48 protein-coding genes, 2 tRNA genes, 1 other RNA gene, 2 pseudogenes and 1 other annotated feature (2 of these 54 running past the window's edge) are annotated in these 57,671 nt (G+C 54.1%); of the genes and pseudogenes, 24 read left to right on the forward strand and 29 right to left on the reverse strand.

Annotated elements, in window-relative coordinates; genetic code table 11:
• A protein-coding gene (sohB, locus tag OGV79_RS15865) for a protease SohB (RefSeq protein ID WP_134769374.1) crosses the window boundary here: on the reverse strand, positions 1–2 show a 2-nt sliver of it. The gene continues 1,045 nt to the left of window position 1, outside the view; only 2 of the gene's 1,047 nt are visible here; the start codon is cut by the window's left edge — 2 of its three bases fall inside, at positions 1–2; its stop codon lies beyond the left edge, outside the window.
• Between the two features lie 237 nt (positions 3–239).
• On the opposite strand from sohB, the gene OGV79_RS15870 reads away from it, so the two are divergent.
• Positions 240–1,001 carry a YciK family oxidoreductase gene (locus OGV79_RS15870; protein ID WP_047463540.1) on the forward strand — a complete coding sequence of 254 codons (762 nt, stop codon included), beginning with the start codon at positions 240–242 and terminating at the stop codon, positions 999–1,001.
• Positions 998–1,588 (forward strand): cob(I)yrinic acid a,c-diamide adenosyltransferase, encoded by a 591-nt coding sequence (gene cobO, locus OGV79_RS15875; RefSeq protein WP_012132224.1) that lies wholly within the window; start codon positions 998–1,000, stop codon positions 1,586–1,588. Before OGV79_RS15870 ends, cobO begins: the two co-directional genes overlap by 4 nt.
• A gap of 91 nt (positions 1,589–1,679) precedes the next feature.
• Here cobO and rluB read toward each other — a convergent pair whose 3' ends face one another.
• From rluB to rnm, 3 genes and pseudogenes are all read right to left on the reverse strand, one after another.
• Positions 1,680–2,555, reverse strand: a complete 876-nt coding sequence (rluB, locus tag OGV79_RS15880) for a 23S rRNA pseudouridine(2605) synthase RluB (RefSeq protein ID WP_286468696.1) — start codon at positions 2,553–2,555, stop codon at positions 1,680–1,682.
• A 100-nt stretch (positions 2,556–2,655) separates the two neighbouring features.
• The gene (locus OGV79_RS15885; RefSeq protein WP_012132222.1) at positions 2,656–3,276 is read right to left on the reverse strand and encodes an L-threonylcarbamoyladenylate synthase; all 621 of its coding nucleotides are present in this window, start codon (positions 3,274–3,276) and stop codon (positions 2,656–2,658) included.
• A pseudogene (gene rnm / locus OGV79_RS15890) lies at positions 3,273–4,153 on the reverse strand (RNase RNM). The gene OGV79_RS15885 and the pseudogene rnm overlap by 4 nt, the downstream one beginning before the upstream one ends.
• A gap of 135 nt (positions 4,154–4,288) precedes the next feature.
• On the opposite strand from rnm, the gene trpL reads away from it, so the two are divergent.
• The 6 genes from trpL (at position 4,289) to trpA (ending at position 10,957) form a co-directional block, all read left to right on the forward strand.
• Positions 4,289–4,333, forward strand: coding sequence for a trp operon leader peptide (gene trpL, locus OGV79_RS15895; protein ID WP_012905981.1), 45 nt, complete (start codon positions 4,289–4,291; stop codon positions 4,331–4,333).
• Positions 4,310–4,404: a sequence feature (Trp leader region), on the forward strand. It overlaps the preceding gene by 24 nt.
• 23 nt (positions 4,405–4,427) lie before the next feature.
• Complete coding sequence (locus OGV79_RS15900; RefSeq protein WP_286468697.1) at positions 4,428–5,990, forward strand: anthranilate synthase component 1; 1,563 nt, start codon at positions 4,428–4,430, stop codon at positions 5,988–5,990.
• Positions 5,990–7,585 (forward strand): bifunctional anthranilate synthase glutamate amidotransferase component TrpG/anthranilate phosphoribosyltransferase TrpD, encoded by a 1,596-nt coding sequence (gene trpD / locus OGV79_RS15905; RefSeq protein WP_115609272.1) that lies wholly within the window; start codon positions 5,990–5,992, stop codon positions 7,583–7,585. Before OGV79_RS15900 ends, trpD begins: the two co-directional genes overlap by 1 nt.
• A gap of 3 nt (positions 7,586–7,588) precedes the next feature.
• Positions 7,589–8,947 carry a bifunctional indole-3-glycerol-phosphate synthase TrpC/phosphoribosylanthranilate isomerase TrpF gene (trpCF, locus tag OGV79_RS15910; protein ID WP_286468846.1) on the forward strand — a complete coding sequence of 453 codons (1,359 nt, stop codon included), beginning with the start codon at positions 7,589–7,591 and terminating at the stop codon, positions 8,945–8,947.
• Between the two features lie 10 nt (positions 8,948–8,957).
• Positions 8,958–10,151: a tryptophan synthase subunit beta gene (gene trpB / locus OGV79_RS15915; protein WP_012132217.1), complete on the forward strand. Its 1,194-nt coding sequence runs from the start codon at positions 8,958–8,960 to the stop codon at positions 10,149–10,151.
• Complete coding sequence (gene trpA / locus OGV79_RS15920; RefSeq protein WP_286468698.1) at positions 10,151–10,957, forward strand: tryptophan synthase subunit alpha; 807 nt, start codon at positions 10,151–10,153, stop codon at positions 10,955–10,957. The genes trpB and trpA overlap by 1 nt, the downstream gene beginning before the upstream one ends.
• 51 nt (positions 10,958–11,008) lie before the next feature.
• Here trpA and OGV79_RS15925 read toward each other — a convergent pair whose 3' ends face one another.
• The 3 genes from OGV79_RS15925 to ompW form a co-directional block, all read right to left on the reverse strand.
• Positions 11,009–12,478 carry a GGDEF domain-containing protein gene (locus OGV79_RS15925; protein WP_134769373.1) on the reverse strand — a complete coding sequence of 490 codons (1,470 nt, stop codon included), beginning with the start codon at positions 12,476–12,478 and terminating at the stop codon, positions 11,009–11,011.
• Between the two features lie 74 nt (positions 12,479–12,552).
• Positions 12,553–12,828, reverse strand: a complete 276-nt coding sequence (locus OGV79_RS15930) for a hypothetical protein (RefSeq protein ID WP_286449569.1) — start codon at positions 12,826–12,828, stop codon at positions 12,553–12,555.
• 125 nt (positions 12,829–12,953) lie between these two features.
• Positions 12,954–13,592, reverse strand: coding sequence for an outer membrane protein OmpW (ompW, locus tag OGV79_RS15935; protein ID WP_047463524.1), 639 nt, complete (start codon positions 13,590–13,592; stop codon positions 12,954–12,956).
• A 250-nt stretch (positions 13,593–13,842) separates the two neighbouring features.
• On the opposite strand from ompW, the pseudogene OGV79_RS15940 reads away from it, so the two are divergent.
• The 4 genes and pseudogenes from OGV79_RS15940 to yciA all read left to right on the forward strand — a co-directional run.
• Positions 13,843–13,932: pseudogene (locus OGV79_RS15940) on the forward strand (YkgJ family cysteine cluster protein); the annotation flags it as partial.
• Between the two features lie 25 nt (positions 13,933–13,957).
• Complete coding sequence (locus OGV79_RS15945) at positions 13,958–14,701, forward strand: YciC family protein (protein ID WP_071258422.1); 744 nt, start codon at positions 13,958–13,960, stop codon at positions 14,699–14,701.
• A gap of 55 nt (positions 14,702–14,756) precedes the next feature.
• A complete protein-coding gene (locus OGV79_RS15950; protein WP_012132211.1) occupies positions 14,757–15,296 on the forward strand; it encodes a septation protein A in 540 nt (179 codons plus the stop codon).
• A 130-nt stretch (positions 15,297–15,426) separates the two neighbouring features.
• A complete protein-coding gene (gene yciA / locus OGV79_RS15955) occupies positions 15,427–15,828 on the forward strand; it encodes an acyl-CoA thioester hydrolase YciA (RefSeq protein WP_012132210.1) in 402 nt (133 codons plus the stop codon).
• Between the two features lie 57 nt (positions 15,829–15,885).
• On the opposite strand, the gene tonB is transcribed toward yciA, so the two are convergent.
• A complete protein-coding gene (tonB, locus tag OGV79_RS15960; RefSeq protein ID WP_049010722.1) occupies positions 15,886–16,602 on the reverse strand; it encodes a TonB system transport protein TonB in 717 nt (238 codons plus the stop codon).
• 224 nt (positions 16,603–16,826) lie between these two features.
• Between tonB and OGV79_RS15965 the strand changes: the two genes are divergently transcribed.
• Positions 16,827–17,123 carry a YciI family protein gene (locus tag OGV79_RS15965; protein ID WP_012132208.1) on the forward strand — a complete coding sequence of 99 codons (297 nt, stop codon included), beginning with the start codon at positions 16,827–16,829 and terminating at the stop codon, positions 17,121–17,123.
• 50 nt (positions 17,124–17,173) lie between these two features.
• Here the strand turns inward: OGV79_RS15965 and OGV79_RS15970 are convergent, their stop codons facing one another.
• On the reverse strand, positions 17,174–17,347 hold the full coding sequence (locus tag OGV79_RS15970; protein WP_012132207.1) for a YciY family protein: 174 nt from the start codon (positions 17,345–17,347) through the stop codon (positions 17,174–17,176).
• Between the two features lie 142 nt (positions 17,348–17,489).
• On the opposite strand from OGV79_RS15970, the gene cls reads away from it, so the two are divergent.
• Positions 17,490–18,950 carry a cardiolipin synthase gene (gene cls, locus OGV79_RS15975; RefSeq protein WP_012132206.1) on the forward strand — a complete coding sequence of 487 codons (1,461 nt, stop codon included), beginning with the start codon at positions 17,490–17,492 and terminating at the stop codon, positions 18,948–18,950.
• 34 nt (positions 18,951–18,984) lie between these two features.
• Positions 18,985–19,314: an HI1450 family dsDNA-mimic protein gene (locus OGV79_RS15980; RefSeq protein ID WP_012132205.1), complete on the forward strand. Its 330-nt coding sequence runs from the start codon at positions 18,985–18,987 to the stop codon at positions 19,312–19,314.
• A gap of 63 nt (positions 19,315–19,377) precedes the next feature.
• On the opposite strand, the gene oppF is transcribed toward OGV79_RS15980, so the two are convergent.
• From oppF to OGV79_RS16010, 6 genes are all read right to left on the reverse strand, one after another.
• Complete coding sequence (oppF, locus tag OGV79_RS15985) at positions 19,378–20,382, reverse strand: murein tripeptide/oligopeptide ABC transporter ATP-binding protein OppF (RefSeq protein ID WP_286468699.1); 1,005 nt, start codon at positions 20,380–20,382, stop codon at positions 19,378–19,380.
• Positions 20,379–21,392 (reverse strand): murein tripeptide/oligopeptide ABC transporter ATP-binding protein OppD, encoded by a 1,014-nt coding sequence (gene oppD, locus OGV79_RS15990; RefSeq protein ID WP_012132203.1) that lies wholly within the window; start codon positions 21,390–21,392, stop codon positions 20,379–20,381. The genes oppF and oppD overlap by 4 nt, the downstream gene beginning before the upstream one ends.
• 11 nt (positions 21,393–21,403) lie before the next feature.
• A complete protein-coding gene (gene oppC, locus OGV79_RS15995) occupies positions 21,404–22,312 on the reverse strand; it encodes an oligopeptide ABC transporter permease OppC (protein ID WP_012132202.1) in 909 nt (302 codons plus the stop codon).
• Between the two features lie 14 nt (positions 22,313–22,326).
• Positions 22,327–23,247 carry an oligopeptide ABC transporter permease OppB gene (gene oppB, locus OGV79_RS16000; protein ID WP_286468700.1) on the reverse strand — a complete coding sequence of 307 codons (921 nt, stop codon included), beginning with the start codon at positions 23,245–23,247 and terminating at the stop codon, positions 22,327–22,329.
• A 123-nt stretch (positions 23,248–23,370) separates the two neighbouring features.
• On the reverse strand, positions 23,371–25,002 hold the full coding sequence (gene oppA / locus OGV79_RS16005) for an oligopeptide ABC transporter substrate-binding protein OppA (protein WP_012132200.1): 1,632 nt from the start codon (positions 25,000–25,002) through the stop codon (positions 23,371–23,373).
• Between the two features lie 771 nt (positions 25,003–25,773).
• Positions 25,774–26,421 (reverse strand): YchE family NAAT transporter, encoded by a 648-nt coding sequence (locus OGV79_RS16010; protein ID WP_024130298.1) that lies wholly within the window; start codon positions 26,419–26,421, stop codon positions 25,774–25,776.
• 477 nt (positions 26,422–26,898) lie between these two features.
• Between OGV79_RS16010 and adhE the strand changes: the two genes are divergently transcribed.
• Positions 26,899–29,574: a bifunctional acetaldehyde-CoA/alcohol dehydrogenase gene (adhE, locus tag OGV79_RS16015; protein WP_047463440.1), complete on the forward strand. Its 2,676-nt coding sequence runs from the start codon at positions 26,899–26,901 to the stop codon at positions 29,572–29,574.
• Between the two features lie 164 nt (positions 29,575–29,738).
• On the opposite strand, the gene tdk is transcribed toward adhE, so the two are convergent.
• Complete coding sequence (tdk, locus tag OGV79_RS16020) at positions 29,739–30,356, reverse strand: thymidine kinase (protein WP_049011365.1); 618 nt, start codon at positions 30,354–30,356, stop codon at positions 29,739–29,741.
• A 541-nt stretch (positions 30,357–30,897) separates the two neighbouring features.
• On the opposite strand from tdk, the gene hns reads away from it, so the two are divergent.
• Complete coding sequence (gene hns / locus OGV79_RS16025; protein WP_012132196.1) at positions 30,898–31,311, forward strand: histone-like nucleoid-structuring protein H-NS; 414 nt, start codon at positions 30,898–30,900, stop codon at positions 31,309–31,311.
• A 127-nt stretch (positions 31,312–31,438) separates the two neighbouring features.
• Here the strand turns inward: hns and galU are convergent, their stop codons facing one another.
• The 3 genes from galU to rssA form a co-directional block, all read right to left on the reverse strand.
• Positions 31,439–32,347: a UTP--glucose-1-phosphate uridylyltransferase GalU gene (galU, locus tag OGV79_RS16030; protein ID WP_012132194.1), complete on the reverse strand. Its 909-nt coding sequence runs from the start codon at positions 32,345–32,347 to the stop codon at positions 31,439–31,441.
• A gap of 201 nt (positions 32,348–32,548) precedes the next feature.
• Positions 32,549–33,562: a two-component system response regulator RssB gene (gene rssB / locus OGV79_RS16035; RefSeq protein WP_012132193.1), complete on the reverse strand. Its 1,014-nt coding sequence runs from the start codon at positions 33,560–33,562 to the stop codon at positions 32,549–32,551.
• Positions 33,563–33,652: 90 nt separating this feature from the next.
• Positions 33,653–34,558: a patatin-like phospholipase RssA gene (gene rssA / locus OGV79_RS16040; RefSeq protein WP_012132192.1), complete on the reverse strand. Its 906-nt coding sequence runs from the start codon at positions 34,556–34,558 to the stop codon at positions 33,653–33,655.
• A gap of 111 nt (positions 34,559–34,669) precedes the next feature.
• Between rssA and OGV79_RS16045 the strand changes: the two genes are divergently transcribed.
• The 5 genes from OGV79_RS16045 (at position 34,670) to OGV79_RS16065 (ending at position 36,561) form a co-directional block, all read left to right on the forward strand.
• Positions 34,670–35,125 (forward strand): YchJ family protein, encoded by a 456-nt coding sequence (locus OGV79_RS16045; protein WP_200053783.1) that lies wholly within the window; start codon positions 34,670–34,672, stop codon positions 35,123–35,125.
• Positions 35,126–35,177: 52 nt separating this feature from the next.
• Positions 35,178–36,020 (forward strand): formyltetrahydrofolate deformylase, encoded by an 843-nt coding sequence (gene purU / locus OGV79_RS16050; RefSeq protein WP_049011367.1) that lies wholly within the window; start codon positions 35,178–35,180, stop codon positions 36,018–36,020.
• 158 nt (positions 36,021–36,178) lie between these two features.
• Positions 36,179–36,263, forward strand: a tRNA-Tyr gene (locus tag OGV79_RS16055).
• Positions 36,264–36,298: 35 nt separating this feature from the next.
• Positions 36,299–36,383: transfer RNA gene (locus tag OGV79_RS16060), tRNA-Tyr, on the forward strand.
• A gap of 46 nt (positions 36,384–36,429) precedes the next feature.
• Positions 36,430–36,561, forward strand: a non-coding RNA gene (locus OGV79_RS16065) — RtT sRNA.
• A 199-nt stretch (positions 36,562–36,760) separates the two neighbouring features.
• Here OGV79_RS16065 and narI read toward each other — a convergent pair.
• From narI to OGV79_RS16090, 5 genes are all read right to left on the reverse strand, one after another.
• Positions 36,761–37,438, reverse strand: coding sequence for a respiratory nitrate reductase subunit gamma (narI, locus tag OGV79_RS16070; RefSeq protein WP_012132187.1), 678 nt, complete (start codon positions 37,436–37,438; stop codon positions 36,761–36,763).
• On the reverse strand, positions 37,438–38,148 hold the full coding sequence (gene narJ, locus OGV79_RS16075) for a nitrate reductase molybdenum cofactor assembly chaperone (RefSeq protein ID WP_012132186.1): 711 nt from the start codon (positions 38,146–38,148) through the stop codon (positions 37,438–37,440). Before narJ ends, narI begins: the two co-directional genes overlap by 1 nt.
• The gene (narH, locus tag OGV79_RS16080) at positions 38,145–39,680 is read right to left on the reverse strand and encodes a nitrate reductase subunit beta (RefSeq protein WP_012132185.1); all 1,536 of its coding nucleotides are present in this window, start codon (positions 39,678–39,680) and stop codon (positions 38,145–38,147) included. The genes narJ and narH overlap by 4 nt, the downstream gene beginning before the upstream one ends.
• Positions 39,677–43,420, reverse strand: coding sequence for a nitrate reductase subunit alpha (locus OGV79_RS16085; RefSeq protein WP_012132184.1), 3,744 nt, complete (start codon positions 43,418–43,420; stop codon positions 39,677–39,679). Before OGV79_RS16085 ends, narH begins: the two co-directional genes overlap by 4 nt.
• A 393-nt stretch (positions 43,421–43,813) precedes the next feature.
• Positions 43,814–45,205 (reverse strand): NarK family nitrate/nitrite MFS transporter, encoded by a 1,392-nt coding sequence (locus tag OGV79_RS16090; RefSeq protein ID WP_024130296.1) that lies wholly within the window; start codon positions 45,203–45,205, stop codon positions 43,814–43,816.
• Between the two features lie 359 nt (positions 45,206–45,564).
• Between OGV79_RS16090 and narX the strand changes: the two genes are divergently transcribed.
• Both narX and narL read left to right on the forward strand, forming a co-directional pair.
• Positions 45,565–47,361, forward strand: coding sequence for a nitrate/nitrite two-component system sensor histidine kinase NarX (narX, locus tag OGV79_RS16095; RefSeq protein ID WP_115609267.1), 1,797 nt, complete (start codon positions 45,565–45,567; stop codon positions 47,359–47,361).
• Positions 47,354–48,004 (forward strand): two-component system response regulator NarL, encoded by a 651-nt coding sequence (gene narL, locus OGV79_RS16100; RefSeq protein ID WP_012132179.1) that lies wholly within the window; start codon positions 47,354–47,356, stop codon positions 48,002–48,004. Before narX ends, narL begins: the two co-directional genes overlap by 8 nt.
• On the opposite strand, the gene OGV79_RS16105 is transcribed toward narL, so the two are convergent.
• From OGV79_RS16105 to ntrB, 5 genes are all read right to left on the reverse strand, one after another.
• Positions 48,005–49,411: a YchO/YchP family invasin gene (locus OGV79_RS16105; protein WP_024130295.1), complete on the reverse strand. Its 1,407-nt coding sequence runs from the start codon at positions 49,409–49,411 to the stop codon at positions 48,005–48,007. It abuts the gene before it with no gap.
• A gap of 94 nt (positions 49,412–49,505) precedes the next feature.
• Positions 49,506–52,118, reverse strand: coding sequence for a nitrate reductase (locus OGV79_RS16110; protein WP_199972021.1), 2,613 nt, complete (start codon positions 52,116–52,118; stop codon positions 49,506–49,508).
• A complete protein-coding gene (gene nirB, locus OGV79_RS16115) occupies positions 52,115–56,182 on the reverse strand; it encodes a nitrite reductase large subunit NirB (protein ID WP_286468701.1) in 4,068 nt (1,355 codons plus the stop codon). The genes OGV79_RS16110 and nirB overlap by 4 nt, the downstream gene beginning before the upstream one ends.
• 9 nt (positions 56,183–56,191) lie before the next feature.
• On the reverse strand, positions 56,192–56,980 hold the full coding sequence (locus tag OGV79_RS16120) for an ABC transporter ATP-binding protein (protein WP_286468702.1): 789 nt from the start codon (positions 56,978–56,980) through the stop codon (positions 56,192–56,194).
• Between the two features lie 10 nt (positions 56,981–56,990).
• Positions 56,991–57,671: the 3' portion of a nitrate ABC transporter permease gene (gene ntrB, locus OGV79_RS16125; protein WP_012132174.1), read on the reverse strand. Its footprint extends 201 nt past the window's final position; the window shows 681 of its 882 coding nt (coding positions 202–882); its start codon lies beyond the right edge, outside the window — the gene reads right to left on this strand; it ends in the stop codon at positions 56,991–56,993.

Consider the following 57,671-nt stretch of genomic DNA (forward strand, 5'->3'; position numbering starts at 1 on the left):
ACGAGTCCCACCTTGGTTACACAACGCTATTTTGGCTCAGTGTACAACAGGCGTGTTAGCCCGTCTCGTTTGATCCTGCGTTGCGGTTACTGGGTGAAAAGTATGACAAAGTGTTCATTTTTCGGCGTTATCGCCGTTGACTGATTGAAATGACGCGGGCTTTCAGGCATAAAGCCGAAAAGTTAAAGAGAAGATAAGACAACTGGCAGGGTGACCCAACGCGTCGCCGAGGAGTAGCCGTGCATTACCAACCTAAACAAGATCTATTGCAAAATCGCATTATTCTGGTCACCGGCGCCAGTGATGGCATTGGTCGCGAAGCCGCGCTCACCTATGCGCGTTACGGCGCAAACGTTATTTTGCTGGGTCGAAATGAAGAAAAACTGCGTCAGGTCGCACAGACTGTCGCCGAAGATACAGGCGCATTGCCACAGTGGTTTACACTGGATCTACTGACCTGCACCGCTGAAGAATGCCACCAGTTAGGCCAGCGGATTGCGGCACACTATCCACGACTGGATGGCGTTCTGCATAACGCCGGGTTACTGGGCGATATCTGCCCAATGAGCGAACAAAATCCGCACGTCTGGCAGGATGTTATGCAGGTTAACGTCAATGCGACATTCATGCTGACCCAGGCGCTGCTTCCTTTATTACTTAAATCCGACGCCGGTTCGCTGGTCTTTACCTCATCAAGCGTCGGTCGTCAGGGACGCGCCAACTGGGGCGCTTACGCCACCTCTAAATTCGCCACCGAAGGCATGATGCAGGTACTGGCAGACGAATACCAGAACCACCCCTTACGTGTAAATTGCATCAACCCAGGCGGCACGCGCACGAGTATGCGCGCCAGCGCCTTCCCTACGGAAGATCCACAGAAGTTAAAAACGCCCGCCGATATCATGCCCCTCTATTTGTGGCTGATGGGCGACGACAGCCGCCGTAAAACCGGTATGACTTTTGATGCCCAGCCGGGCCGTAAACCAGGAATCGCCCAATGACTGAAGAACGCTATCAACAACGCCAGCAGCGTGTGAAAGACCGGGTCGACGCCCGCGTTGCGGCGGCGCAGGACGAACGCGGCATCATCATCGTGTTTACCGGCAACGGTAAAGGCAAAACCACGGCGGCATTCGGCACCGCAACGCGCGCCGTCGGCCACGGTAAAAAAGTGGGCGTAGTGCAGTTCATTAAAGGCACATGGCCTAACGGCGAGCGCAATCTGCTGGAGCCCCACGGCGTGGAGTTTCAGGTGATGGCGACCGGGTTCACCTGGGAAACGCAAAATCGCGAAACCGACACCGCAGCCTGTATGGCTGTCTGGGAACATGGCAAACGTATGCTGGCGGACCCAACGTTGGATATGGTCGTGCTGGATGAACTGACCTACATGGTGGCGTATGACTATCTGCCGCTTGAAGAGGTCATCAATGCCTTAAATGCCCGTCCGCAGAATCAGACGGTAATTATTACCGGTCGCGGTTGTCATCGCGATATTCTGGAACTGGCCGACACGGTCAGCGAGCTGCGTCCGGTCAAACATGCTTTTGAAGCGGGCGTAAAGGCCCAGATGGGAATTGATTATTAGGAAACGGTGCCGGATGACGGCGTAAACGCTTTATCCGGCCTACGGCCAAAACGTAGGCCCGGTAAGCGTAAGCGCCACCGGGCATTCAGCATCAACCGTTGTTGTTACGACCGCCTGAACGACGACCGCCGCTAACCTGGCTGTGACGCTTCACCGCACGGCGAATCTGGTTCGCCTTCATACGACGTCGGTCTTTCTCCACGGCCACTTTGGAGGTGGTTTCCGGCGCCAGCTGCACCAGTTCACGCAGATAGTTGGTCTGCGCCAGATCCAGTTCAGTCCAGCCACCGCGCGGCAGCCCTTTCGGCAATGGAATATCACCATAGCGCACGCGGATCAGTCGGCTAACCTGCACGCCAACCGCTTCCCACAGACGACGTACCTCACGGTTACGCCCTTCGGTCAGCGTGACGTTGTACCACTGGTTAATACCTTCACCACCGCTGAATTTGATGGTCTTAAACGCCGCCGGGCCATCTTCCAGTTGAACGCCACGACTCAGGTCACGCAGCTTCGCGTCATCAACCTGACCAAATACGCGCACGGCGTATTCACGCTCAACTTCACGACTCGGGTGCATCAGACGGTTCGCCAGTTCGCCATCCGTCGTGAACAACAGCAAACCGCAGGTATTCACATCCAGACGACCTACGGCAATCCAGCGCGCGCCGCGCAGTTTCGGTAAGCGATCAAAAACGGTAGGACGACCTTCCGGGTCGTTACGGGTACACAGCTCACCTTCTGGTTTGTAATAGGCCAGAACGCGACAAATTTGTTCCGCAGACTCTTTCACCGAGATCAGATGACCGTCGATACGGATTTTCAGACCCGGCGTGATTTCAACGCGATCGCCAAGCGTGGCGATTTTGCCGTCAACGCTTACGCGGCCTGCTTCAATAATGGATTCAATTTCACGGCGAGAACCGTGGCCAGCGCGAGCCAGCACTTTTTGTAACTTTTCGCTCATAGAGCTTCCTTCAGGTGTCGCCTTCACAGGCGTCGAACAGGAGAATCAACGGCGCTTTACAGCGCCATTTTAAGGCCGCGTAGTATACAGAGTTGCGCCCTTATAAGAAAGGTTTAACGTCACCAACGCCTTCGCGCAAGACAACCGGAGAATCATCGGTTAAATCAATCACCGTGGTCGGTTGCTGGCCGAGGTAACCGCCGTGAATGATCAAATCGACCTGTTTTTCCAGGCGGTCTTTGATCTCTTCCGGGTCGGACTCGGTAAATTCGCTGCCGGGCAGCATCAGCGAGGTGGAGAGCATCGGTTCGCCCAGCGCTTCCAGCAGTGCCAGCGCGATCGGGTTCGACGGCACGCGCAGACCGATTGTTTTCCGTTTTTCCTGTAACAGGCGGCGCGGCACGTCTTTCGTTCCCTTCAGGATAAAAGTGTAGTTGCCCGGCGTATTGTTTTTAATTAAGCGAAAGGCGACGTTATCGACAAACGAATAGGTCGATAACTCAGACAGATCCCGACACATCAGCGTGAAGTTATGCCCGTCCGGCAGGTGGCGAATGCGGCAGATGCGCTCCATCGCCCCTTTATCTTCGATTTTACAACCCAGCGCATAGCCGGAATCGGTTGGATAAACAATCACCCCGCCTTTACGCACAATTTCAACCGCCTGATTGATCAGCCGTTGTTGCGGGTTTTCAGGATGAATATAAAAAAACTGGCTCATACTTCCCTCACTGTGGTGTTTGTGGCTCTTCCCACAACTGCCATACGCCTTCGACGCCTGCTGGCAGCCAGAGCTTGCGACCCAGTTCAATCCACGGGCACGGCTGATGAAAATCAGAGCCTTGTGATGCCCATAAATGGTGCTGGCGCGCATAGGTCGCCAGTTGGGTTCGCTCATTGGGCGACTGCTGGCATTGCGCCACTTCCATCGCATCACCACGATGCAGCGCAAAATACGCAATCAACCTTTTCAGCCACTTAGCGCTAAGGTCGTAGCGGCCCGGATGGGCCAATACTGCCTTACCGCCAGAATGATGAATCACATCAATAGCTTGTTCTATTGTACACCACTGTGGCGGAACGTATCCGGTTTTCCCACGCGCAAGGTATTTTTTAAAAACATCGGCAATGCTCCCGGCTTTGCCGCACTCCACCAGAAAACGGGCGAAATGCCCGCGCGTCACGGCCCCACCGTCGGCAAGCCGCAAAGCGCCTTCCCACGCCCCAGGAATATGCGCTTTCTCCAGACGCTCGGCAATCAGACGCGCACGCTGCTGACGACGTTCGGTTTGTTTCGCCAGGAACGCGCACATCGCCGGATGCGCAATGTCGATATTCAGACCCACAATATGGATCTCATGATTTTCCCAGACAGTTGAAATTTCCACGCCAGGAATCAGGTTCAGGACAAGCCCGGAACGTGAAATTTCTTCTCTTGCCGCCGGAATAGCGGCTGTGGTGTCATGATCGGTGATCGCTAGTGTGCCGACTCGCATCTCTACCGCACGATGTACTAACGCTTCTGGCGTTAACCGACCATCGGACGCCGTTGTATGACTGTGCAGGTCGTAAATCACTGCGTAATTCGTGTCGCTCAAGGCGGCTCCCGTCTTAATAAATGTTCTTTCACAAACATCATAACGGTTCCGGCAAATATACTGAAATCAGGTGTTGACTTTATTTCATCGAACTAGTTAACTAGTACGCAAGTTCACATGAAGAAGGTATCTGAGATGAAAGCAACATTCGTACTGCACGGTTGGTGGCGCACTTCCTGATTTCGGGCAGTGTATGACGTCTGCAATAAGCAACCAGATACCCGGCCCGCCAGATGAGCGGGCTTTTTTTTGAACAGAATGAATGAGAATAACGATGCAAATACAAAAACCAACACTCGAATTGCTTTCCTGCAATGCCGCCTACCGTGAGAACCCGACGGCGTTGTTCCATCAGGTTTGTGGCGACCGCCCGGCAACGCTGTTGCTGGAATCTGCTGATATCGACAGTAAAAATGATCTGAAAAGCCTGCTGTTGGTCGATAGTGCGCTGCGCATTACCGCTTTGGGTGACACTGTCACTATCGAAGCGTTAACGGATAACGGTGCATCCCTGCTCCCGCTGCTGGATGCCGCGCTGCCCGCTGGCGTTGAAAATACAGCGCTGCCCGGCAGCCGGAAGCTGCGCTTTCCCGCAGTAAGCCCGCTGTTAGATGAGGATGCGCGTCTGTGTTCGCTGTCGGTATTTGACGCATTCCGTCTGTTGCAGAACCTGGTAAATGTGCCTGCTGAAGAGCGCGAAGCCATGTTTTTCGGCGGTTTGTTTGCCTATGACCTGGTGGCGGGATTTGAAGTGTTACCGCAACTGGAAGCCGGTAATCGCTGCCCGGATTACTGCTTCTATCTGGCGGAAACGCTGATGGTGATTGACCATCAGAAGAAAAGCACCCGTATTCAGGCAAGCCTCTTTACCGATAATGAAGCGGAAAAACAGCGTCTGACGGCGCGCCTCGCGCAGCTGACGCAGCAATTAACCGAACCCGCGCCGCCGTTGCCCGTTACGCCAGTGCCGCAAATGCGCTGCGAATGCAGCCAGAGCGACGAAGAGTTTGGCGCCGTTGTGCGTACCATGCAGAAAGCGATTCGCGCAGGAGAGATTTTCCAGGTGGTGCCTTCCCGCCGCTTCTCATTACCCTGCCCGTCACCGCTGGCGGCCTATTACGTACTGAAAAAGAGCAACCCAAGTCCATACATGTTCTTTATGCAGGATAACGATTTCACCCTGTTTGGCGCCTCCCCGGAAAGCTCGCTGAAGTACGACGCGACCAGTCGCCAGATTGAGATTTACCCCATCGCCGGCACGCGCCCGCGCGGTCGCCGTGCCGACGGCTCGCTGGATCGCGATCTCGACAGCCGCATTGAGCTGGAGATGCGCACCGACCATAAAGAGCTGTCTGAACACCTGATGCTGGTCGATCTGGCGCGTAATGATCTGGCGCGCATTTGTACTCCCGGCAGCCGCTACGTTGCCGACCTGACGAAAGTCGATCGTTATTCGTTCGTTATGCACCTGGTGTCCCGCGTGGTGGGTGAATTACGCAGCGATCTGGATGTGCTGCATGCTTATCGCGCCTGTATGAATATGGGCACGCTGAGCGGCGCGCCAAAAGTTCGCGCCATGCAGCTTATCGCCGGTGCCGAAGGGCGTCGTCGCGGCAGTTATGGCGGAGCGGTGGGCTACTTCACCGCGCATGGCGATCTCGATACCTGCATTGTGATTCGCTCTGCTCTGGTGGAAGACGGCATCGCCACCGTGCAGGCCGGTGCCGGAATCGTGCTGGATTCTGTTCCGCAGTCTGAAGCCGACGAAACCCGTAATAAAGCGCGCGCGGTTCTGCGTGCTATTGCCACCGCGCACCATGCACAGGAGATTTTCTAATGGCTGACATTCTGCTGCTCGATAACATCGACTCTTTTACTTACAACCTGGCAGATCAGCTACGGGCCAACGGCCACAATGTGGTGATTTACCGTAACCATATCCCGGCGCAGACCTTAATCGACCGTCTTTCGACGATGAAAAACCCGGTGCTGATGCTTTCTCCAGGGCCAGGCGTCCCCAGCGAAGCTGGTTGTATGCCGGAGTTGTTGACCCGTTTGCGTGGCAAGCTGCCCATTATCGGCATCTGCCTCGGACACCAGGCGATTGTTGAAGCCTACGGTGGTTACGTCGGTCAGGCGGGCGAGATTCTCCACGGTAAAGCGTCGAGCATTGAACATGACGGACAGGCGATGTTTGCCGGTCTGGTGAACCCGCTGCCGGTTGCTCGTTATCACTCTCTGGTGGGCAGCAACGTGCCTGCGGGGCTGACGATTAACGCCCATTTTAACGGCATGGTGATGGCGGTGCGTCACGACACGGATCGCGTCTGCGGTTTTCAGTTCCACCCGGAGTCCATTCTTACTACGCAAGGTGCGCTGTTGCTGGAACAAACGCTGGCCTGGGCGCAACAAAAACTGGAGCCGACCAATACGCTGCAACCGATTCTGGAAAAATTGTACCAGGCGCAAACCATGACCCAGCAGGAAAGCCACCAGCTTTTCTCTGCCGTGGTCCGTGGCGAACTGAAGCCAGAACAGCTGGCGGCGGCGCTGGTCAGTATGAAAGTGCGTGGCGAACATCCGAATGAAATCGCTGGCGCCGCTACCGCGCTGCTGGAAAATGCCGCGCCATTCCCGCGCCCGGACTATCTGTTTGCCGATATTGTCGGCACCGGCGGTGATGGCAGCAACAGCATCAATATTTCCACCGCCAGCGCCTTTGTGGCGGCGGCCTGCGGACTGAAGGTGGCCAAACATGGCAACCGCAGCGTCTCCAGTAAATCCGGTTCGTCCGATCTGCTGGCAGCATTCGGTATCAATCTGGATATGAACGCCGATAAATCGCGTCAGGCGCTGGACGACCTGGGCGTCTGCTTCCTGTTCGCACCGAAATACCATACCGGTTTCCGTCATGCGATGCCGGTTCGCCAGCAGCTTAAAACCCGCACCTTGTTCAATGTGCTGGGGCCGCTGATCAACCCGGCTCACCCGCCGCTGGCGCTGATTGGCGTCTACAGCCCGGAGCTGGTGCTGCCCATTGCCGAAACCCTGCGGGTACTGGGTTATCAGCGTGCGGCGGTGGTTCACAGCGGCGGTATGGATGAAGTGTCGCTGCATGCGCCAACCATTGTGGCTGAACTGCACGACGGCGAAATCAAGAGCTACCAGCTCACGGCGGAAGACTTCGGCCTCACCCCGTATCACCAGGAACAGCTGGCAGGCGGCACGCCGGAAGAAAACCGTGACATTCTCACCCGCTTGTTACAAGGTAAAGGTGAAGCCGCTCACGAGGCCGCTGTCGCTGCGAATGTCGCCATGTTAATGCGCCTGCATGGTAAGGAAGATTTAAAGGCCAATGCGCAAACTGTGATTGATGTACTGCGCAGTGGCGCAGCTTATGACCGGGTTACCGCACTGGCGGCAAGAGGGTAAATGATGCAAACCGTTTTAGCGAAAATCGTCGCGGATAAGGCGATCTGGGTAGAAGCCCGTAAACAACAACAACCGTTAGCCAGTTTCCAGAATGAGGTTCAGCCAAGTGCCCGCCATTTCTATGATGCGCTGCAAGGCACGCGTACCGCATTTATTCTGGAGTGTAAAAAAGCGTCCCCCTCCAAAGGAGTGATTCGTGATGACTTCGACCCCGCGCAGATTGCCGGTGTTTATAAACATTACGCGTCGGCGATTTCCGTTCTGACCGATGAGAAATATTTCCAGGGGAGTTTTGACTTTCTCACTGTTGTCAGCCGTATCGCGCCGCAGCCGATTCTGTGTAAGGACTTCATCATCGATCCTTACCAAATCTATCTGGCGCGTTACTATCAGGCCGATGCCTGTCTGCTGATGCTCTCCGTACTGGATGACGAGCAATATCGCCAGCTTTCCGCCGTCGCCCACAGTCTGAAAATGGGCGTGCTGACGGAAGTCAGTAACGAAGAAGAACTGGAGCGCGCCATCGCACTGGGTGCGAAAGTCGTCGGCATTAATAACCGCGACCTGCGCGATCTGTCGATTGACCTTAACCGTACCCGTCAGCTTGCGCCAAAACTGGGGCACGGCGTGACCGTGATCAGCGAGTCCGGGATTAATACCTATGCACAGGTGCGCGAGCTAAGCCACTTCGCTAACGGTTTCCTGATCGGTTCTGCATTGATGTCCCATGCCGATCTGCACGCCGCCGTGCGTCGCGTGTTGCTTGGCGAGAACAAAGTCTGCGGCCTGACGCGCGGGCAGGATGCAAAAGCCGCTTACGAAGCAGGCGCCATTTATGGCGGGCTGATTTTTGTTCCCTCGTCGCCTCGCGTCGTAAATCTCGACCAGGCGCGCGAGGTGATAGCCGCCGCCCCCCTGCAATATGTCGGCGTATTCCGCAATACCGCTATCACCGAGGTATGTGAAAAAGCGACCACCTTGTCGCTCAAGGCCGTGCAACTGCATGGCAGTGAAGACCAGGCTTATGTCGATGCTCTGCGCGCCGCATTACCGGAACAGGTACAAATCTGGAAAGCGCTTAGCGTGGGCGACGCACTGCCAGCTCGTGATTACCAGCACGTTGATAAGTACGTTCTCGATAACGGTCAGGGCGGCAGCGGCCAACGTTTTGACTGGTCGTTATTGAACGGTGAAACGCTGGACAACGTATTGCTGGCGGGTGGATTAGGCGCAGACAACTGCGTGGAAGCGGCAAAAACCGGCTGTGCCGGTCTCGATTTTAATTCTGGTGTAGAGTCGCAGCCGGGCATCAAAGATGCACACCTTCTGGCCTCGGTCTTTCAGACACTGCGCGCATATTAAGGAAGAAAACATGACAACATTACTCAATCCCTACTTTGGTGAATTTGGCGGCATGTATGTCCCGCAGATTCTGATGCCTGCCCTGCGCCAGCTGGAAGAAGCGTTCGTCAGCGCGCAGAAAGATCCACAGTTTCAGGCCCAGTTTGCCGATCTGCTGAAGAACTATGCAGGCCGTCCAACCGCGCTGACCAAATGCCAGAATATCACTGCCGGCACCAAAACCACGCTGTATCTGAAGCGTGAAGATTTACTGCACGGCGGCGCGCACAAAACAAACCAGGTACTGGGTCAGGCGCTGCTGGCGAAACGCATGGGTAAAACAGAGATTATCGCCGAAACGGGCGCAGGTCAGCATGGCGTGGCTTCCGCGCTCGCCAGCGCCCTGCTCGGTCTGAAATGCCGTATCTATATGGGCGCAAAAGACGTCGAGCGTCAGTCGCCAAACGTCTTTCGTATGCGACTGATGGGCGCGGAAGTGATCCCTGTACACAGCGGCTCCGCCACCCTGAAAGACGCCTGCAACGAAGCGCTTCGCGACTGGTCCGGCAGCTATGAATCCGCGCACTATATGCTCGGAACTGCGGCAGGCCCGCACCCGTTCCCGACCATCGTCCGTGAATTTCAGCGCATGATCGGGGAAGAGACGAAAGCGCAAATCCTCGAAAAAGAAGGTCGTCTGCCGGATGCCGTGATTGCCTGCGTGGGCGGCGGCTCCAACGCAATCGGCATGTTTGCGGACTTCATCAACGAAACCAGCGTGGGTTTGATTGGCGTCGAACCTGGCGGCCACGGAATTGAAACAGGCGAGCACGGCGCACCGCTGAAGCATGGGCGCGTAGGCATCTATTTCGGCATGAAAGCGCCGATGATGCAAACCGAGGAAGGGCAAATTGAAGAGTCCTACTCCATTTCCGCCGGGCTGGATTTCCCGTCCGTTGGGCCGCAGCACGCGTATCTGAACAGCATTGGTCGCGCCGATTATGTGTCGATCACCGATGATGAAGCGCTGGAAGCCTTTAAAACGCTCTGTCTGCATGAAGGGATTATCCCGGCGCTGGAGTCGTCCCACGCCCTGGCTCACGCCCTGAAAATGATGCGTGAAAATCCAGAAAAAGAACAGTTGCTGGTCGTTAACCTTTCCGGTCGCGGCGACAAAGACATTTTCACCGTACACGATATTCTGAAAGCGCGAGGGGAAATCTGATGGAACGCTATGAAAACCTGTTTGCACAGCTGAAGGATCGCAAGGAAGGCGCATTTGTCCCCTTCGTGACCCTGGGCGATCCTTCCGTTGAACAGTCACTGAACATTATTGATACGCTGATTGAAGCCGGCGCCGACGCCCTTGAACTCGGCATTCCGTTCTCCGATCCGCTGGCAGACGGGCCGACCATCCAGGAAGCCACGCTGCGCGCGTTTGCCGCAGGCGTAACGCCTACGCAATGCTTTGAGATGCTGGCGCTGATTCGTCAGAAACATCCGACGATTCCGATTGGTCTGCTTATGTACGCCAACCTGGTGTTCAGCAAAGGGATCGACGAATTTTACGCGCAGTGCGAGAAAGTCGGCGTGGATTCCGTACTGGTGGCGGATGTGCCTGTTGAGGAGTCTGCGCCCTTCCGTCAGGCGGCATTATTCCACAACGTGGCGCCGATTTTCATCTGCCCGCCCAATGCCGATGACGATCTGTTGCGCCAGATAGCCTCTTATGGCCGCGGTTATACCTATCTGCTTTCGCGGGCAGGCGTGACGGGTGCAGAAAACCGCGCCGCATTACCACTGCATCATCTGGTGGAAAAACTGAAAGAGTATAACGCCGCGCCCCCGTTGCAGGGCTTTGGCATCTCTTCCCCGGAACAGGTTACAGGTGCCATTGAAGCCGGCGCCGCCGGGGCGATTTCCGGGTCAGCGATCGTTAAGCTCATTGAGAAAAACGTCGCAAACCCCGGGCAGATGCTGACCGAGCTGAAAGCGTTTGTCACGGCAATGAAAGCCGCGACCCGCGCATAATATTGCGCAGGCAACAGGCCCGATAATTCCATGCTTATCGGGCCAATCCTGTCATTCCCTCACCTGCTTCATTTTGTACATTTCGTTATCCGCATCCTGAATAGCCGTATCCAGATCGCGGGTTACTTCTGCGACGCCCCATGACACCGACAGCGGTACAACATGACCATCAACCATAAATGCATAATCATTTATCTGGCCGGTTATCCGCTCCGCGATGGCTATCGCGTCACCAATCTGCGCGCGATAAAGCAAAATAACGAACTCATCGCCGCCGGTACGAATCACCAGGTCATGACTGGTGCGGGTGTTAGAGAGCATTCTGTTGGCGATGATCTGCAACGCCCGGTCTCCCGCCACATGCCCCCAGGTGTCGTTGATGGCTTTAAACTTATTACAATCCAGCAGCACCACGCAGCTGCGCGTTAAGTCCCTGCGCTTCACAATATCAAGGATCTTGCGGTTAAAGCAGCCCGTCAGCGAGTCGATATACACCTTCAGGTCGCTCGCGTTCAGCCAGAATTTTAAGCCGAGAAAGATCAGGATAAAGAAGAATGGCGCCAGCAGAATCGCAATCCCGGCCTGCGTGTCGTATCTGACGAACCGATGCAGAGAGAGTGAAGAATGGAACGCATATTTTGCGGACATTGCACGGATGGACTCCCCGGCGACAGGCTGGCAATCACCGCTCAGGCAGAGATTTTCCTGCGTGGGCGTATGCACCAGAGCCACATTAAGGCCGGGTGGAATATGATGTTCAAAGGCCTCCGTCAGCGCCTCCTGTAGCTCAGGTTTAGAATGGTCATACACCAGATACGCAACGATATGATCGGAGATCTCTTTTCCAGAAAGATCGTAAATATAACTGACTACGCTGTACGCTTTTTCATTCGTGATTTTGTCCGTATAAAAGTCCGTTGAACTGAGCGACTTGGATTTGACATTCTTTTGCAGCAGACGCGTATAAAAGCCCACGGGCGGTAAGAAAAAGTCGGTGATATCGCCCGCCATTTTAGAGTCGCTAAAATAGAAGGGTTTTGCATCTGCTGGCGTGAACCAATAAAAATAGCTGGCATCTTTGGCGATAATGTAGCGATGCGCGGCATAATCCCCCGGATTAAGGGTGTTCATCCGATCCCGAATAAACTCCGCCGCCGCAAACATACATAAAGCGTTAATATTGGGCTGACGGGAAACAATAGTGCCCGTTGCGGAATGGATCCGCGCCCGGTCGGCATTGATTCCCCATGAATCCGCATCCCTGGGGGAAAACCTTGAGAGGTTGCCGCACTGCCCGGCATTTTTGATCTGGTGATAGCGAACCCCTGTCGCATCGGCGATGAGTTCGTTATCGTTGAAAATATCCATCATCCGCGTTTGCAGACGACTCATCCCTTCATTCACAACGGCCTGTCGTTGTTCGTAAATAATAAAGAGATACAGTGAAGTAAAAAGTAAAGTGATAAGCGCTGACATCAACAACGCCTGGCTATTTCTTAGGCTGTCCTGAACAATCTTCACTGAGGCACCTTAAGCCTGAATCGCGGGGCCGAATACGTTAGTAGATTTTGCTGATACAGTACAGTTTTCAGTGATTAATCATCTCCTTCAATCGGGTATCCCGCCCTGCGAATAGCCTCACGGCAGTCACTGACGCCAGCGGCGTACCCGGCTTCAATCTCACAAACCGGACTCGAACTGCAATAAGGTAAACGGACGGGCGTAGCAATATTCTCTTCCAGCGCATCAATCTTATGCATTGCATCCAGCAGCATTCGCAGCGCCTGTAAAGTGAACTCAGCCTCTTCATCTCTGACTATCGATTCCAGGGTCGCGATTTTTTGTTGCAGAAGGGCTTGAGTTACTATCATCGTCAATGCTCTCAAAACAGGCTTGTTTCAAAGATAGCATCTCAGGGAGAGGTATGATGTTGAAATCAGCAGAATATAAAAAGCGGGCTGTATGACAGCCCGCTTTTTAGATGGGTCACATAAACTCAGAAACGATAACCGGCAGAGAACATAAATACCCACGGGTCGAGGCGGACGCTGTCATGCTGCTGGGCACCACCGAGTTTATAGCTTGCGGTAGTATCAATATCCATATACCAGACCGACATGTTAATTAACCAGTCCCGGTTAATCAGGTAATCCATACCCACCTGCCCGGCCATTCCCCAGGAATCCTTCAGACTCAGATCGGACAACCCTGTCTCTTTACCATTGTTGTTGAAACCTTCGTCAAAGAAGGTGGTGTAGTTTACACCCGCGCCAATATAAGGACGCAGTTTGCTACTGGCGTCGCCAAAGTACCACTGCGCCATTAATGTCGGCGGCAGGTGACGCACGGTAGCGATATCACCGGTATCCCCTGTCCCAATTTTATGACGGAACGGCGTCGCCGCCAGCAGTTCAATACCAATGTTGTCGGTTGCCATATAAGTAAAAGTCAAACCGAGTTGCGTATTGTTACTGACGTCAAAACCGTTCAGATGCCCCAGCGTTCCGCCTGCCCCTTCCGTCGGTCTCACGGTCGCCGAGCCCGCACGGATAAAAAACTCACCGCTCTCATGCGCAAGCGCACTACCAGAGAGAAGAGTACTTACTGCCAGGGCTGCCACTGTTAACTTTTTCATATCCGCTCCATCGTTATGGTTATAAATGCGTCACGAATATACCTACAATGGAGTAATAAGTGATCCAATACAGATCACATTAGGCCCTGTAATTTAACCTTTATTGATCCAGATTAATTTAGAACTTGCATCTAAAATCCTGGTTAAAGCCGTTTGAATCAAATTTTCCGAATTTTAGTGATAAATGGCCTTTTTCAACCAGGCGGATGGATTGTAAAAAAGAGGACGACTGGCGCTTTCGCAGCAAAAATTACCCGCGCTTTACAAAGATATGCTTTTCCATACACCCCGTGATGCTGCCACTGTAGAGTTATCCAGGGTACAATTGCCCGCAAATTAACACCTGCAAAACTCAAGGAGAGTGCATGTCTATCACGGCGAAGTCCGTTTACCGTGACACGGGGAACTTTTTCCGTAATCAATTTGTAACCATCTTGCTGGTTTCGTTGCTGTGCGCATTTATTACGGTGGTTTTAGGTCATGCCTTTTCCCCCAGCGATGCCCAAATCGCGCAACTCAGTGAAGGGGAGCATCTGACCGGTAGCGTTGGCCTGTTCGATCTGGTGCAGAACATGACGCCGGAACAGCAGCAAATATTATTACGGGCTTCAGCGGCATCAACATTTTCAGGACTCATTGGCAATGCGATCCTGGCAGGGGGCGTTTTGCTGATGATCCAGCTGATTTCCGCCGGTCATCGGGTCAGCGCATTACGTGCTATCGGTGCCAGCGCGCCGGTTTTACCTAAATTGTTTGTCCTGATTTTTCTGACTACCCTGTTAGTGCAAATCGGTATTATGCTGATTGTCGTACCGGGGATTTTGATGGCGATTCTGCTGGCGCTTGCGCCGGTGATGCTGGTTCAGGACAAGATGGGCGTATTTGCCGCCATGCGCAACAGTATGCGTCTGGCGTGGTCTAATATGCGACTGGTCGCTCCGGCGGTGATCGGCTGGTTACTGGCGAAAACGCTCTTGCTGCTGTTTGCCCCCAGCTTTGCAGCGCTGACGCCGAATGTTGGCGCAGTGTTGGCGAATACGCTGAGCAATTTGATTTCCGCCATATTGCTCATCTATTTGTTCCGCCTGTATATGTTGATTCGCCAATAACCCTGAACGTGTTAAGGGCCGGTTTGCCCAAAACTTTTGATTACGGAATCGAAGAATGAAGCAGTTTCTTGATTTTTTACCGCTGGTTGTCTTTTTTGCTTTTTATAAGCTGTACGACATCTATGCGGCGACCTCCGCCCTGATTGTCGCGACAGCCATTGTGTTGATCTACAGTTGGGTTCGCTATCGCAAGGTCGAAAAGATGGCGTTGATCACTTTCGTTCTGGTTGCCGTGTTCGGCGGCCTGACCATTTTCTTCCACAACGATGAGTTTATTAAGTGGAAGGTGACGGTGATTTACGGCCTGTTTGCCGGTGCGCTGCTGATAAGCCAGTGGGTCATGAAAAAGCCACTGATTCAACGCATGTTAGGGAAAGAACTGACGTTGCCGCAGCCGGTCTGGTCTAAGCTGAACCTGGCATGGGCCGTATTTTTCATCCTCTGCGGGCTCGCCAATATCTACATCGCGTTTTGGCTGCCGCAAAACATCTGGGTCAACTTCAAAGTGTTCGGTTTAACCGCGCTGACGCTGATTTTTACCCTTCTGAGCGGAGTCTACATTTACCGCCATCTGCCGCAGGAAGATAAATCCTGAGTTCTGTTTGCCAGGCCGTCTGGTCTGGCATCCCCTTCACGCCAGCCTGGCGCGCGTTTCCCCTCTGTTCTCCCTGCGCAAATCATAGTAGCATTCGCGCCTGAAATCTTTCTTCACAGTCGGTTCTACAATGACAACAACAAATAACGCTCCTCAGGGCGAACTGGTTTTACGCACGCTGGCCATGCCCGCCGATACCAATGCTAACGGCGATATTTTTGGCGGCTGGCTCATGTCACAAATGGATATTGGCGGCGCGATTCAGGCTAAAGAAATTGCTCATGGTCGCGTGGTGACCGTGCGCGTTGAGGGAATGAGTTTTCTGCGCCCTGTCGCCGTAGGCGACGTCGTATGCTGTTATGCCCGCTGCGTTAAACGCGGCACAACGTCTGTCAGCATTAATATTGAAGTGTGGGTGAAAAAGGTGGCGTCAGAGCCAATCGGTCAGCGTTATAAAGCAACCGAGGCGCTGTTCATCTATGTGGCGGTAGACAGTGACGGTAAACCTCGCCCGCTGCCGGTTCAGGCATGAATTACCGGATAAGGCGGTGCGCCGCCTTATCCGCTCTACGATTTAAGGGGATCGCGATTACTCGATCTGCGTGGTGCCGTTCAGACGGAAGATGATATTAACCACTAAGCCCGACCCCGGTTTCCCTGCTTCATAGCGCCATCTGCGCATCGCGTTTTTCACTTCACGCTCAAACATGTTCGCCGGCTGAGCGGAAAGCACCTGAACATTCTCCACTCGCCCGTCTGAAGTGACGTCGAATTTCACTTTCACGCGGCCTTCAATACGCAACGCTTGCGCTCGTGCCGGATACTGCGGCTGATTGCGGCTCAACGCGCGAGGCCCCGCAGGAACACTGACGGCCGGTTTGCTGGTTGCCGCTGCGGTATTCGTTGTCGGACGCGACGGCGCCGTATTTTCAAACGGTGCAGCCGGGCGCGGTTCAGCAGGCTTAACATCACGTTTAGGCTGCTCCTGAACCTTTTTCACCGGTTTAGGTTTTGGCTTCGGCTTAGGTTTCGGCTTCTCAATCACCACCGGCGCCTCTTTTGGCGGCTCAGGAATAGGTTCCGGTTCCGGCTCAGGTTCGACGACGGGTTCCGGCGGCGGCTGAACCGCCTGTGGTGGCTCAAGATCGGCAGGCGCGACCATTGTGATTGAGATCGGCTGCGCGGGCGCAGGCAGTTCAATAACCTGATGTACCGAGGTATACAGCAGACCCGCCACTACAGCACCATGAATGCCAACGGAAAGTAACGTCGGCCAGGGAAAGCGACGAGGTAAATCAAGGGTCATTGAAGTCATAATCGTTTCAGTTAAAAAACCAGGCCTCGATTTTAAATGCAAATAGCAATCATATTCAATAAGACATCACGGTAAGCCGCATTTAAAACGCAATATTACCGCAAAAAGTCCCTGTGTTATGCACGGTCTTAACAAAGTCGTTATCTTTGCGTTGCAGTTGAAAGACCTTTCCAATAACGTAATTAACGACTTTTACCGATTAAGGAGCTCTACCCGTGCTGTATGTCATTTACGCTCAGGATATCGCCGATTCTCTTGAAAAACGTCTTTCCGTCCGCCCTGCCCATCTGGCGCGCCTGCAACTGCTCCATGATGAGGGCCGACTGTTGACCGCAGGCCCTATGCCAGCCGTCGACAGCAACGATCCCGGTGCCGCCGGGTTTACCGGCTCAACCGTGATTGCACAATTCGAATCGCTGGAAGAAGCGCAGTCCTGGGCAGACGCAGACCCGTATGTGGCTGCGGGCGTGTATGCGCAAGTCTCTGTAAAACCGTATAAGAAAGTCTTTTAAATCAGGCGGGGTTTGCATTCATGGGCACCGAATACGGTGCCCTGGTTGTATCAGATGCTGTGAATCGCAAACAATAACGTGTTACGTTGATGATTGAGAATGCATTTTCTGATTGAGTGGATACGCATATTACGACGCGATTGTCCTTCAAGCCAACGCGCTTTACGGCGGCTAGCCTGACGTTGCATGCGCCAGCGTCCCACTTCCGTTCTACTACGCTTCATGTTAACTACTCTTACAGTGCCAGAGCAGGCATTATACCCTCTCGTCGGGAGCAGACCAGCGCTTTTCCGGTGTTTTTATTTGCCAGATGAAGCCTGATGCGTAAACTCTTAACAATACGCTTTCAAAAGGATTTTTAAATTTATGACAACCTTCTACACAGTGGTGAGTTGGCTGGTCATTCTGGGGTACTGGATACTTATTGCCGGTGTGACGTTACGTATTTTAATGAAACGACGCGCCGTTCCCTCCGCGATGGCCTGGCTCTTAATCATCTATATTCTGCCGCTGGTAGGGATTATTGCTTATTTATCATTCGGCGAGTTGCATTTAGGGAAACGCCGCGCCGAACGCGCCAGAGCAATGTGGCCGTCCACCGCGAAGTGGCTGAACGATCTCAAAGCCTGTAAACACATTTTCGCCGAAGAAAACAGCAGCGTCGCTTCGTCGCTGTTTAAGCTGTGCGAGCGACGCCAGGGAATCGCTGGCGTTAAAGGCAATCAGCTGCAACTGCTGACCGACTCTGATGATGTGATGCAGGCGCTTATCCGCGACATTCAACTGGCGCGCCATAACATTGAGATGGTGTTTTACATCTGGCAGCCCGGCGGCATGGCGGATCAGGTTGCAGAGTCGCTGATGGCGGCGGCGCGACGCGGCATTCATTGCCGTCTGATGCTGGACTCCGCCGGGAGCGTGGCCTTTTTCCGCAGCCCGTGGGCGGCCATGATGCGTAACGCCGGAATTGAAGTGGTTGAGGCGCTGAAAGTCAATCTGATGCGTGTCTTTCTGCGCCGTATGGATTTGCGTCAGCACCGCAAGATGGTGATGATTGATAACTACATCGCCTATACCGGCAGCATGAATATGGTCGATCCGCGTTTCTTCAAACAGGACGCCGGCGTGGGACAATGGGTTGATCTGATGGCAAGAATGGAAGGCCCGGTAGCGACCGCGATGGGGATTGTCTACTCCTGCGACTGGGAAATCGAAACGGGTAAACGCATCCTGCCGCCGCCTCCAGACGTCAATATCATGCCGTTTGAACAGGCCAGCGGACACACCATTCATACTATCGCCTCAGGACCCGGCTTCCCGGAAGATCTGATTCACCAGGCGCTGCTGACGGCAGCCTATTCCGCTCGTGAATATCTGATCATGACAACACCCTATTTCGTCCCCAGCGACGATTTACTGCACGCGATCTGCACGGCGGCGCAGCGCGGCGTGGATGTCAGCATCATCCTGCCGCGTAAAAATGACTCCATGCTGGTCGGCTGGGCCAGCCGCGCCTTTTTCACTGAACTGCTGGCCGCCGGAGTCAAAATCTATCAGTTTGAAGGTGGATTGTTGCACACCAAGAGCGTGCTGGTGGATGGCGAGCTGAGTCTGGTTGGCACCGTGAACCTGGATATGCGCAGCCTGTGGTTAAATTTTGAAATCACGCTGGTGATTGACGACGCCGGATTCGGCGGCGATCTGGCTGCGGTTCAGGATGATTATATTTCGCGTTCTCGCCTGCTTGATGCCCGCCTGTGGGTAAAACGGCCATTATGGCAGCGGATTACTGAGCGACTGTTTTACTTCTTCAGTCCGTTGCTGTAAAACGTGCCCAAGAGACGGTAAACGGGTAGTCATTATGGAAATGGATCTGAACAATCGCCTGACTGAAGATGAAACGCTTGAGCAGGCTTATGATATTTTTCTCGAACTGGCGGCAGATAATCTCGATCCGGCAGATATTATTCTGTTCAATTTACAGTTCGAAGAGCGCGGCGGCGCGGAGTTATTCGATCCGTCAGAAGACTGGCAGGAACACGTTGATTTTGACCTCAACCCTGACTTTTTTGCCGAAGTCGTGATTGGCCTGGCGGATAGCGAAGACGGTGAAATTAACGATATTTTTGCCCGCGTGCTGTTATGCCGCGAAAAAGATCACAAACTTTGCCATATCCTTTGGCGTGAATAAGAAAGACGTCGAGCAATCAGGCTGATGCCAAAAAAAGGGCTGACATCATGTCAGCCCTTAAATTTATAGCGGGTCCACCTTCAGGCAGGAAACCGCATGCCTGAAACTGCCCTCCAGCACCGGTCGGGTTTTCGCACACTCCGGCCCGGCAATCGGGCAACGCGTGCGGAAAACACACCCCGACGGCGGATTGATGGGTGACGGTAATTCCCCTTCCAGCAACTGAATCGTCTTGTTCTTTTCCAGATCGGGGTCGGGAATCGGCACGGCGGACATCAGCGCTTTGGTATAAGGGTGCAGCGGATTGTGATACACCTCATCGTAGGTTCCCAATTCCACCGCATGACCCAGGTACATCACCAGCACACGATCGGAAATATGCTTCACCACCGCCAGATCGTGAGCGATGAAGATCAGCGATAACCCCATTTCACGCTGTAGCTGTTGCAGCAGATTCACCACCTGCGCCTGAATCGACACGTCCAGCGCCGAAACCGGCTCATCGCAAATAATCAGCTTCGGCTCCAGGATCAGAGCACGCGCGATACCAATACGCTGGCACTGGCCGCCGGAAAACTCATGCGGGTAACGGTTAATCAGATTCGGCAGCAGCCCCACCTTCATCATCATCACTTTCACCCGATCGCGCACTTCCTGGCGCGGCAATTTTGGATGATAGGTGCGTAATGGTTCAGCGATGATTTCTCCAATGGTCATGCGTGGGTTCAATGACGCCAGCGGGTCCTGGAAAATCATCTGAATATCGCTGCGTACGTCCCGCCATTCATCAGGTTTCATCCCCAGCAGATCTTTCCCTAACCACGCCACGCGGCCATCAGTCGCTTTCACCAGACCAATAATCGCCCGCGCAAAGGTCGATTTACCGCAGCCGGATTCCCCAACCACCCCCAGCGTTTCACCTTCATACAATCGCAGCGTAACGCCATCGACCGCTTTCAGGGTTTTCGCCGGCTGCCAGAACCACTGTTTGCCATCTTTAATATCGAAATGCACTTTGAGATCGGCAATTTCGAGGAGCACTTTTCTCTCCTGGGTCACAGCATTCATACCAGCTCCTCCACCGGTTTAAAGCAGGCGCGCAAACGCCCCGGACTGAACTCCTCCAGGGGTGGAGTTGAACTGCAAATCTCCATCGCATACGGGCAACGCGGCTGGAATGGACACCCTTTAGGCAAGCGCAGCAAGTTCGGCGGGTTGCCCGGAATGGTCAGCATCGTTTCCCCTTCGGCATCCAGACGCGGAACCGCATTAAGCAAACCGATAGAATACGGATGAACAGGCTGGTAAAAGACGTCGCGCGCCTTGCCGTATTCCATCGTACGCCCGGCGTACATCACCAGCACCTTATCGCAAATACCGGCCACGACGCCAAGGTCGTGCGTAATCATGATAATCGCCGTGTTAAATTCGCGTTTCAGTTCATTAAGCAGCGTCATGATCTGCGCCTGAACGGTCACGTCCAGCGCGGTTGTCGGTTCATCCGCAATCAGTAATTTCGGCCGACACAGCAGCGCCATCGCAATCATCACACGCTGGCGCATCCCGCCGGAAAACTCATGCGGATACATCTTCATCCGTTTCCGCGCTTCCGGCATTTTCACCGCGTCCAGCATTCTGACAGACTCTTCAAACGCTTCGGCCTTGCTCATGCCTTTATGCAGCATCAGCACTTCCATTAACTGCTCGCCAACCCGCATATACGGGTTAAGAGAGGTCATTGGGTCCTGAAAAATCATTGAGATTTGTTCAGCGCGTAGCCTGTTGAGTTCACGCTCCGGCAGGTTGAGAATTTCGCGGCCGTTAAACGTCGCAGAACCACCAATGCGGCCATTCGCCGCCAGCAGCCCCATCAACGCAAACGCCGTTTGCGATTTGCCTGAACCTGACTCGCCGACAATGCCTAAGGTCTCCCCGGCACGCAGCGTAAAGTTCAGGTCGTTTACGGCCGTCACATCGCCGTCGGGTGTACTAAACGTCACGCGAAGATCTTTCACGTCCAGCAGTGCGTTAGCCCGTTGTTGCGCGAGTGGCGCGGTTGAGGTTTCAATTACGCTCATGGCTGCACTCCTTAACGATCTTTCGGGTCGAGGGCGTCACGCAGGCCATCGCCGATAAAGTTAAAACAGAATAAGGTCACAACGAGAAAACACGCCGGGAACAGCAGCAACCAGGGAGAGACCTCCATAGAGTTCGCACCATCGCTCAACAATGCGCCCCAACTGCTCAGCGGCTCCTGCGTACCTAAACCCAGAAAGCTGAGGAAGGATTCAAACAGGATCATGCTCGGTACCAGCAGCGATGCATAAACCACCACCACGCCCAGCACGTTCGGCACAATATGACGCACAACAATGCTGACCGTTGAGACCCCGCCAACCTGCGCCGCTTCGATAAACTCTTTGCGCTTCAGGCTTAACGTCTGCCCGCGAACGATACGCGCCATATCCAGCCAGGAGACCATCCCGATCGCCACAAAAATCAGCAGGATGTTTTGGCCGAAGAAGGTCACCAGCAAAATGACGAAGAACATAAACGGAAAGGAGTTGAGGATTTCCAGCAGACGCATCATTACGGAGTCAATTTTGCCGCCAAGATAGCCGGACAGCGACCCGTACAGCGTACCGACAACCACCGCCACCAGCGCGGCAGCAATGCCGACCATCAGCGAGATTCGCCCGCCTATCGCCACGCGAACCAGCAGATCGCGACCGGAGGAGTCCGTACCAAAATAGTGGCCCGACTCCATATCCGGCGCGCTGGACATCATGCCCCAGTCGGTATCGAAATAGGTGAACTGCGACAGCATCGGCGCCAGTGTGACAAACAGCGCGATAATGACCAGAACGACAAGGCTGGCCACCGCCGCGCGGTTATGCATAAAACGACGGCGAGCATCCTGCCACAGGCTGCGCCCTTCAACCTCCAGCTTCTCACTGAAATTCTCCAGCGTCTCGCTGTTTTTCTTACTTAACATCATAGCGAGCTCCAGTATCAGTAACGAATTTTCGGGTCGATAACGGCGTACAGCACATCGACAATCGCATTAAACAGAATGGTGAGCGTACCGACGAGAATGGTCAGACTCAGCACCAGCGAATAGTCGCGGTTCAGCGCCCCGTTCACGAAAAGTTGCCCGATACCCGGCAAACCATAAATCGTCTCAATAACCATTGAACCCGTAATGATACCGACAAAGGCCGGGCCCATATAAGACAGTACGGGTAACAACGCCGGTTTTAAGGCATGACGGAAGATAATCCGGCGCATCGGCAAACCTTTTGCGCGCGCGGTACGGATAAAGTTGGAGTGCAACACTTCAATCATGGAGCCACGGGTAATACGGGCGATACTGGCGATATAGGCGAGCGACAGCGCGACCATCGGCAGAATCATAAATTTCAGCGCCCCGCCATTCCAGCCGCCGCCGGGCAGCCATTTTAAGGTGATGGCAAATATCATGACTAATAAGGGGGCGACCACGAAACTGGGAATCACGACCCCGATCATTGCCACCCCCATCACCGTATAATCCCAGCGCGTATTTTGTTTCAGCGCCGCAATCACGCCCGCGCTCACGCCAATAATAACGGCAAGGAAAAAGGCGGCTGCGCCCAGCTTCGCCGAAACCGGGAAACTCGACGCCACCAGATCGTTGACCGTATAGTCCTTATATTTAAACGAAGGCCCAAAATCGCCATGCGCCAGTTGTTTCAGATAGCTGAAGTACTGCGTCATGATGGGATCATTAAGATGGTATTTCGCTTCAATATTCGCCAGCACTTCCGGCGGTAATGCGCGCTCTCCGGTGAAAGGACTTCCCGGTGCGAGACGCATCATAAAGAACGAAATCGTAATAAGTATAAAAAGCGTCGGAATCGCTTCCAGACAGCGACGTAAAATAAATTTTAACATTGCCCGTACCTTCTGGCGTGTGCCTTTACATCTCGTCATTCAGACGCACTGAAAGAGAGATGTTTATAGTGCGATGAAAATAAGACACTGTGGGGCAAAACACGTTTGCCCCACGCTTTGCCATTAATGCTTGATAATATACAAGTTCTTAACGTAGATATTATCCATCGGGTCTTTACCGGTATAGCCGCCTACCCACGGTTTCACCAGACGCGCGTTCACATAGTAATAGAGCGGCACAATCGCAGAATCTTTATCAAGCTGCTGTTCCGCTTTGGCATACAACTCGGTGCGTTGCGCTTCGTCGGTCACTTTCAGCGTGTCGGCAATCAGCTTGTCAAACTCCGGGCTCTTATAGTGAGCGGTGTTGTTTGAGCTGTCGGACAGCATAGTGTTCAGGAAGGACGTCGGTTCATTGTAGTCTGCACACCAGCCCGCACGCGCGACATCAAACGTCCCCTGATGACGGGTATCAAGGAAGGTTTTCCACTCCTGGTTTTCCAGCTTCACGTTGGCACCCAGGTTTTTCTTCCAGATTGATGCGACCGCGATTGCCAGTTTTTTATGCAGATCGGAGGTGTTGTACAGCAGATCAAACGTTAACGGCTTATCGGCGGTATAACCGGCTTCCGCCAGCAATTTTTTCGCCTCTTCGTTACGTTTTTCCTGTGACCATGTGAACCACTCAGGCTCAACCAGTTTCGCGCCATCGGTATACGGAGGGGTGTAGCTGTAGGCTGGCAAATCGCCCTGGTTCTTCACTTTATTAACGATAATGTCGCGATCCATCGCCAGTTTCAGCGCGGTGCGAACGCGCACGTCGTTAAACGGCGCTTTCTGGTTATTAATTTCGTAATAGTAAGTGCACAGATACGGGTCAACGCGCACTTCATTTGGGATCTCTTTTTTCAGCTTCTGGAATAACTCAATCGGCATGTTGTTATAGGTCATGTCGATTTCACCGCTGCGGTAGCGGTTCACATCAGTTACTTCAGAAGAGATTGGCAGATAAGTCACCTGGTTGATAACCGTTTTATCGTTATCCCAGTACTGGGTATTACGTTCCAGAACAATCCGCTCGTTGACGACCCAGTTTTTGAGTTTATACGCGCCGTTGGTCACGATATTCGCAGGTTGGGTCCATTTCTCGCCAAATTTTTCCACAGCCGCTTTAGGAACCGGAGAAACGGACGGGTGAACCAACAGTTTGTAGAAATAAGGTACCGGTTCGCTCAGCGTCACTTCGAACGTATTATCGTCGATGGCTTTTACGCCGAGATCGGTCGCCGGTTTTTTGCCCGCAATAATGTCATCGATATTCGCGATGTGCCCGTATTGCAAATAGCTGGCATACGGTGATGCGGTGTTCGGATTTGCCAGGCGCTGCCAGCTATATACAAAATCGTGCGCGGTAACAGGCGTGCCGTCTGACCATTTTGCGTTTTTACGCAGATGGAATGTCCAGACTTTAAAATCTTTATTTTCCCACTTTTCAGCAACGCCCGGTGACGGGTGGCCTTCAACGTCGCTGATCAGTAAACCTTCAAACAGGTCGCGGCTGACGTTTGACTCCGGGACACCCTCAATTTTATGTGGGTCGAGAGACTGAACTTCAGAACCATTATTGCGAACCAGCGTCTGCTTGTCAGACAGCTGAACACCTGCCGGGACATCTGCGGCCATTGCGACATTCCCGCCGATTAGCGCAGTTAAAATCCCCGCCGCCAGCAAACTTTTTTTTGTGATGTTGGACATTGTGTTTGTACTCCACTCATTATAATTACTGGTTTTCTTAACCAGCCTGTTTAATCCCGTTAGGGTCCTGTACAGCACTGGAGATTTTGCTGCTGCCAGGTCGTTTACTGCTTTGCTATCACCGACTTTATTTATTCTAACGATTCGTACGATCGCCTTACGTCGATTCCGTATCCGCCTCCCCTGTCAGAGACGGACATTTATTCTGTCTGGTGCAAGAAGCTTATTGAAAATAATTCTCATCACCGCAAAATCTTCTGCAAAATATCTGGCCGGAAAGTACCAAATGCGTTTCTTAACCGCCAATACATTTTACAGATTTGTTAACTAATTCTCTTTTACGGAAAAATTTTTGACCAGAAAGACATCTCCAAAAGAGACGTTTAGGAAAAATTATTTGCCCAGTCAATACGTTAACTACTCACCCACAGTCTGACCTCGTTCTGTTGCTGCCGTCAGGCCAAAATGCACATAAATTTAACAATTGGTTATTATTTAGCACATTCATCTGAGAGAGCGTTGAAATAACTAATAACATTTCGATAATCCTTCATCAAGCCCCAGAGTATGATGTTAAGAAAATAACAGGCGACATAACGGCAGGCGTGAATGTTATTAGAATAATTTATAATAGAATCAATAACAAAGAGGCATAAACATTATCAGTATCTTTTATTATTTCAACGCTGAATTTCAACTTTAGTGAGAAGATTTACTGATAATGGAAAAGAAACGGAGCCTGAAGCGGCTCCGTTTTATCGGTCAGGATCGTTAATTCAGTAAACCGGGGAAAATCGCTTTAATCCCCGTAACAATGAATTCAATGCCCAATGCCATCAGCAACAAGCCCATAATACGCGTAATGACGTTGATGCCCGTTTGCCCCAATAACCGCACCAGCCAGGGCGCCATGCGGAACACTCCCCAACAACAGAACGCAAACAGAGCGATAGCCACAGAGAAGCCGATTAAATGCATAATGGTGTGGTAACGCGTTCCCCACACAATCGTCGAACTAATGGCCCCCGGCCCTGCCATTAATGGTAAGGCCAGCGGAACCACGCCAATACTTTCGCGAATGGCGGTCTCTGATTTTTCCTGTTTGTTTTGCTTATCTTCACCCAGCTTCCCGCTGATCATCGACATCGCGATCGTCACCACCAGAATCCCACCGGCAATTCTGAACGAATCGATCGAAATGCCGAAGAGTTGCAAAATGCCATCTCCGAGAAAGAGCGAAATCCACAAAATGATGGCTACCGACAGGTTTGCCGTGAGATTTGTTTTGTTGCGCGCCGCTGCCGTCTGGTAGCTGGTCATACTAATAAAGACGGGGATAATCCCCACCGGGTTTACCAGCGCAAATAACCCTATGAAAAACTTGGAATAAACAGGAAAATCAAAAAGCGTTTGGGTCACGGTTAGCTCCGAAACGTTAGCCGGATAAATGATGTCGATAAAAATGGTGAAAAACGCGCTGAAGATACGCCTTTTGTCAGCATATTTCACCTCCTGACTGCTTGAAATTACGACTATTTCTCGGTGTTATAAATATGTGTAGATTATGCTAACTTCACCTCTATTCATCACCACTATTTATTAACACTTGGCGAAAATGGCTCAAATGGGCTGCTGAAAGGTGTCAGCTTTGCTTAAATTTGATCTGGATCACGCAATTACTACTCAGAAGTGAGTAACCTTGCTTACGCCACCTGGAGGTAACGCGTTAGAGTTAGATAACGCTATCGCTTAAGCTCTTTTAGTAAATCAGAGCGAAATGGACGTTAAGTAACCGTTTGATTTTTAGACTGTTATACAAACTTTCGTCAATCTGTCTATACTCTCGTATCGAGCAGATGATTTACTAAAAAAGTTTAACATTATCAGGAGAGCATTATGGCTGTTACTAATGTCGCTGAACTTAACGCACTCGTAGAGCGTGTGAAAAAAGCCCAGCGTGAATATGCCAGTTTCACTCAAGAACAGGTTGACAAAATCTTCCGCGCCGCCGCTCTGGCTGCCGCAGATGCTCGAATTCCCCTCGCTAAGATGGCCGTTGCCGAATCCGGCATGGGTATCATCGAAGATAAAGTGATTAAAAACCACTTCGCCTCCGAATACATCTATAACGCCTATAAAGATGAAAAAACCTGTGGTGTGCTGTCTGAAGATGACACCTTCGGGACTATCACCATTGCTGAACCGATTGGTATCATCTGCGGTATCGTACCGACCACTAACCCGACGTCTACTGCGATCTTTAAGTCTCTGATTAGCCTGAAGACGCGTAACGCAATCATCTTCTCTCCGCATCCGCGTGCCAAAGATGCAACGAACAAAGCGGCTGACATCGTTTTGCAGGCGGCTATCGCTGCGGGTGCGCCGAAAGACCTGATTGGCTGGATCGATCAACCTTCCGTTGAACTGTCTAACGCGCTGATGCACCACCCTGATATCAACCTGATCCTGGCGACAGGCGGTCCGGGCATGGTTAAAGCTGCATACAGCTCTGGTAAACCGGCTATCGGCGTTGGTGCAGGTAACACGCCGGTTGTTATCGACGAAACAGCAGATATCAAACGTGCGGTGGCTTCCGTACTGATGTCCAAAACTTTCGATAACGGCGTAATCTGTGCATCTGAACAGTCCGTTGTTGTTGTTGACTCCGTTTATGACGCAGTTCGCGAACGTTTCGCCAGCCACGGCGGCTACCTGCTGCAAGGCAAAGAGCTGAAAGCCGTTCAGGACGTTATCCTGAAAAATGGCGCGCTGAACGCGGCTATCGTTGGTCAACCGGCATATAAAATTGCTGAACTGGCAGGCTTCACCGTACCAGAAACCACTAAGATTCTGATCGGCGAAGTAACGGCTGTTGATGATAGCGAACCGTTCGCTCACGAAAAACTGTCTCCGACGCTGGCAATGTATCGCGCTAAAGACTTCGAAGACGCTGTTGATAAAGCAGAAAAACTGGTTGCAATGGGCGGTATCGGTCATACCTCCTGCCTGTACACCGACCAGGACAACCAGCCAGAACGCGTTGCTTACTTCGGTCAGATGATGAAAACCGCGCGTATCCTGATTAACACCCCGGCTTCTCAGGGTGGTATCGGCGACCTGTATAACTTCAAACTCGCACCTTCCCTGACTCTGGGTTGTGGTTCCTGGGGTGGTAACTCCATCTCTGAAAACGTTGGTCCGAAACACCTGATCAACAAGAAAACCGTTGCTAAGCGAGCTGAAAACATGTTGTGGCACAAACTTCCGAAATCTATCTACTTCCGCCGTGGCTCTCTGCCAATCGCGCTGGATGAAGTGATTACTGATGGCCACAAACGTGCGCTCATCGTGACCGACCGTTTCCTGTTCAACAATGGCTATGCTGACCAGATCACCTCCGTGCTGAAAGCGGCTGGCGTTGAAACTGAAGTCTTCTTTGAAGTTGAAGCTGACCCGACGCTGACTATCGTTCGTAAAGGCGCAGAGCTGGCGAACTCCTTCAAACCAGACGTGATCATCGCGCTGGGCGGTGGCTCCCCGATGGATGCGGCGAAAATCATGTGGGTCATGTACGAACATCCTGAAACCCACTTCGAAGAACTGGCGCTGCGCTTTATGGACATCCGTAAACGTATCTACAAGTTCCCGAAAATGGGCGTGAAAGCGAAAATGGTCGCAATCACTACCACTTCCGGTACCGGTTCTGAAGTAACGCCGTTTGCTGTTGTTACCGACGATGCGACCGGTCAGAAATATCCGCTGGCAGACTATGCGCTGACGCCGGATATGGCGATTGTCGATGCGAACCTGGTTATGGACATGCCGAAGTCTCTGTGTGCGTTCGGTGGCCTGGATGCAGTCACTCACGCTCTGGAAGCCTACGTTTCCGTACTGGCATCTGAGTTCTCTGACGGTCAGGCTTTGCAGGCGCTGAAACTGCTGAAAGAAAACCTGCCAGCGTCCTACCACGAAGGGTCTAAAAACCCGGTAGCGCGTGAACGCGTTCACAGTGCAGCAACTATCGCCGGTATCGCGTTTGCGAACGCCTTCCTGGGTGTGTGCCACTCTATGGCGCATAAACTGGGTTCTCAGTTCCACATTCCGCACGGTCTGGCAAACGCCCTGCTGATTTGTAACGTTATCCGTTACAACGCGAACGACAACCCGACCAAGCAGACGGCGTTCAGCCAGTATGACCGTCCGCAGGCTCGCCGTCGCTATGCAGAAATCGCCGACCATCTGGGCCTGAGCGCACCGGGCGACCGTACTGCCGCTAAGATCGAGAAACTGCTGGCATGGCTGGAAAGCGTGAAAGCGGAACTGGGTATTCCTAAGTCTATCCGTGAAGCTGGCGTGCAGGAAGCTGACTTCCTGGCTCATGTAGACAAGCTGTCTGAAGATGCATTCGATGACCAGTGCACCGGCGCTAACCCGCGTTACCCGCTGATCTCCGAGCTGAAACAGATTCTGCTGGATACCTACTACGGCCGTGAATTCACTGAAGGTGAAGTTGCTGCGAAGAAAGAAGCTGCCGCACCGAAAGCTGACAAGAAAGCGAAGAAATCTGCTTAATTCGTTAGCCCAGGCGACATTCTGAAAAAGCCCCCGTCTTCGGGGGCTTTTTTTTGCCTGATGGCGGCACAAGCGCCTTATCAGGCCTACAGGTTCTGCGTAATGTTGTAGGGGTCGCCGGATGGCGGCACAAGTGCCTTATCCGGCCTACAGAACGCGTGCAATCACGCGTGGCGGTGTTTCTCCTGAATCGACGTCAGGGAGCCTTCGGCAAGGGCTTCTTTGTAATGCTTGCGGCATACAGAGACATAACGCTCGTTCCCACCAATCACAACCTGCTCCCCTTCATTATAAGGTCTGCCAGACTGATCAAGACGCAATACCATGCTTGCCTTACGGCCACAAAAACAGATTGTCTTTAATTCGACGAGTTTATCTGACCACGCGAGTAAGTATTGGCTGCCGCCAAATAACTCGCCACGAAAATCAGTACGCAGCCCGTAACACAACACCGGAATATCCAGTTGGTCAACAACCTCAGATAATTCGTACACCTGCTGGCGAGTCAAAAACTGACACTCATCAACCAGAACGCAATGTATTGTCTGTTGCGCATTCTCGGCGCGAATCTCTTCAAACAACGATGAATTTTGGTTAAACAATTTTGCAGGCGAGGAGAGACCGATACGCGAACTGACTTTACCGGCGCCGAAGCGGTCATCAATTTCCGCTGTATATACAACGGTACGCATCCCGCGTTCCTGATAATTGTATGAAGATTGCAGCAATGCAGTCGACTTACCCGCATTCATTGCCGAATAGTAGAAATATAGCTGTGCCATTGGCAGCTGGCCCTCACCTGGCTGAAATAAAGATTGGGCGGGATTGTATCATAATTTACCGGCATGTCGGGGGCGCCTCGTCACGCCGCCGGTATAAAGAATTGAGCAAACATCGTTCGGTTATACACATTCCTTCACAAATTGTGCCTAAGATATTCATCAATGCTGCTTATCATCTCATCGCATTACCGGGCGCTCATACTTATTGTTACGCTTCCTCATAAATGTGGCAACGTATTAGGACTTTCCCGTAAGGGAAACTAATACAAAAGGTTGAAATTACTGCAATGACAGCCTATTCCACCCTGATAAAATGTGACTAAAATCCTGGAATTTTAACGTTATGCCAGGAGTAACCTCGTTGCCAATAAGCTCTTTTTTGTGCGGTTCTTCAAGAAAAATTTAAGATGGGATAATTAATATCTGTACTTAATAAAGAGCAATTTTGAATTCCTTACATTCCAGGCTATTGCACATCTGAATTTATCGCTCTATTATTAGCTCAACAAACCACCCCCAATATAAGTTTGAGATTACTACAATGAGCGAAGCACTTAAAATTCTGAACAACATCCGTACTCTTCGTGCACAGGCAAGAGAATGTACCCTGGAAACGCTTGAAGAAATGCTGGAAAAATTAGAAGTTGTTGTTAACGAGCGTCGCGAAGAAGAAAGCGCCGCCGCAGCTGAAGTTGAAGAGCGTACCCGTAAACTGCAACAATATCGTGAAATGCTGATTGCCGACGGTATTGATCCGAACGAACTGCTGAATAGCATGGCTGCCGTTAAATCTGGCACTAAAGCTAAACGCGCTGCTCGTCCGGCTAAATATAGCTACGTTGATGAAAACGGTGAAACGAAAACCTGGACTGGCCAGGGTCGTACACCGGCAGTGATCAAAAAAGCGATGGAAGAACAAGGTAAACAACTGGACGATTTCCTGATCAAGGGATAATTCGGAATATGTTTGCTTAAAATCCCGCCAGTGGCGGGATTTTTTTTGCCCTTCCCTCATACCTCTTCTGTCCAGGGCAAAAAAAACGGCGCTGTTAAACAGCGCCGCGCCTTTCAGATTATACCGCTTACTTCTTAATACCCAGCTCGTCTTCAAGCCATGCTTTAAATTCAGCGCCCAGAGAATTATGACGGATGCCATATTCAACGAACGCCTGCATGTAACCTAATTTATTACCGCAGTCGTGGCTTTTGCCCTTCATATGGTAGGCTTCGACCGTTTCTTTTTCGATCAGCATATCAATCGCGTCGGTCAGCTGAATTTCGTCGCCCGCTCCCGGAGGGGTTTTCGCCAGCAGAGGCCAGATGTCCGCGCTCAGGACATAACGGCCAACTACCGCGAGATTAGACGGCGCGACATCCGCTTTCGGCTTCTCTACAACGCCAACCATCGGCACGCTTTCGCCCGGTGCCAGCGCCGCGCCTTTGCAATCAACAACGCCGTACGCGGTAACATCTTCAACAGGCTCAACCATAATCTGGCTACAGCCGGTTTCGTCAAAACGACGAATCATTTCAGCAAGGTTATCCTGAGACAGATCGGATTCGTATTCATCCAGAATAACGTCCGGCAGAATCACCGCGACGGGCTCATTACCAACAACAGGATGCGCGCACAATACGGCATGACCCAGGCCTTTCGCCAGCCCCTGACGCACCTGCATAATCGTTACGTGCGGAGGGCAAATAGATTGCACCTCTTCCAGCAGCTGACGCTTAACACGTTTTTCCAGCATGGCTTCCAGCTCGAAGCTGGTATCGAAATGGTTTTCGATCGAGTTTTTGGAAGAGTGCGTCACCAGCACAATTTCAGTGATGCCCGCAGCAATACATTCATTCACGACATACTGAATTAATGGCTTATCAACCAGCGGCAGCATCTCTTTCGGAATCGCTTTCGTCGCCGGTAACATCCTGGTTCCTAATCCCGCGACCGGGATAACGGCTTTTTTGACTTTCGAATTTAGGGCAGCCATTTAAAAATCTCCTGGACTGTTCATGTATTGAACGTGTTCATCAATCTGTATCGCATCCGAGTATATCAGCACTGGTACAAGCCTCAGTTCCGAAAAGGATGCGTGTTAGTATAATTAAGACAAATACGTATAATCTGGCGCTGATAGTAGCACCCACAGAGAAAGGCGGGTAAATCAATTTCACTTTGCCTTTTCATTTGCTCATTCCGCAGACAACATAAGACGCAAACGCCCGCCCGCGCCCCAAATTTGGCACTGCCATGACTCGCAGCGTTGGCTTAATTGGTTCAGGTAGGTATTGCCCAATGTGCCCAGCGGAACGCCATTACTGATCTGTACCTGGTGAGAACCGGTATTTAACGTCGCATTCAGGCCTGCTGAAACCAGTATCAAATTTTTAAGACCGCTGTGGTAATAACCCACTAATAGCGGAAACTGTCCCGGCAAATTCGCCTGCCGAAGCAGATGATTGACCTGTTTCAATAACGCCCCCAGTTCCGGCAAACGCTGATTCTGATGAGCGAGCTGTTCCTGCAATAAGCCATTAAATAGCGCCCGCAGTAATAACGCGGCCAGTACGCCATTATCCCCTGCCCGCGTCACGTCGAGGCAATAAAAAGCGAGATCGTTATCAGACAGCGGCGCAATATCCAGCACCAGGCCGGGTTTGTCTGCCGCAACAAGTTGGCGGTAATTGATTCGGCAATGCGAGATAACCTGCTGAACCGGAGGTTGCAACTCCTGCAACAGCTTTGCTGCCGCCACCGGGTTATCAACCATCGCATCCCAGTCCCGAAACAGGCGTTCTTCTTCTTCAACCCGAGAGTTAAACATATTGGGATAGAGGCAGGCGAAGACGGTTTCCCGCAGACGATTGAGATCTTTCACTGGCTTTAGCAGGACGTCCTCAACGCCCAGTCGCAGCGCTTTGGCGATATCTGCCATATTTTCTGTCGCCGAGATAACCAGAATGGGGGTCTGATCGCCCCGATTACGTAAATGCTCTACCAGTTTGAGACCGTTCATCCTTGGCATCGCAAGATCGCAGATCATCAGATCAGGCGTAAAACTTCCCAGTAACTCCAGGGCGTCAAGACCATCGCCCGCCAGTGCCGTTGTCGCTCCCAAAGAGGAAAACCACGAATCCAGAAGCGAGCGAAATACAGGCTCGTCCTCCACAATAAGAATCTGTTTTCCGACCAATGGCTGCGTCATGTTTTCTCCCCTGACTGGCTTTAGTAAATAGTGGCATGCTATTGCCGCTCGCGCCTGTCAGAATTTGCTTAAGTGTGTATAAAAGGTGCGTTAAACGTCGGTACGCACCAAAGGCAAAAGTTCGTCCATCTTTTTCTCTACCGCCAGTTGTCCCGCAGCAATAGCGGCACTGGCACGGTGGAAGTCCAACGTGGATATTTGCGGACAGAACGGTTGAATCAGAATATCCGGCGGGTCGCCTGCCATTCGGTTGCGTTTAAGGCGGTTTTCCAGCACCTGAATGGACGTTGTCATAATCTCCATCGCCGTTGGCGCGGTGACCGCACGGCGTGAAGTCATGCTGCTGAGGCGTTCTTTCAAACGCGCATGCCAGGAGAGCGAATCATCACTCTCGTCGTTATCATTGCTGACATTCAAAGACAGAAGATCTTGCTGCATGAGGTGCGCATCGTGCTGAAGATCGACCGCAATAACAATATCGGCGCCCATCGCACGCGTCAGAGAAACGGGAACAGGGTTAACGACGGCGCCATCCACCAGCCAGTAGCCGTTATGCGCCACCGGAGACATCAGGCCAGGCATACTGCAAGACGCGCGAACCGCAAGGTGCAGGTCGCCTTCGGTAAACCACAATTCTCGCCCTGTACTCAGGTTGGTCGCCACCGTACCAAAACGTCGGGTGCATTGTTCAAAATCCAGTACCGGCATAACGTTCCGGTACTGATTGAAGACGCGCTCGCCGCGCAGCAACCCTCCTCTGCGCCAGGAGAGATCCATCAGGCGCAGGACATCCCAGTAACTGAATGAGCACACCCACTGTTCAAGCGCGGGCAGTTTATTGCAGGCGTATGCGGCGCCAACCAGCGAACCAATTGAACATCCCGCCACGATATCGATATCAATGCCCATGTGTTTCAGGGCTTTGATGACACCAATATGCGACCATCCTCTTGCGGCGCCGGAACCTAGCGCCAGCCCTATTTTAATTTTTCTCATCGTACGTAAAAACTTCCCCTGACTTCCAGACGTAGCAACATCGTCACCACTCGGTTAACATAGCGCTACCCTGGCGTTTGTACGCCGTTTTTTTTATCCAGGGAGATGATTGTGTCTCAGCTTTGTCCCTGCGGTAGCGCTGTCGAGTATAGCCTATGTTGCGGCCCTATTGTGTCCGGTGAGCGAGTTGCACCCGATCCGTCACATCTCATGCGTTCTCGCTACTGCGCTTTTGTGATGAAAGACGCAAATTACCTGATTAGAACCTGGCATCCCGCATGTGGTGCAACCGCCTTTCGGGACGATATTGTCGCGGGGTTCGCCAATACTGAGTGGCTTGGGTTGACCATTTTTGAAGAGAGCGGGTCAGACGCGGAAAACACAGGGTATGTCAGTTTTGTGGCCCGTTTTATCGAACAGGGAACACCCGGCGCGATTATTGAACGTTCGCGTTTCTTAAAAGAAAACGGTCAGTGGTACTATATTGACGGTACGCGCCCCCAGTTTGGTCGAAACGATCCCTGCCCCTGCGGGTCCGGCAAAAAATTTAAAAAGTGCTGCGGCTAAAACGCCTGACAGTGCTGATACAGCAAACACATTAAACAGGATTTACCCGGTAATGCACTCACTACAACGAAAAGTTCTGCGCACTATCTGCCCCGATCAGAAGGGCCTCATCGCGCGTATTACAAATATCTGCTACAAGCACGAACTCAATATCGTGCAAAACAACGAATTTGTTGACCACCGAACCGGGCGCTTCTTTATGCGCACAGAGCTGGAAGGCATTTTTAATGATGTCACGCTGCTTGCCGATCTCGACAGCGCATTACCGGAAGGTTCGGTGCGCGAGTTGAATCCTGCCGGGCGTCGCCGCGTCGTTATTCTGGTCACCAAAGAAGCGCATTGTCTGGGCGATCTGTTAATGAAAGCCAACTATGGCGGGCTCGACGTTGAGATTTCCGCCGTAATCGGCAACCACGAAACCCTGCGACCTCTGGTTGAACGTTTTGATATTCCTTTCGAGCTGGTCAGCCACGAAGGGTTAACGCGCGACGAGCACGATAAACAGATGGCGGACGCCATTGATGCGCACCAGCCTGATTATGTCGTGCTGGCTAAGTATATGCGCGTCCTGACGCCGGAATTCGTTTCCCGCTTCCCGAATAAGATTATCAATATTCACCATTCGTTCCTGCCGGCTTTTATTGGCGCACGTCCTTACCATCAGGCTTATGAGCGTGGCGTGAAAATTATCGGCGCTACCGCGCACTACGTTAACGATAATCTGGACGAAGGCCCGATCATTATGCAGGACGTAATTCATGTCGATCACACCTATACGGCTGAGGATATGATGCGTGCAGGGCGTGATGTTGAAAAGAATGTGTTAAGCCGCGCATTGTATAAGGTGCTGGCCCAACGTGTGTTTGTTTACGGGAATCGCACCATCATTCTGTAATCGTCAACGATATGAATTGATTAGCTTTACTCCGTTACGGATGAAAAGTACGCAAACAGTTCATTTTAAGCAAAGGAATGCTTTACAGCGGCGTGTCATTTGATATGATGCGCCCCGCTTCCCAACAGGAAGCAGGCCAGTACAAAGCATTACCCCGTGGTGGGGTTCCCGAGCGGCCAAAGGGAGCAGACTGTAAATCTGCCGTCATCGACTTCGAAGGTTCGAATCCTTCCCCCACCACCATCTCTTCGCAAGACCTCTACAATTTGAATTACCCTGGTGGGGTTCCCGAGTGGCCAAAGGGAGCAGACTGTAAATCTGCCGTCATCGACTTCGAAGGTTCGAATCCTTCCCCCACCACCATTATTTCCTGAAAGCACACAAACTACTTTTAATAATCTTGCCTCATATTCTGCCCTCACGGGGAAGGATGAGAAGCTTCGACTAAGGTTCGATTCGAGCGGAAGCGAGAAAGCGTTGCCGAAGGCAACGACCCGAAGGGCGAGGCGCAACGCGCCGAGTAATCCTTCCCCCACCACCATTACTTATCTGTTGCACCCCAGCCAAATTAAATTCCTGTGTTCCATATTTTGCCCGGTGGCACTCCGTTTACCGGGCCTACATGATTACATAACCACATCTTATGTCCGATCGTAGGCCGGATAAGGCGCAGCCGCCATCCGGCAGACAGGCATAAAAAAACCCTGCCGAAGCAGGGTTTAGCCGCACGCAAAGCCGTATCAGCGACGGGCGCGCACGACCTGGTATTTACGCGTCAGGTACTCGACCGGCGCGCTCCAGATGTGAACCAGGCGCGAGAACGGGAACAGCAGGAACAACGTCATCCCCAGCACCAGGTGCAGGCGGAAAATGAACGCTACGCCCTCTAAATGCTCAGACGCGCCGCCGTGGAACGTCACCACAGATTGCGCCCATCCCACCAGTTTCATCATTTCGCTACCGTCCATATGTTGCGCAGAGAACGGAATAGTCAGCAGTCCCAGCGCGCACTGAATCACCAGCAGAGAAAGGATCAAAATATCCGCTCCCGTGGTCGTTGCACGCACGCGTGGGCTGAACAGACGGCGTTTGAGCAGCAGTACGCCACCAACCAGCGTCATCACGCCACAGGCGCCGCCTGCAATCATCGCCATTTTCTGCTTCACTTCAATCGGCAGGAACGCTTCGTACATCCAGTGCGGCGTCAGCATCCCCAGGAAGTGACCCGCGAAGATCCCCAGAATACCGAAGTGGAACAGGTTCGAAGCCAGGTTCATCCCTTTGCGATCCAGCATCTGGCTGGAAGCCGCACGCCAGGTGTACTGACCGTAGTCATAGCGCAGCCAGCTGCCAATCAGGAACACTGACCCGGCAATGTACGGATAGATATCAAAGAAGAACATATTCAGGAAGTGCATTATTGCTGTCCTCCGGTGGTGATATTCAAATATTGCGGAGCGACAGCCCCGGCAAAACGACGCTGGTGAGCGGAAATCTCCGACTCGCCGCAACCCTGCTCAGCAAAGAATTTCACCTGTTCTTCTTCCCAGACGGCATCCAGTGCTTGCGGGGTATCGTCACGGACTTCATCCGCAATTTTCTCTGCCACTTTGTCGCTGTCGATAACGGTATTAGCCAGCTTCAGCAGCAGATCGAACAGCACCGCATAGCGACTTTCCCGCTGTTGCAGACGTGCGCCCAGCAACGCCAGAATCGGCGCGATGTCCTGCAAGCCGCCAAGCGCGTCGTTTTTCGGCAACTGCGCCAGATACTCCAGATACAGCGGCAAATGGTCAGGCAACTCACGACTGTCGAGTTGCAGGCCGTGCTGCTCGTACTGCGCCATTAAATCGACCATTGCCTGGCCGCGATCGCGGGATTCGCCATGAACATGCTCAAACAGCAACAGCGACGTGGCGCGACCGCGATCAAACAGTTCGCTGTAGCTTGCCTGTACATCCAGCATCTCCTGCGCAGTGAGATCGCGCAGGAAAACCGCCAGACTCTGAGCATCTTCTTTATCCAGGTTTTCGGATGACGCGAGTGCATCGAAAAGTTCCTGTTGATGCTGCCATAAGGCAGCATCCGGGTACTCGAGCAGACGCGAAACAATGACGAGTTCAATCATTGGTGCGGCTCCGTTTTGCTGCTCACATCGATGGCATCAATGCGGCGGCTGTTGAACAGGTTGAATTTGGTATCTGAACCGTGGCAACCATCGCCGAACGTAAAGCCGCAACCGCTTTTCTCCGGGAACGCCTCACGCGCCAGCTCACGATGGCTGCTCGGGATAACGAAACGGTCTTCATAGTTCGCAATTGCCAGGTAACGGTACATTTCCTGCGCCTGCGCTTCGCTCAGACCCACTTCTTCCAGCGCGCGGGTATCCAGTTTACCGTCAACGGTTTCCGCACGTTTGTAGTGACGCATCGCCAGCATACGTTTCAGCGCCAGCAGTACCGGCTGGGTATCGCCTGCGGTCAGCAGGTTCGCCAGGTACTGAACCGGGATACGCAGGCTTTCCACGTCCGGCAGGATGCCGTTGCTGCCCAGTTCACCTGCGTCCGCCGCAGACTGGATCGGTGACAGCGGCGGCACGTACCAGACCATCGGCAGCGTACGGTATTCCGGGTGCAGCGGCAGCGCCAGCTTCCAGTCCATCGCCATTTTGTAAACCGGGGACTGCTGCGCCGCATCGATAACGCTCTGCGGAACGCCGTCTTTCAGCGCTTGTTCAATGACCGCCGGATCGTTCGGATCGAGGAACACATCCAGTTGGCGCTGATACAGATCTTTCTCGTTCTCCGTGCTGGCTGCGCTTTCAATCGCATCGGCGTCATACAGCAGCACGCCAAGGTAACGGATACGACCCACGCAGGTTTCGGAACATACGGTCGGTTGACCCGCTTCAATACGCGGATAGCAGAAAATACACTTCTCGGACTTCCCGCTCTTCCAGTTGAAGTAGATCTTCTTGTACGGGCAACCGGTGATGCACATACGCCAGCCGCGGCATTTGTCCTGATCAATCAGGACGATGCCGTCCTCTTCACGCTTGTAGATGGCGCCGCTCGGGCAGGTCGCCACGCACGCCGGGTTGAGGCAGTGCTCGCACAGACGCGGCAGATACATCATAAAGGTGTTTTCGAACTGGCCGTACATCGCCTTCTGCATGTTTTCGAAGTTCTGGTCTTTGGCGCGTTTTTCAAATTCGCCGCCCAGAATTTCTTCCCAGTTCGGACCGCTGGTGATTTTGTTCATCCGCTGACCGGTGATCAGCGAGCGCGGGCGCGCAATCGGCTGATGCTTGCTTTCCGGCGCGGTATGCAGGTTCTGGTAGTCGTAATCAAACGGCTCGTAGTAATCATCAATGCCCGGCAGATGCGGGTTAGCGAAGATTTTACCCAGCAGCATCGCACGGTTGCCCATGCGAGGTTGCAGTTTGCCGTTAATTTTACGGACCCAGCCGCCTTTCCATTTTTCCTGATTTTCCCAGTCGTTCGGGAAACCGACGCCAGGCTTACTTTCCACGTTATTGAACCAGGCGTATTCCATACCTTCACGGCTGGTCCAGACGTTTTTACAGGTCACTGAACAGGTGTGGCAGCCGATGCATTTATCGAGATTCAGCACCATGCCGACTTGTGAACGAATTTTCATTTTACGCTCTCCTGTACCTGGTCATTGCCTTCGCCATCCAACCAGTTAATGTTCTTCATCTTACGCACCACAACAAACTCATCGCGGTTTGAACCGACCGTACCGTAGTAGTTAAAGCCGTAGGCCAGCTGCGCATAGCCGCCGATCATGTGGGTCGGCTTCGGCGTGATACGGGTTACCGAGTTGTGAATACCGCCGCGCTGCTGGGTAATTTCTGAACCCGGCAGGTTAACGATACGTTCCTGCGCGTGGTACATCATGGTCATCCCGGCCGGAACACGCTGGCTTACCACCGCGCGTGCCGTCAGCGCACCGTTGCTGTTAAAGACCTCGATCCAGTCGTTATCTTCAATACCCAGATCTTTGGCATCGGTTTCGCTCATCCAGACAATCGGCCCACCGCGCGACAGCGTCAGCATCAGCAGGTTGTCGCTGTAGGTAGAGTGGATACCCCACTTCTGGTGCGGCGTCAGGAAGTTGAGTGCTTTTTCCGGGTTGCCGTTAGATTTCTCACCCATCACCGCTTTCACTGAACGCGTGTCGATTGGCGGACGGTAAACCAGCAGGCTTTCGCCAAAGTCACGCATCCACTGATGATCCTGATACAGGGACTGGCGGCCAGACAGCGTACGCCACGGAATCAGCTCGTGAACGTTGGTATAACCGGCATTGTAAGAGACGTGTTCATCTTCCAGGCCAGACCAGGTCGGGCTGGAGATAATTTTGCGCGGCTGCGCCTGAATATCGCGGAAGCGGATTTTCTCTTCTTCTTTATTGGTCGCCAGATGCGTATGGTCACGACCGGTGAACTCACTCAGCGCTGCCCAGGCTTTCACCGCTACGTGGCCGTTAGTTTCCGGCGCCAGCGTGAGGATCATCTCGGCGGCATCAATCGCGGTATTCAGCATCGGCTGGCCTTTTGCCGGGCCTTCAGCTTTGGTGTAATTGAGCTTGCGCAGCAAATCCATTTCGCTCTGAGTGTTCCAGGCGATGCCTTTGCCACCGTTGCCGATTTTCTCCATCAGCGGGCCGATAGAGGTAAAGCGCTCATACGTCGCCGGGTAGTCGCGTTCCACCGGAATGATGTGCGGCGCGGTTTTACCTGGGATCAGGTCGCATTCGCCTTTTTTCCAGTCTTTCACGTCCAGCGGCTGCGCCAGTTCGGCAGCGGAGTCGTGCTGAATCGGCAGCGTCACCACATCGGTTTCTTTGCCAAGGTGTCCCACGCAGACTTCAGAGAATTTCTTCGCGATGCCTTTATAGATTTCCCAGTCGCTTTTCGATTCCCAGGCCGGGTCAACGGCGGCAGACAACGGGTGAATAAACGGATGCATATCCGAGGTATTCATGTCGTCTTTTTCATACCAGGTGGCGGTCGGCAGTACGATGTCGGAGTACAGGCAGGTGCTCGACAGACGGAAGTCCAGCGTCACCACCAGGTCCAGTTTGCCGTCAAGACCGTTATCCTGCCATTCCACTTCTTCCGGCTTCACGCCGCCCTGCATACCCAGATCTTTGCCCTGAATACCGTTTTCCGTACCCAGCAGGTACTTCAGCATGTACTCATGCCCTTTACCGGATGAACCAAGCAGGTTCGAACGCCAGATAAACAGGTTACGCGGGTGATTTTTCCCGTTTTCCGGCTGTTCCGCCGCAAAACGAATCGAGCCTTCTTTCAGCGATTTCACGGTGTAATCCACCGCCGTCATCCCGGCTTTTTCCGCTTCACGCGCGATGTACAGCGGGTTGGTGCCCAGCTGCGGCGCAGACGGCAGCCAGCCCATGCGTTCAGCACGCACGTTGAAGTCGATCAGATGACCGCTGTAGCGGGATTTATCCGCCATTGGCGACAGCAGTTCCTGCGCGGTAACCGTCTCGTAGCGCCACTGGCTGGAGTGGTTATAGAAATAGGAGGTGCTGTTCATGTGACGCGCCGGACGCTGCCAGTCAAGAGCAAACGCCAGCGGCTGCCAGCCAGTCTGCGGACGCAGTTTTTCCTGGCCGACATAGTGCGCCCAGCCGCCGCCGCTCTGACCGATACAGCCGCAGAACACCAGCATGTTGATAAGCCCACGATAGTTCATATCGAGGTGATACCAGTGGTTCAGACCGGCGCCAACGATGATCATTGAACGACCATGCGTCTTATCGGCGTTATCTGCAAATTCACGGGCGATACGGGTGATTTGCGCACGCGGTACGCCGGTTATCTGCTCTGCCCACGCCGGAGTATAGGCTTTAATGTCGTCGTAGCTGGTTGCGCAGTTTTCGTCGTTCAGACCGCGTTCCAGGCCATAGTTCGCCATCGTCAGATCGTAAACGGTAGTCACCAGCGCGGTGGTTCCGTCCGCCAGTTGCAGGCGTTTCACCGGCAGCTTGTGCAACAGAACGTTTTGCAGCTCGACTTTGTTGAAGTGTTCAGTGCCTTCACCGCCAAAGTACGGGAAGCCCACTTCTGCGATATCGTCCTGGCTACCCAGCAGACTGAGTTGCAGTTCGGTTTCTTCGCCTGACGTACCGTCACGCTGTTCGAGGTTCCATTTGCCCTTTTCGCCCCAACGGAAGCCAATAGAACCGTTCGGCGCAACCATATCGCCGCGGGTGTTGATGGCAACGGTTTTCCATTCCGGGTTGTTTTCCTGACCCAGCGCGTCAATAAGATCGGCGGCGCGCAGCATACGGCCAGCGGCATAGTAACCGTCGCGTTCTTCAAGCATCACCAGCATCGGCATGTCGGTATAGCGACGGACGTAATCGGTAAAATACTGGCTCGGGTTATCAAGGTGGAATTCACGCAGCATGACGTGGCCCATCGCCAGCGCCATCGCGGCGTCAGTCCCCTGCTTCGGTGCCAGCCACAGGTCGCACAGCTTGGCGATTTCAGCGTAGTCAGGCGTAACGGCAACCGTTTTGGTGCCTTTGTAACGCACTTCAGTAAAGAAGTGGGCATCCGGGGTACGGGTCTGCGGAACGTTAGAACCCCAGGCGATGATGTAGCTGGAGTTGTACCAGTCAGCGGATTCCGGTACGTCCGTCTGCTCGCCCCAGGTCTGCGGAGACGCAGGCGGCAGGTCGCAGTACCAGTCGTAGAAGCTCAGGCAAGTCCCGCCGATCAGAGACAGGTAACGCGCGCCGGATGCGTAAGAGACCATCGACATTGCCGGAATCGGCGAGAAGCCCGCCACGCGATCGGGACCGTAATTTTTGATGGTATAAACGTTGGATGCCGCAATCAGTTCGTTCACTTCCTGCCAGGAAGAACGAACGAAGCCACCACGACCACGCGCTTGTTTGAAGCTTTTTGCTTTATCGGCGTCTTCGATGATGGAAGCCCAGGCTTCTACCGGATCGCTGTGCAGTTTTTTCGCATCACGCCACATTTTCATCAGGCGCTTACGCATCAGCGGATATTTCAGGCGGTTTGCGCTGTAGAGATACCAGGAGTAGCTCGCGCCGCGCGGGCAGCCGCGAGGTTCATGGTTCGGCATATCCGGGCGGGTACGCGGGTAGTCTGTCTGCTGTGTTTCCCAGGTGACCAGACCGTTTTTCACATAAATTTTCCAGCTGCAAGAGCCGGTACAGTTTACTCCGTGGGTTGAACGCACGACTTTGTCATGCTGCCAACGTTGGCGGTATCCATCCTCCCAGTCCCGGTTTGTTTCGAGAAGCTGGCCGTGCCCATCGGCAAAGGTTTCGCCCTTCTGTTTGAAGTAGCGAAACCGGTCCAGGAATTTACTCATCGGGTTTCTCCTGTTTGGAGCCTGACGGCTCTCTGATAAATCGACATTGCTGGATTGGCTGTGAAGGTAACGCTCTGAAAGGGCGTCAGAATTGATAACGATCAAGGCAGACGGGGATGAAAATCGGGGGTATTTTTTGACATACCCCTTAAGGAGGATGATTTTTATTCATTCAACATGCTGATTAATATGAATATTTTTAAATTCATCCATTATGTAAATGTTAAATTCTTTATAAGTGGGTATTAAGGGGTATGCCCCCTGCAAGGCATAAATGAACGCCGTTCTGACAAACCGGCGCTGTTTATTTATAAATAAGTATGTTGTAACTAAAAACAGGCAAAAAAAAGCGCGGTCTAACGCCGCGCAATGGATAATCAAACAATTACTTTTTTATTTTTTAGAATGACGTCCGTATACCGCCCAGGTGATGACTACGCAGGCGATATAGAAAATCAGGAACACTTTCATCGCATCGACCGGTGAGCCGGTTAATGCCAGAGATGTCCCGAATGCTTTCGGAATAAAGAAACCGCCGATTGCGCCAATCGCAGAGATAAAGCCCAATGCGGCTGCGGTATCGGTCGCGGCTTCACGCAGCGCTTTCTCTTCAGAACCCCCTTCCGCTTTAACCCTGTCCATCGTCAGCTTACGGAAAATAACGGAGATCATCTGGAAAGTAGACCCACTGCCCAGCCCGGCAGTCAGGAACAGCGCCAGGAAGACAACGAAGAAGGCGATAAAGCTGCCGCCCTGGCCGTTAGAAGGCAAGGTCAGGAACAGTAAGGCGCTGAAAATCGCCATCAGCACAAAGTTAACCAGCGTCACGCGCGTTCCGCCCAGACGGTCGGAAATTGCCCCGCCCGCAGAACGGGCCAGCGCGCCGATTAACGGGCCGAAGAAGGCATAATGCAGGATCTGTACTTCCGGGAACTGCGTTTTAGACAGCATCGCAAACCCGGCGGAGAAGCCGATGAATGAACCGAACGTCGCCAGATACAGCAGGCTCATCATCCACAGGTGCCCACGTTTAAGTACCGGCAACTGATCTTTCAGCGAAGCCTTCGAGGTCGCCAGCTCATTCATACCGAACCAGGCGGCCAGGGTGAAAATGGCCAGGAACGGCACCCAAATCCAGGCGGCGTTCGCCAGATACAGCTGCGAACCGTCCGGCTGTTCCACACCGTGACTGCCAAATACGGCAAAGACAGACAACGAGACCACCAGCGGCGCGACCAGCTGCATAACGCTCACGCCCATGTTGCCTAAACCGCCGTTCAGACCCAGCGCACCGCCCTGTTTCTGTTTTGGAAAGAAGAAGCTGATGTTAGCCATGCTGGAGGCAAAGTTCGCGCCGGCAAAACCGCACAGCAGAGAAATCAGAATAAAGGTGCTAAACGGCGTGGAGGTGTCCTGCACGGCAAAACCTAACCATACGCAAGGAATGACCAGAATCCCGGTGCTGAACGCCGTCCAGCGGCGGCCGCCAAACAGAGGAACCATAAAGGAGTACGGCACACGCAGTAATGCGCCAGAAACAGACGGCAAGGCGGTCAGCATGAACAGCTGATCGGTGGTGAAGTTAAAACCGACCTTCGGTAAATTCACCGCGACAGCGCTGAATAACATCCATACACAAAACGCCAGCAGCAAACAGGGGACGGAAATCCACAGGTTGCGGCTGGCAACACGATGACCACGCTGTTCCCAGAAAGCGGGATCTTCCGGCCGCCATTCTGTGATTACAGCTCCAGATGCCCTTTCGGGGGCAGATGAGTGACTCATAGACACCTCTGTTACTCGATTCGATGTCTGCCACATTAGGGTTTACAGCCGGGGGTAAGTTGATATAAATCAAAGGAAAAGCCGTCATTATTCGCGGCTAAAAATTATCATGCCCCTTAGTGAGTAGGCTTTGTCGACAAAAAAGATGTGGTTTTTCACGGTGCTGTATAACCCTACCCCCCGGCTTCGCGATCCCCTCCCACCACCAGCAATTAAGAGGTAACTCGTTATAGGTATGGGTATACTCCAGGGTATGGCTGAGAATAACGTCACTGTCGAAACGCCCCTCGGTGAGCATCCCGGCAGAATCGTCATTCATTAAGGTTTCCTGAGCAGGAAGCCTGAAGGAAGAAGTCTACATGTTTAAACGTTGTCTCTCTCCACTCACGCTGGTCAACCAACTGGCGCTTATTGTTCTCCTGTCCACCGCTATCGGTGTGGCGGGCATGGCTATCTCTGGCTGGCTGGTTCAGGGCGTACAAGGCAGCGCCCATGCGATCAACAAGGCCGGTTCGCTGCGTATGCAGAGCTATCGCCTGCTGGCAGCAGTGCCGCTGAGCGCCCACGACCAAAAACTGCTGGATGAGATGAAACAGACGGCGTTCAGCCCTGAACTGACCCGCGCTGCGGAACGCGACGGGCAACAAGAGCAGCTTCGCGCGCTACAGGACTACTGGCATACGGAACTGGCGCCTGGGCTGCAACGCGCGCAGGACAGAAACGCCGTTGCCGGAGATGTTATGCGTTTTGTCTCCGGTCTGGATCGGTTAGTCACCGCCTTTGATCACACGACCGAGCTGCGCATTGAGCGCGTGGTGATGGTGCATCGGTTAATGGCCATCTTTATGGCGCTGCTGTTCGTCTTTACGATCATCTGGCTACGGGCGCGCCTGCTGCAACCGTGGAAACAACTGCTTTCGATGGCGCGAGCCGTCAGCCAGCGCGACTTCACCCAGCGGGCGCATATCAGCGGGCGCAATGAGATGGCGATGTTAGGCTCAGCGCTCAACAACATGTCGGAAGAGCTGGCCGAAAGTTACGCCGTACTGGAACAACGCGTGCAGGAAAAGACAGCCGGGCTGGAGCATAAAAATCAGATCCTCTCATTCCTGTGGCAGGCCAACCGCCGCCTGCATTCCCAGGTGCCGCTGTGCGAGCGCCTCTCCCCGGTGCTGAACGGCCTGCAAAACCTGACGCTGCTGCACGATATTGAACTGCGGGTTTATGACCTGGAAGATGAAGATAATCATCAGGAGTTCACCTGCCAGTCCGACAGCAGTTGTGATGACAAAGGGTGCCACCTCTGCCCGCGCGGCGCGCTGCCCGCGATCAACGGCGGCACCACGCTGAAATGGCGACTTACCGATGCCCATACGCAATACGGCATTCTGCTGGCGACGCTGCCGCACGGGCGCCATCTGAGTCACGATCAGCAGCAGATGATTGATACGCTGGTCGAGCAATTGACCGCTACGCTGGCGCTGGACAGAAATCAGGAACGCCAGCAACAGTTGATTGTGATGGAAGAGCGTGCCACCATTGCCCGCGAACTTCATGATTCTATTGCACAATCGCTCTCCTGCATGAAGATGCAGGTCAGCTGTCTGCAAATGCAGGGCGCGACGTTGCCGGAAGGCAGCCGCGAGTTGCTCAGCCAGATCCGCAACGAACTGAATACCTCCTGGGTACAGCTACGTGAACTGTTGACCACCTTCCGGTTACAGTTGACCGAACCCGGCCTGCGGCCTGCGCTGGAGGCGAGCTGTCAGGAATATAGCGCCCGATTTGGTTTTACGGTGAAGCTGGATTATCAGCTCCCGCCGCGACGGGTGCCGTCGCATCAGGCTATCCACCTGTTGCAAATTGCCCGCGAAGCGTTAAGTAACGCCCTCAAGCATTCCCATGCCGATGAGGTGGCCGTCGCCGTGGTGCAAAATGGCAATCAGGTCAAACTGACAGTAAAAGACAACGGCTGCGGCGTACCAGAAAACGCCGAGCGCAGTAACCATTATGGCATGATTATTATGCGTGACCGCGCGCAGAGCCTGCGTGGCGATTGTCGTGTACGCCGTCGTGAGACGGGCGGTACGGAAGTTGCTGTCACCTTTATTCCCGAAACAAACTTCACAGAAGTCCAAGGAGATACCCATGAGTAATCAGGAACCGGCTACCATCCTGCTGATCGACGATCATCCGATGTTACGGACCGGTGTTAAACAGCTTGTCAGCATGGCGCCCGATATTAGCGTGATCGGCGAAGCCAGTAATGGCGAGCAGGGTATTGAGCTGGCAGAGTCTCTTGATCCCGATCTGATCCTGCTGGATCTGAACATGCCGGGCATGAACGGTCTGGAAACCCTGGATAAGCTGCGTGAGAAATCACTGTCAGGCCGTATCGTGGTATTCAGCGTGTCCAATCATGAAGAAGACGTGGTGACGGCGCTGAAGCGCGGCGCAGACGGCTATCTGTTAAAAGATATGGAGCCGGAAGATCTGCTGAAAGCCTTACAGCAAGCGGCCGCTGGCGAAATGGTGCTGAGCGAAGCGTTAACGCCGGTTCTGGCCGCCAGCCTGCGGGCAAACCGCGCGACCTCTGACCGCGACGTGACCCAACTGACGCCGCGCGAACGCGATATCCTGAAGCTGATCGCCCAGGGACTGCCGAATAAAATGATCGCCCGCCGCCTGGATATCACCGAGAGTACGGTCAAAGTGCATGTGAAACATATGCTGAAGAAGATGAAGCTGAAGTCACGCGTCGAAGCGGCGGTATGGGTGCATCAGGAACGCATCTTCTGATTACTCCTCCGGGAGCAGCTTCCAGCGCGGATCGTTATCGGGCATCGCCATAAACGGTTCAGTCAGTGATAGCGTGATCTCATTGGAGGAGACACGCTGGCCCTGCTCATCTTCAACAACGACCGACAACCGCCAGCGATTTGTCGCCCCTTCGCTGCTGTCCCAGGCCGGCATGATAATGGTCCAGCCCTCTGCGCTGTCCGCCTTCGCTCCTGCCGTCAGACTCAGCGCCTGCGTATCGCCCTGCCACGTCACATGACGAACGCCATGCCGACTGCGAATCTGCACCTTCAGCGGCACCGTCTCGCCAGGCTGGAGATCCCACGGCGGCGTCGCCAGAAAAACAGTGAGCGTTTTACGCTGACGATACTCCATCGTCGGGAGATTATTGCGCTGCGGGTTGTCATAGCGACTGCCGCGCAACGACTGACTCTCCGCCACCTCGCTGGCCGACAGCTGTTTGTTCAGCGGCACGCCGAAACGGTAATTCAGGTTCAACCCCAGATTATTCTGGCTCACCCCGCTCTCGCCCTGTTTATGTTGCGCCGTCACCGTCACCAACGGCACCGGCGTGTAATTAAGCCCCAGTTTTACCGCTACCGGATTATGGTATCCCGTGCCTGAGTCAAACAGATCCACCCGTTCGCCGAAATACTGTTCCACGCTGACACTGGTGTTGAGGTGTTGATAAAACGGCATACGCATCTGCGCGGTAACATCGTAGCCGCGCGCCATACGCTGCTCTAAGGCGGTGGTCTGTTCATGCCAGGAAGCGAAAGGCTGGTAGTAATTGGCGGATAATCGCAGGTATTCGCCCCACGCTTCCGCGCCAAATCCCGCCCGTTGCAGATTTTCATCCAGCAGATTGTCATAAAAAGTGTTGTACCCTAACAGCCAGCCGTCGCGTGCCCAACGTTGGCCGATGCCGACATTACTGACCAGGCCATCGTCCTGCTGAGTCAGCCCGAGTTGACTCCAGGTCAGATACCGCGTGTTGTCCTGCCAGGGAATAAACCAGCCCCCACGACTGCCGGTAAAGCTCCCTTCGTTATCAATCCTGAGATCGACACTCGCATTCCCCCAGGGCGAAAGCCAGGACTCCAGTTGATGATTAACCTGTTCACTCACGGCGTCCCGCACCTGGCCAAACGCAAACTGACGCGCCTGCTCGCCGGTATCCAGCCCATTGTCGGTCATGCTCGCTTCGCCAAAGGCTTTCACCATCTCAGCAAACTGTTTTTCACCTTCGTGTGACTCAGGCGTCATGCCCAAATCAGGTAAACCATCCTGGTTGTTATCGAAGGGATTTTCCGCCTGTTGAATAAACGAGGATTGCGCGCTGGCAGTACCGCCTGCCAGCAGCAAGAGTATGCAAAGGGAAAGAGGGCGATAAACAATACGGCTCAAATTGTCAGCTGCTTTTATATTAAACGAATGAAATCTCACACTTAACTAAAACCATAACGTTTCCATCCGCGTTTTGCAGCCCTTTATCGCATTTTCAGGAGAATCCCAGGCTTCCGGCGGATGCCGTTTGCGCCAGCAACGCTTTCAGCTCCGGTACGCATGAGCCGCAGTTGGTGCCGCAGCGTAATGTTTTGCCCAGCGCCTGAACGGAGTCGCACCCTTGTGCGATAGCCTGCTGAATAGCACACTCCCCCACGCTAAAGCAGCTACAGATAATGCGTCCCTGGTCGGGCATCCCGCCGCCCGGTTTGCCGCTCAACAGGCCATGCCGTTCAGGGGCGTTTTCCGGCGGATGGCGGAACGCGGCAATCACCGCCGCATCGTCTGTTTCGGGTTTTATCGCATCTGACCAGAACCCCAGCATTAACTGTTCCGCCTGCCAGGCCAGAATATTCAGCCCCTGCGGCGTCTGCGCGGTCTGCAATTGCCAGCGCTGTTCGCGGCACATCGCCAGCAACCAGTCGCGATCGTCACGATCGCTTGCGAGAGTGAAACGCGCCACGCCTTCCGCCGCTTTACGCCACCAGTGAACAAAAGGAGGAAAGGTTATCTCTTCGCGGATGAACAGCTCCCCCTGCCAGCGCGGCTGCCACGGCGTGATGCGCACCGCCGTTTGTTTACTCTCCGGCTGCCCTGATTGAGGATCGCAGACGGGCGCGACCAGCGCATTCACCCTTCCCTGACGGGCAAAGCGATTATTCCAGTGCATCGGCGTAAACGCCGTCCCTTCCCGCAAGCCGGCCTGAATCACCACTCTGGCGACCATTACCCCGCGCGAAGAGCTGATACGGCCAAATGCGCCATCCACCAGGTGAAAACGGGCGGCATCGGACGGTGAAACCTCAACAATCGGTTCGCTAATGTGCTGCATAAGCCGAACCACCGTTCCGGTTCGGGTCATGGTGTGCCACTGATCGCGCAGGCGACCGCTGTTTAAAATAAGCGGATAGAGCGCGTCACAGCGCGTTCTCATGCCCTCCGGTTCAACGGGCACCAGCCGCAGACGCTTATTGCGATGCCAGCCGCGAGCCAGGTCCAGCGCTCCGTGGTGACGGCTGACCGGCCAGCGGACAGGCGCCATTTCATCCCACGCCGCGCGGTTCAGATCCGCCAGCGCGCCAATATCAAACGCGCGGTCGCCGTCATTTTCAAACCCCGACAGCGCAGCGTGTTCCCGAAAGACATCCCACGCATCCTGCCAGGCGAATGCCTCACCAAAGCCGAGTTGTTTCGCCATCTGCGCGACAATCCACCAGTCTGCTCTGGCCTCGCCGGGGGCGGTTAAAAATGCGCGCTGACGCGAGATGCACCGTTCAGAGTTGGTGACGGTGCCGTTTTTCTCCCCCCAGGCCAGCGCCGGAAACCGGATATGCGCCAGTCGACTGGTATCGGTATCGGCCACCACCTCCGAGACAATGACCAACGGGCAGGCAGACAGCGCCTGACAGACGGCATGAGTGTCCGGCAGCGATACCGCCGGATTCGTGCCCATGATCCACACCGCCTTCACCTCACCGCGCGCGATAGCGTCGAACAGATCCACCGCCATCAACCCTGGCGTCTGCGCCAGCCGCTCCGTGCCCCAGAAACGGGCAACCCGCGACAGATCCTGCGGCTCAAAATTCATGTGCGCCGCCAGCTGTGTCGCCAGCCCGCCGACTTCACGCCCTCCCATCGCATTTGGCTGTCCGGTCAGCGAAAAGGGCCCGCAGCCTTCCCGCCCGTATTTACCGCTGGCAAGGTGTACATTAATGATCGCGTTACATTTATCACTGCCGCTGGCGGACTGGTTAATCCCCATCGTGTAAAGAGTGATTGCGCGCGGCGCGGTCAGAAAACCATCATAAAACCGGCGGATTTCCGCGGGTTCCAGACCACAAAATTGCGCGACTCGCTCAACAGGCCAGCGGCTGGCGCGGGCAAACGCCGCCTGCGCATCATCAAAATCGACGTCATATTCGCCGCTTGTCGCGATGGCGTGCAGCAGCCCGACAAACAGCCCGCCATCGCTGCCGGGCGTCAGAGCCAGGTGCATATCCGCAATATCACAGGTGGCGGTGCGCCGGGGATCAATCACCACCACTTTCATAGACGGGTTCTCTTTTCGCGCCTGCACCAGGCGCTGATAGAGCACCGGATGCGTCCACGCCGCGTTCGAGCCGACCAGAATCACCAGATCGCTGCGCTCTATATCTTCGTAGCTGCATGGCACCACATCCGCGCCAAACGCGCGTTTGTAGCCCGTAACGGCTGACGACATGCACAGGCGTGAATTGGTATCGATATTGGCCGCACCGATGAATCCCTTCATCAGTTTATTCGCCGCATAGTAGTCTTCCGTCAGCAGTTGTCCCGAGGCGTAGAAAGCCACCGACGTTGGGCCATATTGCGCGATGATGCTGCGCAGGCGCTCGCCCGCCGTGTTCAGCGCCTGCTGCCAGCTTACCGTTTCACCGTTAACCTGCGGGTGTAATAACCGCCCGGTCAGTCCGGTGGTTTCCCCCAGCGCGGCGCCTTTCACACACAGTCGCCCAAAATTGGCCGGGTGATCGGGATCGCCCTGAACCGTGACGCCCTGTTCGCTGACGCGGGCGATCACCCCACAGCCGACGCCGCAGTAAGGGCACGTTGTCCGGGTTTCATTCATGACGCCTCCGCACGCAGCAGTAGCGCCTGATTCCCTACCCATACCTTGCCTGCTTCGACTTTCACCGGCCAGGCGCGCACAACGGGCTCACCGCTGTCATACTGCCGACCATCGCGCAGGCGAATACGCTGTTTGTAGAGCGGTGAAATGACAACGGGCTCACCGCCGGCATCCCCCAGAATTCCCCGGGAAAGCACGTTTGCGTCGCTGCCGGGTTCATGGTTATCAAGGGCGTAAATCGTCTGACCAAAGCGGAACAGCGCAATTTGCAGGTTGCCTAGACGGGCGCCAATGCCCGCCTGCTCGGGGATCTCCTCCAGTTGACAAACCTCCTGCCAGGGTTTTGTCGGCAGGATGGCTCTCGCTGGCGCCGCCGGTTTCGCCAGCTGCGGCTGTCCACGTAGCATCTGGCGCGCTACGGCTTCATCCGGTTCGTCACCGTTCACGCTGGTGCGGAACAGCGCCAGACGCTGCGGATCGTTCAGCGTGGTTTGCCATTCACACTGGTATGTTTCCACAATCCGCGCCATCTCCTGTTCAAGCTCCTCGCCGATACCCAGGCTGTCGTGTATAACCACCTCGCGCAGATAGTCGATGCCCCCTTCAAGATTATCCATCCAGGTGCTGGTGCGTTGCAGGCGATCGGCGGTACGGATATAGAACATCAGGAAGCGATCCACGAATTTAATCAGCGTGGCGTCATCCAGATCGCTGGCGAACAAATCCGCATGACGCGGCTTCATACCGCCGTTTCCGCAGACATACAGGTTCCAGCCCTTATCGGTGGCGATCACGCCAACGTCTTTCCCCTGCGCTTCGGCACACTCGCGGGTACAGCCGGAGACCGCCATTTTGATTTTGTGCGGGGCGCGCAGTCCCTTGTAGCGGTTCTCCAGCGTGACGGCCAGACCGGTTGAATCCTGAACGCCATAGCGACACCAGGTTGACCCGACGCAGGATTTCACCGTGCGCAACGACTTCCCGTAGGCGTGCCCGGTTTCAAAACCGGCGGCAACCAGATCGCGCCAGATATCCGGCAGTTGTTCGAGGCGCGCACCAAACAAGTCGATACGCTGCCCGCCGGTAATTTTGCTGTAGAGCTGATAACGTTTGGCGATTTCGCCAATGGCGATCAGCCCATCCGGCGTCACCTCGCCTGCCGCCATGCGCGGTACGACGGAATACGAACCGTCTTTCTGGATATTGGCAAAATAACGATCGTTGGTGTCCTGCAACGGCAGATGCGCAGGTTTTAGCAGATACTCATTCCAGCAGGAGGCCAGCACCGAGCCCACCAGCGGTTTGCAAATCTCACAACCATGCCCGCGACCATAGCGGCTAATCAGCTGCTCAAAGGTGTGGATGCGGTTCACCCGCACCAGGTGGTAAATCTCCTGTCGCGAGTACGCGAAGTGTTCGCAGATATCCTTTTTAACCTCCACGCCCTGTGCCGCCAGCTGGAACTCCATCACCTGTTTCACCAGCGCGCTGCACCCACCGCAGCCGGTTGCCGCTTTGGTGCACTGCTTGATTGCGCCCATCTCCGTTGCGCCCGCGCTGACCGCCTGGCAAATGTCCGCCTTGCTGACGTTATGACAAGAGCATATTTGCGCGCTGTCCGGTAATGCCGCAACGCCCAACGCTTTCGGCACGCTGCCCGCCAGTGCAGGTAAAATCAGCGATTCCGGCTGCCCAGGCAGCGCCATACCGTTAAGCATCATTTGCAATAACGTGGCGTAATCCGCCGCATCACCCACCAGCACGCCGCCCAGCAGCGTCTTGCCGTCCGCGCTGACCACAATTTTTTTGTAGATTTGCTCCGGGCCATGCGTCCATTGATAGCTTTGCGCGCCTGGCGTGCGCCCCTGCGCATCGCCGAACGAGGCCACATCCACTCCCAGTAATTTGAGTTTGGTGCTCATATCCGCCCCGCTGAACGCCGCATCTTCACCGGCCAACTGCGCTGCCGCCACGCGCGCCATCTGGTAGCCCGGCGCAACCAGCCCAAACACCCTGCCGTCCCAGAGCGCACATTCACCGATGGCCAAAACATCCGCGTCAGAGGTCAGACAGTGGTTATCAATACACACCCCGCCGCGTTCTCCGACATGAAGTCCGGCGCCGCGCGCCAGCGCATCCTGCGGGCGAATACCGGCAGAAAACACCACCATATCCGTCTCCAGACGCTCACTATCCGTAAACACCAACTGTAACCCTTGCGGGGTGGAGACAATTTCCGCAGTGGATTTCGAGGTATGCACGCTCACGCCCAGCGCCTCGATTTTTTCACGCAGCATCGCCGCGCCAGCGTTATCAAGCTGAACCGCCATTAAAGATGGCGCGAACTCGACAACATGCGTCTCCAGCCCTAATTGCCGCAAAGCGTTTGCCGCCTCCAGCCCCAACAGCCCGCCGCCAATTACCACCCCACGGCGAGAGTGTTTTGCCTTCGCGGCAATCGCATCCAGATCGTCCAACGTGCGATAGACGAAACACGCCGCCGAATCACCGCCTTTCACCGGCGGAACAAAGGGATATGATCCGGTTGCCAGCACCAGTTTATCCCAGTGCGTTTCATGTCCGCTGGCGGTGCGAATAACGCGAGCATCCCGATCGATCGCCGTGACGCATTGCGACAACCGCAGCTCAATACCGTGGCGGGCAAAAAAATCGCCTTCCACCAGCGAGAGCGATTCTGCGCTGCGCCCGGCAAAATACTCCGACAGATGAACGCGGTCATAGGCGGCATAACGCTCTTCGCCAAAGACCACAATCTGATAGTCAAGATGCAGATTGCGGCTAACGCATTGCTCAAGAAAATGGTGGCCAACCATACCGTGTCCAACAACAGCCAACGTGGGTTTTGTCATAGTCACCTGTCCTGCAGCCGCAGGCTGCGTATCAAATCTGTCGAATAACCAGTCAGGATTCGCCGACGCAGCCTGCGCCAGCAAATCAGTCAACGGTGCGGCGCTGCGGCAATCGCCCATCAGCAGCACTCCCTGTAACCGTCCATTGCGGATCAGCAGACGACGGTAATGGCCGCTCAGCGGGTCAAATGTGCGCAGCAGATCATCACCTGCCGTGGCGTTTACCTCCCCGGCGCTGAACAGATCGATGCCCGTCACCTTCAGACGCGTACCGCTGTCCTGCCAGTGAAAATCAGCGCCGGGGGTTCCCGCCAGGCGAGCCGCCAGCACCTCCGCGTGTGCCAGACAGGGCGCGACCAGCCCCCAGGTCTGACCGTCGATTTCACAGCACTCGCCTATCGCGCTGATCCCCGCCACCGCCGTGCGCAGTTGCCCGTCCACCACAATTCCACGCTGACAGGGCACCCCGCTTGCCAGCGCCAGCGCCGTATTGGGTTTTACGCCAGTGGCAATCACCACGCGCGTTGCAGACAGCACGCAACCGTTCGTCAACGTGACGTCATCAGGCGTAATCCTGTCGATACCGGACGACAGCACGCAGTCAATCCCGCGTGCGTTAAGGTGTTCCGCCAGCAGTTCCCCGGCCTGCTCATCAAGCTGTTGCTCCATGAACCGATTGCCGCGATGAATTAACGTGACATTGTCACCTTTTAGTCGCAGCGCGGCAGCCGCCTCGACGCCAAGCACACCGCCGCCCAGCACGACAACCGGCCCGCAGCCATGCAGGATGCTGTCCACATCGTTAATCGTGCGAAAAGCATGCACATGGGGTAAATCAGCGCCGGGGATCGGCGGAATAAACGGAACCGAGCCGGTGGCAAACACCAGCGCATCCCACGCCAGCGTTCGACCGGTGGTGGTGGCGGTACGCGCTATCGCGTCAACGGCGATGACGGTTTCCCCCGTCAGCACCGTGACGCCGTGGCGCTGATACCACTCAGGCGGATGCAGCAGCGTCTGCGCAAAGCGCTTTTCGCCGCCCAGTACGGGCGAAAGCTGAATGCGGTTATACGCATGCTGCGGTTCTTCCCCCACCACGGTTATCGTGAAGGCCTGCGGCGCCTGCGCCAACAGCGCCTCCACCAGACGGGTGGCGGCCATCCCATTGCCGATAATGACCAGTCGCTGCGTCATACCGCCTCCCTACGCCGCCTTCAGCTGCTTTTCGTAGAGGAAGTGAAGAATCTGCTGGCGCAGCTGGTGGTATCGGCTGTCGTCAGCCAGCTGCACGCGATTACGCGGGCGAGGAAGCGTGACGGGCAAAATGTCGCCTACCGTCGCCGCCGGGCCGTTGGTCATCATCAGCACGCGATCGGAGAGCAGCACCGCTTCATCCACATCGTGGGTAATCAGCACAATGGTGGTATTGAGCGACTGCTGGATTTGCATCACCGTGTCCTGCAAATGCGCGCGCGTCAGGGCGTCCAGCGCGCCAAACGGTTCATCCATCAGCAGCACTTTGGGTTTCATCGCCAGCGCCCGGGCGATGCCGACGCGCTGCTTCATCCCCCCGGACACTTCTCCCGGATGCTTGTGCATGGCGTGCCCCATTTGCACCCGTTCAAGATTGTGTTCAATCCATTCCCGACGCTCTGTTTTCCCCATCGTGCGGCGAAAGACCCGATCAACCGCCAGCGCAACGTTATCGAAGCAGGTCAGCCACGGCAGCAGCGAGTGATTCTGGAAGACCACCGCCCTTTCCGGCCCCGGCCCGGCGATTTCCCGGTTGTCGCAAATAAGCCCCCCGTCGGTAGGGAGCGTAATTCCGGCAATCAGATTCAACAGCGTCGATTTCCCGCAGCCGGAATGCCCAATAAGGCTGACGGTTTCACCTTCATGAATGTCGAAAGAGACGTTTTGCAACGCCAGAAATTCGCCGCTGGCGGTAGAAAAACGCTGACTGACGGCCTGTACCTGAATTAACGGTTTCATGGTGTTCCCCTTATTTTTCCTGCCAGCTAAAACGACGCGCCACCAGCATTAAGCCCTGCTCCAGCAGCAGGCCAACCACGCCGATGATGACGATAGCGATGAGAATGTTTTCCACATTGAGGTTGTTCCACTCGTTCCAGATCCAAAAGCCAATGCCGAGACCGCCGGTGAGCATTTCCGCCGCCACAATCACCAGCCAGGCGATGCCGATAGACAGGCGTACGCCGGTCAGCACCGCAGGCAGAACCGCCGGAAAGAGAATACGGCGCATCACCGTCCATTCCGGGAGTTGCAGGACACGGGCAACGTTAAGGTAATCCTGTGGGATGCGGCGCACGCCTTCGGCGGTGTTGATCACCATCGGCCAGATAGAGCAGATAAAAATGGTCCAGCTTGATGCCGGTTCCGCTTTCTGAAACAGCAGCAAGCCAATTGGCAACCAGGCCAGCGGGCTGACCGGTCGCAGCAGTGCGATCAGCGGGGTAAACATGCGCGAGAAAAAAGTGAACCGGCCGATCAGGAAACCAAGCGGGATACCCACCAGCGCCGCCAGCCCAAAACCAATCGCCACGCGCTGTAGCGACGCCAGCACATTCCAGCCAATCCCCATATCATTAGGCCCACCGTTATAAAACGGGTCGGCAAACAGCGTCAGCGCGGAATCAAGGGTGCTGAGCGGCGTCGGGAAGCC

Source organism: Citrobacter sp. CK185 (assembly GCF_030333565.1).
GTDB classification, from domain to species: domain Bacteria; phylum Pseudomonadota; class Gammaproteobacteria; order Enterobacterales; family Enterobacteriaceae; genus Citrobacter_B; species Citrobacter_B koseri.

Excerpts from the sequence above, each read along its gene's own strand:
- OGV79_RS15950 (WP_012132211.1), top strand. The coding sequence starts at position 14,757 with ATGAAGCAGTTTCTTGATTTTTTACCGCTGGTTGTCTTTTTTGCTTTT.
- oppB (WP_286468700.1), bottom strand. The coding sequence starts at position 23,247 with ATGTTAAAATTTATTTTACGTCGCTGTCTGGAAGCGATTCCGACGCTT.
- narH (WP_012132185.1), bottom strand. The coding sequence starts at position 39,680 with ATGAAAATTCGTTCACAAGTCGGCATGGTGCTGAATCTCGATAAATGC.
- OGV79_RS16120 (WP_286468702.1), bottom strand. The coding sequence starts at position 56,980 with ATGAAACCGTTAATTCAGGTACAGGCCGTCAGTCAGCGTTTTTCTACC.
- OGV79_RS15970 (WP_012132207.1), bottom strand. The coding sequence starts at position 17,347 with ATGAAGCGTAGTAGAACGGAAGTGGGACGCTGGCGCATGCAACGTCAG.
- ompW (WP_047463524.1), bottom strand. The coding sequence starts at position 13,592 with ATGAAAAAGTTAACAGTGGCAGCCCTGGCAGTAAGTACTCTTCTCTCT.
- yciA (WP_012132210.1), top strand. The coding sequence starts at position 15,427 with ATGACAACAACAAATAACGCTCCTCAGGGCGAACTGGTTTTACGCACG.
- nirB (WP_286468701.1), bottom strand. The coding sequence starts at position 56,182 with ATGACGCAGCGACTGGTCATTATCGGCAATGGGATGGCCGCCACCCGT.
- narI (WP_012132187.1), bottom strand. The coding sequence starts at position 37,438 with ATGCACTTCCTGAATATGTTCTTCTTTGATATCTATCCGTACATTGCC.
- tdk (WP_049011365.1), bottom strand. The coding sequence starts at position 30,356 with ATGGCACAGCTATATTTCTACTATTCGGCAATGAATGCGGGTAAGTCG.
- OGV79_RS16085 (WP_012132184.1), bottom strand. The coding sequence starts at position 43,420 with ATGAGTAAATTCCTGGACCGGTTTCGCTACTTCAAACAGAAGGGCGAA.
- purU (WP_049011367.1), top strand. The coding sequence starts at position 35,178 with ATGCACTCACTACAACGAAAAGTTCTGCGCACTATCTGCCCCGATCAG.
- OGV79_RS15980 (WP_012132205.1), top strand. The coding sequence starts at position 18,985 with ATGGAAATGGATCTGAACAATCGCCTGACTGAAGATGAAACGCTTGAG.
- trpB (WP_012132217.1), top strand. The coding sequence starts at position 8,958 with ATGACAACATTACTCAATCCCTACTTTGGTGAATTTGGCGGCATGTAT.
- narL (WP_012132179.1), top strand. The coding sequence starts at position 47,354 with ATGAGTAATCAGGAACCGGCTACCATCCTGCTGATCGACGATCATCCG.
- trpA (WP_286468698.1), top strand. The coding sequence starts at position 10,151 with ATGGAACGCTATGAAAACCTGTTTGCACAGCTGAAGGATCGCAAGGAA.
- oppC (WP_012132202.1), bottom strand. The coding sequence starts at position 22,312 with ATGATGTTAAGTAAGAAAAACAGCGAGACGCTGGAGAATTTCAGTGAG.
- trpCF (WP_286468846.1), top strand. The coding sequence starts at position 7,589 with ATGCAAACCGTTTTAGCGAAAATCGTCGCGGATAAGGCGATCTGGGTA.
- oppD (WP_012132203.1), bottom strand. The coding sequence starts at position 21,392 with ATGAGCGTAATTGAAACCTCAACCGCGCCACTCGCGCAACAACGGGCT.
- rluB (WP_286468696.1), bottom strand. The coding sequence starts at position 2,555 with ATGAGCGAAAAGTTACAAAAAGTGCTGGCTCGCGCTGGCCACGGTTCT.
- OGV79_RS15900 (WP_286468697.1), top strand. The coding sequence starts at position 4,428 with ATGCAAATACAAAAACCAACACTCGAATTGCTTTCCTGCAATGCCGCC.
- OGV79_RS15945 (WP_071258422.1), top strand. The coding sequence starts at position 13,958 with ATGTCTATCACGGCGAAGTCCGTTTACCGTGACACGGGGAACTTTTTC.
- galU (WP_012132194.1), bottom strand. The coding sequence starts at position 32,347 with ATGGCTGCCCTAAATTCGAAAGTCAAAAAAGCCGTTATCCCGGTCGCG.
- adhE (WP_047463440.1), top strand. The coding sequence starts at position 26,899 with ATGGCTGTTACTAATGTCGCTGAACTTAACGCACTCGTAGAGCGTGTG.
- rssA (WP_012132192.1), bottom strand. The coding sequence starts at position 34,558 with ATGAGAAAAATTAAAATAGGGCTGGCGCTAGGTTCCGGCGCCGCAAGA.
- cls (WP_012132206.1), top strand. The coding sequence starts at position 17,490 with ATGACAACCTTCTACACAGTGGTGAGTTGGCTGGTCATTCTGGGGTAC.
- cobO (WP_012132224.1), top strand. The coding sequence starts at position 998 with ATGACTGAAGAACGCTATCAACAACGCCAGCAGCGTGTGAAAGACCGG.
- narX (WP_115609267.1), top strand. The coding sequence starts at position 45,565 with ATGTTTAAACGTTGTCTCTCTCCACTCACGCTGGTCAACCAACTGGCG.
- oppA (WP_012132200.1), bottom strand. The coding sequence starts at position 25,002 with ATGTCCAACATCACAAAAAAAAGTTTGCTGGCGGCGGGGATTTTAACT.
- OGV79_RS15885 (WP_012132222.1), bottom strand. The coding sequence starts at position 3,276 with ATGAGCCAGTTTTTTTATATTCATCCTGAAAACCCGCAACAACGGCTG.
- OGV79_RS16110 (WP_199972021.1), bottom strand. The coding sequence starts at position 52,118 with ATGAATGAAACCCGGACAACGTGCCCTTACTGCGGCGTCGGCTGTGGG.
- trpD (WP_115609272.1), top strand. The coding sequence starts at position 5,990 with ATGGCTGACATTCTGCTGCTCGATAACATCGACTCTTTTACTTACAAC.
- OGV79_RS16090 (WP_024130296.1), bottom strand. The coding sequence starts at position 45,205 with ATGAGTCACTCATCTGCCCCCGAAAGGGCATCTGGAGCTGTAATCACA.
- OGV79_RS15930 (WP_286449569.1), bottom strand. The coding sequence starts at position 12,828 with ATGATAGTAACTCAAGCCCTTCTGCAACAAAAAATCGCGACCCTGGAA.
- hns (WP_012132196.1), top strand. The coding sequence starts at position 30,898 with ATGAGCGAAGCACTTAAAATTCTGAACAACATCCGTACTCTTCGTGCA.
- oppF (WP_286468699.1), bottom strand. The coding sequence starts at position 20,382 with ATGAATGCTGTGACCCAGGAGAGAAAAGTGCTCCTCGAAATTGCCGAT.
- tonB (WP_049010722.1), bottom strand. The coding sequence starts at position 16,602 with ATGACCCTTGATTTACCTCGTCGCTTTCCCTGGCCGACGTTACTTTCC.
- rssB (WP_012132193.1), bottom strand. The coding sequence starts at position 33,562 with ATGACGCAGCCATTGGTCGGAAAACAGATTCTTATTGTGGAGGACGAG.
- narJ (WP_012132186.1), bottom strand. The coding sequence starts at position 38,148 with ATGATTGAACTCGTCATTGTTTCGCGTCTGCTCGAGTACCCGGATGCT.